Source organism: Geothermobacter ehrlichii (genome assembly GCF_008124615.1).
GTDB classification, from domain to species: Bacteria; Desulfobacterota; Desulfuromonadia; order Desulfuromonadales; family Geothermobacteraceae; genus Geothermobacter; species Geothermobacter ehrlichii.
On sequence record NZ_VNIB01000011.1, the window covers coordinates 1 to 56,418 of the forward strand.

Annotated in this window: 50 protein-coding genes, 1 tRNA gene, 1 pseudogene and 1 riboswitch (1 of these 53 only partly in view); of the genes and pseudogenes, 21 read left to right on the forward strand and 31 right to left on the reverse strand. The window is 64.2% G+C overall.

Annotated elements, in window-relative coordinates:
• Positions 1 to 161: 161 nt before the first annotated feature.
• The 5 genes from resB to alr all read right to left on the reverse strand — a co-directional run bounded on the left by resB (position 162) and on the right by alr (position 6,528).
• On the reverse strand, positions 162 to 1,541 hold the full coding sequence (gene resB, locus EDC39_RS11155) for a cytochrome c biogenesis protein ResB (RefSeq protein WP_148896472.1): 1,380 nt from the start codon (positions 1,539 to 1,541) through the stop codon (positions 162 to 164).
• Between the two features lie 147 nt (positions 1,542 to 1,688).
• Complete coding sequence (gene purE / locus EDC39_RS11160; protein ID WP_148896473.1) at positions 1,689 to 2,207, reverse strand: 5-(carboxyamino)imidazole ribonucleotide mutase; 519 nt, start codon at positions 2,205 to 2,207, stop codon at positions 1,689 to 1,691.
• 95 nt (positions 2,208 to 2,302) lie between these two features.
• Positions 2,303 to 3,574 (reverse strand): phosphoribosylamine--glycine ligase, encoded by a 1,272-nt coding sequence (gene purD / locus EDC39_RS11165; protein ID WP_148896474.1) that lies wholly within the window; start codon positions 3,572 to 3,574, stop codon positions 2,303 to 2,305.
• An 83-nt stretch (positions 3,575 to 3,657) separates the two neighbouring features.
• Positions 3,658 to 5,223, reverse strand: a complete 1,566-nt coding sequence (gene purH, locus EDC39_RS11170; protein ID WP_148896475.1) for a bifunctional phosphoribosylaminoimidazolecarboxamide formyltransferase/IMP cyclohydrolase — start codon at positions 5,221 to 5,223, stop codon at positions 3,658 to 3,660.
• A 186-nt stretch (positions 5,224 to 5,409) separates the two neighbouring features.
• A complete protein-coding gene (alr, locus tag EDC39_RS11175) occupies positions 5,410 to 6,528 on the reverse strand; it encodes an alanine racemase (RefSeq protein WP_246140242.1) in 1,119 nt (372 codons plus the stop codon).
• A gap of 206 nt (positions 6,529 to 6,734) precedes the next feature.
• Between alr and EDC39_RS11180 the strand changes: the two genes are divergently transcribed.
• The 5 genes from EDC39_RS11180 (at position 6,735) to EDC39_RS11200 (ending at position 12,528) form a co-directional block, all read left to right on the forward strand.
• A complete protein-coding gene (locus EDC39_RS11180; protein WP_148896476.1) occupies positions 6,735 to 6,920 on the forward strand; it encodes a CooT family nickel-binding protein in 186 nt (61 codons plus the stop codon).
• A gap of 21 nt (positions 6,921 to 6,941) precedes the next feature.
• Positions 6,942 to 7,045, forward strand: a riboswitch (TPP riboswitch).
• A 56-nt stretch (positions 7,046 to 7,101) separates the two neighbouring features.
• Complete coding sequence (thiD, locus tag EDC39_RS11185) at positions 7,102 to 8,511, forward strand: bifunctional hydroxymethylpyrimidine kinase/phosphomethylpyrimidine kinase (RefSeq protein WP_148896477.1); 1,410 nt, start codon at positions 7,102 to 7,104, stop codon at positions 8,509 to 8,511.
• A 248-nt stretch (positions 8,512 to 8,759) separates the two neighbouring features.
• Entirely contained in the window at positions 8,760 to 10,064 is a 1,305-nt protein-coding gene (thiC, locus tag EDC39_RS11190) for a phosphomethylpyrimidine synthase ThiC (RefSeq protein WP_148896478.1), read from the forward strand.
• Between the two features lie 313 nt (positions 10,065 to 10,377).
• Complete coding sequence (gene speD / locus EDC39_RS11195) at positions 10,378 to 11,175, forward strand: adenosylmethionine decarboxylase (protein ID WP_148896556.1); 798 nt, start codon at positions 10,378 to 10,380, stop codon at positions 11,173 to 11,175.
• A 129-nt stretch (positions 11,176 to 11,304) separates the two neighbouring features.
• Positions 11,305 to 12,528: a ChaN family lipoprotein gene (locus tag EDC39_RS11200; RefSeq protein ID WP_148896479.1), complete on the forward strand. Its 1,224-nt coding sequence runs from the start codon at positions 11,305 to 11,307 to the stop codon at positions 12,526 to 12,528.
• A gap of 90 nt (positions 12,529 to 12,618) precedes the next feature.
• Here the strand turns inward: EDC39_RS11200 and EDC39_RS11205 are convergent, their stop codons facing one another.
• Complete coding sequence (locus EDC39_RS11205; protein ID WP_148896480.1) at positions 12,619 to 13,599, reverse strand: class II fructose-bisphosphate aldolase; 981 nt, start codon at positions 13,597 to 13,599, stop codon at positions 12,619 to 12,621.
• Positions 13,600 to 13,788: 189 nt separating this feature from the next.
• Between EDC39_RS11205 and EDC39_RS11210 the strand changes: the two genes are divergently transcribed.
• Positions 13,789 to 15,234: a glyceraldehyde-3-phosphate dehydrogenase gene (locus EDC39_RS11210; RefSeq protein ID WP_148896481.1), complete on the forward strand. Its 1,446-nt coding sequence runs from the start codon at positions 13,789 to 13,791 to the stop codon at positions 15,232 to 15,234.
• Between the two features lie 168 nt (positions 15,235 to 15,402).
• Here the strand turns inward: EDC39_RS11210 and rpsU are convergent.
• A pseudogene (rpsU, locus tag EDC39_RS11215) lies at positions 15,403 to 15,671 on the reverse strand (30S ribosomal protein S21).
• Positions 15,672 to 15,770: 99 nt separating this feature from the next.
• A complete protein-coding gene (locus tag EDC39_RS11220; RefSeq protein WP_187426760.1) occupies positions 15,771 to 16,892 on the reverse strand; it encodes a THUMP domain-containing class I SAM-dependent RNA methyltransferase in 1,122 nt (373 codons plus the stop codon).
• 166 nt (positions 16,893 to 17,058) lie between these two features.
• Between EDC39_RS11220 and EDC39_RS11225 the strand changes: the two genes are divergently transcribed.
• The 3 genes from EDC39_RS11225 to EDC39_RS11235 all read left to right on the forward strand — a co-directional run bounded on the left by EDC39_RS11225 (position 17,059) and on the right by EDC39_RS11235 (position 19,749).
• Complete coding sequence (locus EDC39_RS11225; RefSeq protein WP_148896484.1) at positions 17,059 to 18,006, forward strand: ATP-binding protein; 948 nt, start codon at positions 17,059 to 17,061, stop codon at positions 18,004 to 18,006.
• Positions 18,007 to 18,059: 53 nt separating this feature from the next.
• Positions 18,060 to 18,830: a cytochrome c3 family protein gene (locus tag EDC39_RS11230; protein ID WP_187426761.1), complete on the forward strand. Its 771-nt coding sequence runs from the start codon at positions 18,060 to 18,062 to the stop codon at positions 18,828 to 18,830.
• A 187-nt stretch (positions 18,831 to 19,017) separates the two neighbouring features.
• A complete protein-coding gene (locus EDC39_RS11235; RefSeq protein ID WP_148896486.1) occupies positions 19,018 to 19,749 on the forward strand; it encodes a PilZ domain-containing protein in 732 nt (243 codons plus the stop codon).
• Between the two features lie 155 nt (positions 19,750 to 19,904).
• Here the strand turns inward: EDC39_RS11235 and aat are convergent, their stop codons facing one another.
• Genes aat through clpS form a run of 3 tightly spaced genes read right to left on the reverse strand, consistent with a single transcriptional unit; the run spans position 19,905 to position 23,198 of the window.
• A complete protein-coding gene (gene aat / locus EDC39_RS11240; protein ID WP_148896487.1) occupies positions 19,905 to 20,618 on the reverse strand; it encodes a leucyl/phenylalanyl-tRNA--protein transferase in 714 nt (237 codons plus the stop codon).
• Positions 20,618 to 22,867 carry an ATP-dependent Clp protease ATP-binding subunit ClpA gene (clpA, locus tag EDC39_RS11245; RefSeq protein WP_148896488.1) on the reverse strand — a complete coding sequence of 750 codons (2,250 nt, stop codon included), beginning with the start codon at positions 22,865 to 22,867 and terminating at the stop codon, positions 20,618 to 20,620. Before clpA ends, aat begins: the two co-directional genes overlap by 1 nt.
• Positions 22,868 to 22,883: 16 nt before the next feature.
• A complete protein-coding gene (clpS, locus tag EDC39_RS11250) occupies positions 22,884 to 23,198 on the reverse strand; it encodes an ATP-dependent Clp protease adapter ClpS (RefSeq protein WP_246140243.1) in 315 nt (104 codons plus the stop codon).
• Between the two features lie 718 nt (positions 23,199 to 23,916).
• Between clpS and EDC39_RS11255 the strand changes: the two genes are divergently transcribed.
• The 6 genes from EDC39_RS11255 to EDC39_RS11280 all read left to right on the forward strand — a co-directional run bounded on the left by EDC39_RS11255 (position 23,917) and on the right by EDC39_RS11280 (position 31,283).
• Positions 23,917 to 24,849 carry a hypothetical protein gene (locus EDC39_RS11255; RefSeq protein ID WP_148896490.1) on the forward strand — a complete coding sequence of 311 codons (933 nt, stop codon included), beginning with the start codon at positions 23,917 to 23,919 and terminating at the stop codon, positions 24,847 to 24,849.
• 142 nt (positions 24,850 to 24,991) lie between these two features.
• Positions 24,992 to 26,131 carry an exonuclease SbcCD subunit D C-terminal domain-containing protein gene (locus EDC39_RS11260; RefSeq protein WP_148896557.1) on the forward strand — a complete coding sequence of 380 codons (1,140 nt, stop codon included), beginning with the start codon at positions 24,992 to 24,994 and terminating at the stop codon, positions 26,129 to 26,131.
• Complete coding sequence (locus tag EDC39_RS11265) at positions 26,131 to 29,025, forward strand: AAA family ATPase (RefSeq protein WP_148896491.1); 2,895 nt, start codon at positions 26,131 to 26,133, stop codon at positions 29,023 to 29,025. Before EDC39_RS11260 ends, EDC39_RS11265 begins: the two co-directional genes overlap by 1 nt.
• A 119-nt stretch (positions 29,026 to 29,144) precedes the next feature.
• Positions 29,145 to 29,726 carry a LemA family protein gene (locus EDC39_RS11270; protein WP_148896492.1) on the forward strand — a complete coding sequence of 194 codons (582 nt, stop codon included), beginning with the start codon at positions 29,145 to 29,147 and terminating at the stop codon, positions 29,724 to 29,726.
• A complete protein-coding gene (locus EDC39_RS11275; protein WP_148896493.1) occupies positions 29,727 to 30,449 on the forward strand; it encodes a TPM domain-containing protein in 723 nt (240 codons plus the stop codon). It begins immediately after the preceding gene.
• A 198-nt stretch (positions 30,450 to 30,647) separates the two neighbouring features.
• Positions 30,648 to 31,283: a TPM domain-containing protein gene (locus EDC39_RS11280; protein WP_148896558.1), complete on the forward strand. Its 636-nt coding sequence runs from the start codon at positions 30,648 to 30,650 to the stop codon at positions 31,281 to 31,283.
• Between the two features lie 175 nt (positions 31,284 to 31,458).
• Here the strand turns inward: EDC39_RS11280 and EDC39_RS11285 are convergent, their stop codons facing one another.
• Both EDC39_RS11285 and sfsA read right to left on the reverse strand, forming a co-directional pair.
• Positions 31,459 to 32,703: a nucleotidyltransferase gene (locus EDC39_RS11285; RefSeq protein WP_148896494.1), complete on the reverse strand. Its 1,245-nt coding sequence runs from the start codon at positions 32,701 to 32,703 to the stop codon at positions 31,459 to 31,461.
• An 11-nt stretch (positions 32,704 to 32,714) separates the two neighbouring features.
• Entirely contained in the window at positions 32,715 to 33,407 is a 693-nt protein-coding gene (sfsA, locus tag EDC39_RS11290; protein WP_148896495.1) for a DNA/RNA nuclease SfsA, read from the reverse strand.
• A gap of 155 nt (positions 33,408 to 33,562) precedes the next feature.
• On the opposite strand from sfsA, the gene EDC39_RS11295 reads away from it, so the two are divergent.
• The 3 genes from EDC39_RS11295 (at position 33,563) to EDC39_RS11305 (ending at position 35,376) form a co-directional block, all read left to right on the forward strand.
• Positions 33,563 to 34,516: a hypothetical protein gene (locus EDC39_RS11295; protein ID WP_148896496.1), complete on the forward strand. Its 954-nt coding sequence runs from the start codon at positions 33,563 to 33,565 to the stop codon at positions 34,514 to 34,516.
• Between the two features lie 142 nt (positions 34,517 to 34,658).
• Positions 34,659 to 34,734, forward strand: a tRNA-Thr gene (locus EDC39_RS11300).
• Between the two features lie 177 nt (positions 34,735 to 34,911).
• Complete coding sequence (locus tag EDC39_RS11305; protein WP_148896497.1) at positions 34,912 to 35,376, forward strand: ferritin-like domain-containing protein; 465 nt, start codon at positions 34,912 to 34,914, stop codon at positions 35,374 to 35,376.
• Between the two features lie 41 nt (positions 35,377 to 35,417).
• Here the strand turns inward: EDC39_RS11305 and EDC39_RS11310 are convergent, their stop codons facing one another.
• From EDC39_RS11310 to EDC39_RS16005, 8 genes are all read right to left on the reverse strand, one after another.
• Positions 35,418 to 37,073: a type 1 periplasmic-binding domain-containing protein gene (locus EDC39_RS11310; RefSeq protein WP_148896498.1), complete on the reverse strand. Its 1,656-nt coding sequence runs from the start codon at positions 37,071 to 37,073 to the stop codon at positions 35,418 to 35,420.
• Complete coding sequence (locus EDC39_RS11315) at positions 37,070 to 37,630, reverse strand: SCO family protein (RefSeq protein WP_148896499.1); 561 nt, start codon at positions 37,628 to 37,630, stop codon at positions 37,070 to 37,072. The genes EDC39_RS11310 and EDC39_RS11315 overlap by 4 nt, the downstream gene beginning before the upstream one ends.
• A 17-nt stretch (positions 37,631 to 37,647) precedes the next feature.
• Positions 37,648 to 38,658 (reverse strand): hypothetical protein, encoded by a 1,011-nt coding sequence (locus tag EDC39_RS11320; RefSeq protein WP_148896500.1) that lies wholly within the window; start codon positions 38,656 to 38,658, stop codon positions 37,648 to 37,650.
• Entirely contained in the window at positions 38,655 to 39,335 is a 681-nt protein-coding gene (locus EDC39_RS11325) for an ABC transporter ATP-binding protein (RefSeq protein WP_148896501.1), read from the reverse strand. Before EDC39_RS11325 ends, EDC39_RS11320 begins: the two co-directional genes overlap by 4 nt.
• Positions 39,336 to 39,491: 156 nt before the next feature.
• Positions 39,492 to 40,646: an ABC transporter permease gene (locus EDC39_RS11330; RefSeq protein ID WP_148896502.1), complete on the reverse strand. Its 1,155-nt coding sequence runs from the start codon at positions 40,644 to 40,646 to the stop codon at positions 39,492 to 39,494.
• Between the two features lies 1 nt (position 40,647).
• A complete protein-coding gene (locus EDC39_RS11335) occupies positions 40,648 to 40,971 on the reverse strand; it encodes a hypothetical protein (protein WP_148896503.1) in 324 nt (107 codons plus the stop codon).
• Positions 40,971 to 41,444 carry a nitrous oxide reductase accessory protein NosL gene (locus EDC39_RS11340; RefSeq protein ID WP_148896504.1) on the reverse strand — a complete coding sequence of 158 codons (474 nt, stop codon included), beginning with the start codon at positions 41,442 to 41,444 and terminating at the stop codon, positions 40,971 to 40,973. Before EDC39_RS11340 ends, EDC39_RS11335 begins: the two co-directional genes overlap by 1 nt.
• A 126-nt stretch (positions 41,445 to 41,570) precedes the next feature.
• On the reverse strand, positions 41,571 to 41,915 hold the full coding sequence (locus tag EDC39_RS16005) for a hypothetical protein (RefSeq protein WP_187426762.1): 345 nt from the start codon (positions 41,913 to 41,915) through the stop codon (positions 41,571 to 41,573).
• Positions 41,916 to 42,007: 92 nt separating this feature from the next.
• Between EDC39_RS16005 and EDC39_RS11350 the strand changes: the two genes are divergently transcribed.
• Positions 42,008 to 42,388, forward strand: a complete 381-nt coding sequence (locus tag EDC39_RS11350) for a desulfoferrodoxin (protein WP_148896506.1) — start codon at positions 42,008 to 42,010, stop codon at positions 42,386 to 42,388.
• A gap of 104 nt (positions 42,389 to 42,492) precedes the next feature.
• Here the strand turns inward: EDC39_RS11350 and EDC39_RS11355 are convergent, their stop codons facing one another.
• Positions 42,493 to 43,164: an FKBP-type peptidyl-prolyl cis-trans isomerase N-terminal domain-containing protein gene (locus tag EDC39_RS11355; RefSeq protein ID WP_148896507.1), complete on the reverse strand. Its 672-nt coding sequence runs from the start codon at positions 43,162 to 43,164 to the stop codon at positions 42,493 to 42,495.
• An 82-nt stretch (positions 43,165 to 43,246) separates the two neighbouring features.
• Positions 43,247 to 44,401: an MFS transporter gene (locus tag EDC39_RS11360; RefSeq protein ID WP_148896508.1), complete on the reverse strand. Its 1,155-nt coding sequence runs from the start codon at positions 44,399 to 44,401 to the stop codon at positions 43,247 to 43,249.
• A 135-nt stretch (positions 44,402 to 44,536) separates the two neighbouring features.
• On the opposite strand from EDC39_RS11360, the gene EDC39_RS11365 reads away from it, so the two are divergent.
• A complete protein-coding gene (locus EDC39_RS11365; RefSeq protein ID WP_148896509.1) occupies positions 44,537 to 45,286 on the forward strand; it encodes an MBL fold metallo-hydrolase in 750 nt (249 codons plus the stop codon).
• An 11-nt stretch (positions 45,287 to 45,297) separates the two neighbouring features.
• Here the strand turns inward: EDC39_RS11365 and EDC39_RS11370 are convergent, their stop codons facing one another.
• From EDC39_RS11370 to EDC39_RS11405, 8 genes are all read right to left on the reverse strand, one after another.
• Positions 45,298 to 46,083, reverse strand: a complete 786-nt coding sequence (locus EDC39_RS11370; RefSeq protein WP_148896510.1) for an alpha/beta fold hydrolase — start codon at positions 46,081 to 46,083, stop codon at positions 45,298 to 45,300.
• Between the two features lie 338 nt (positions 46,084 to 46,421).
• Complete coding sequence (locus EDC39_RS15360) at positions 46,422 to 47,261, reverse strand: right-handed parallel beta-helix repeat-containing protein (protein ID WP_187426763.1); 840 nt, start codon at positions 47,259 to 47,261, stop codon at positions 46,422 to 46,424.
• Positions 47,262 to 47,263: 2 nt separating this feature from the next.
• Positions 47,264 to 48,298: an MSCRAMM family protein gene (locus EDC39_RS11380; protein WP_148896511.1), complete on the reverse strand. Its 1,035-nt coding sequence runs from the start codon at positions 48,296 to 48,298 to the stop codon at positions 47,264 to 47,266.
• On the reverse strand, positions 48,295 to 49,668 hold the full coding sequence (locus EDC39_RS11385) for a right-handed parallel beta-helix repeat-containing protein (RefSeq protein WP_148896512.1): 1,374 nt from the start codon (positions 49,666 to 49,668) through the stop codon (positions 48,295 to 48,297). Before EDC39_RS11385 ends, EDC39_RS11380 begins: the two co-directional genes overlap by 4 nt.
• On the reverse strand, positions 49,643 to 50,680 hold the full coding sequence (locus EDC39_RS11390; protein WP_148896513.1) for a carboxypeptidase-like regulatory domain-containing protein: 1,038 nt from the start codon (positions 50,678 to 50,680) through the stop codon (positions 49,643 to 49,645). Before EDC39_RS11390 ends, EDC39_RS11385 begins: the two co-directional genes overlap by 26 nt.
• 10 nt (positions 50,681 to 50,690) lie before the next feature.
• Positions 50,691 to 51,875 (reverse strand): right-handed parallel beta-helix repeat-containing protein, encoded by a 1,185-nt coding sequence (locus tag EDC39_RS11395; protein WP_187426764.1) that lies wholly within the window; start codon positions 51,873 to 51,875, stop codon positions 50,691 to 50,693.
• Positions 51,872 to 52,933 (reverse strand): hypothetical protein, encoded by a 1,062-nt coding sequence (locus EDC39_RS11400; RefSeq protein WP_148896515.1) that lies wholly within the window; start codon positions 52,931 to 52,933, stop codon positions 51,872 to 51,874. Before EDC39_RS11400 ends, EDC39_RS11395 begins: the two co-directional genes overlap by 4 nt.
• A gap of 8 nt (positions 52,934 to 52,941) precedes the next feature.
• Positions 52,942 to 55,365: a spermidine synthase family protein gene (locus tag EDC39_RS11405; RefSeq protein ID WP_148896516.1), complete on the reverse strand. Its 2,424-nt coding sequence runs from the start codon at positions 55,363 to 55,365 to the stop codon at positions 52,942 to 52,944.
• A gap of 325 nt (positions 55,366 to 55,690) precedes the next feature.
• On the opposite strand from EDC39_RS11405, the gene EDC39_RS11410 reads away from it, so the two are divergent.
• Positions 55,691 to 56,418: the 5' portion of an ethylbenzene dehydrogenase-related protein gene (locus tag EDC39_RS11410; protein ID WP_187426765.1), read on the forward strand. Its footprint extends 358 nt past the window's final position; 728 of the gene's 1,086 nt are visible here — the first part of the coding sequence; the start codon lies at positions 55,691 to 55,693; the stop codon falls past the right edge of the window.

Below are 56,418 nucleotides of genomic sequence, written 5' to 3' on the forward strand. Positions count from 1 at the left end.
GGTCCGGCTGCGGGTGACCAAATAGGAAATAAAGATGACCATGGCGCCGAAATAGGCGATGGTGGTGAGGTTGAAAAGCTTGACGCTGAGCATGATGATAGTGCCTCCTGAGCCTCTGGAAACCCGTACGCGCCATCAGCGCCGGGCGACCGATCGCGTTATCAGCTTTTTATGGATGATTCCAGCTCGCTGCTGAAATTTTCGAACCAGATCTCGAACGCCGGCTGGTTGCGATGGGCATTGCCGCCGTAGCGCACCCGGCTCCCCTGCTCCGTCGGTTCGATGGTGATCCAGATTCGCCGGTGCGACAGGAAGAAGGCGGCGAAACAGCCGGTCACCATCAGGAAACAGCCGAGCCACACAACCCAGACGCCGGGATCCTTCGCCACCTGCAGGCCGGTGTAGTAACGCTGCTTGAAATCGAGCAGGCTGAAGATATAGCGGCCACCACGCTGGGCATCGAACTCGGGAAAATTCTTCAGCACCACGAAAGACGGATGACGTTCGCCCGGCTTGTGCTCATGCGTCGTGCCCGGCAGCAGCTCGATTCGCACGGCGGCCCCGAAGTTCTGGAACTGCTCGGTGAAATCGGCAACCCGGAAAGCGGCTCCACCGGGGAGCGACACCGGCTGTCCCTGGCGGGCGGTCACCTCGACCGTCTTGCCCGTCGCCCGTTCCCGCACCCGGAACCGGAACTGCGGATTGCCCATGGGGCCGTAGCTCGACTGGTAGAAGGTGATGCCTCTCCAGGTCAGCGGATCGTTGACCTCGATGGTCTTTTTCAACACTTCCTTGCCGTCTTCCAGCACCACCAGATCGGAAACGAACTCCTTCGGACGCATGGAACCAGGATAGTACTGCACCTCGAACCGGTCGCAACGAACCGAAAAGCCGAGATCGATCGGTTGCTCGCCGCCACGCGGCCAAACCTTGTCGGTGCTGCTCCCCTCGGGGATGTTGACGAACGCCTTGTAGCCCCAGAGTGCCCCTATCATGGCACCGGCGAAAATGATCAGGATCGAGGCATGAACCACGTAGACTCCGAAGCGGGCCCAGGCCATCTTCTGGGCGAAGAGATGGATTCGGCCCCCTTCCTCGGTACGGCGCGGACTGGCGAACGCCTTGCCGAGAAAAGTGTTCAGCCGCTCGGCGGCCTGCTCCGCATCCAGCGCCGTTTCGACCTCCCCCTTGCGTCCCAGACTCTTGTAGAACTTCTCGTCCGGCGTCAGCTCGGGGTTGCGCACCAGACGGACGATGCGCGGCAACCGCTTGATCGAGCAACAGGTGAGGTTGACGGCGAAGACGACCAGCAGGGTGATGAACCACCAGGAGTGGTACATGTCGAGAAAGTCGAGGGCCAGAAAGATCTTGTACGCGGTCTGGCCGTATTCCCGGATGTAATCCTGGGGATTGGCGTTCTGCTGGATGACGGTGCCGATAATGGAAGTGATGGCCAGCAGGATCAGGGTGGCGATGGCCAGCTTGAGGGAACAGAAAAAGTCCCAGATATGCTCGAAGAAGCTCTTGTCTCGGGTGGTCAAGGAACTCTCCTGATGGGTTGGTGATCTTGGTCCGGACGACCCGGCAACCGGGTCAATCCTTTCCACGTTAGTCGATGGGTTTTCCCGCTGTCAACCCCGGCCCGGACAAATCGTTCCGCCGCCGGTTCCAGGAAAAGCGGGCAGCCTTCAGAAACCGTCTTCCGCCAGTCGCTTTTGCAATTTTTCGGCCTTTTCCAGCACCCCTTCGGCCATCTTCCGCCGCTGCCTCTCCAGCCGCTCCGCCAGGGAGGCATCGCGGGTCGCCAGAATCTGCGCCGCGAAGATGCCGGCGTTGCGCGCTCCGGCCTTGCCGATGGCCATGGTCGCCACCGGAATGCCGGCCGGCATCTGCACCATGGCCAGCAGGGCGTCGAGCCCCTTGAGGGATGTGGCGTCGATGGGAACGGCGATCACCGGCAGTGTCGTCTCCGCCGCCACCACGCCGGCCAGATGCGCTGCCGCCCCGGCGCCGGCGATCAATACCTGCAAGCCACGGTCCCGAGCCGAACGGACGTACTCGGCGGTCCGCGCCGGCGTCCGGTGGGCGCTGCTGACCGTCATCTCGAACGGAACGTCCAGCTCCTTCAGGGCCTTCGCCGTCTCGACCATGATCGCGTAGTCGTTGTCGCTGCCCATGAGGATGCCGACCAACGGTTTGTCGCTCATCGGAAAACTCCTTGAAAAATCAAAATCGGCCAAGGGCGAAAGGCAAAAGGGGAACAATAGCCTTTAGCCTTTAGCCTTTTGCCGCCTTTGCTGCTTTACCGCTTTACCGCCTTCGCCCCGATGTCAGTACGGTAATGCACATCCTGCCAGGAAATTGTCTCTACCCCCTGGTAGGCCTTGCGGATTGCCGTCGGAATGTCCGCGCCAAGACCGGTCACGCCGAGAACCCGCCCGCCCTGATTGACGATCCTGCCGTCTTTCAAGCCGGTACCGGCATGAAAGACGAAGAGATCGTCGATGGCTGCGGCCCGGTCCAGTCCCTCGATCGGGTGCCCCTTGACATAGCTGCCGGGATAGCCGCCGGACGCCATGACCACACAGACCGCCGCCTTGTCGTGCCATTCGAGACTCACGCGGTCGAGCTCGCCACGCACGCAGGCCTGCAGCACCGGCACCAGGTCCGACTTCAGCCGCATCAGCAGCGGTTGGCACTCGGGATCGCCGAACCGGACGTTGAACTCGAGCACCTTCGCCCGGCCGTCCCTGACCATCAGGCCGGCGTAGAGAATACCGTTGAAGGGGCAGCCCTCGGCGGCCATTCCGGCCACCAGCGGCTGCAGAATCTCTTCGACCACCTGCCGGTGCACCTCGTCGGTCACCACCGGCGCCGGCGAATAGGCCCCCATGCCACCGGTATTCGGCCCCTGGTCACCGTCGAAAACCGGCTTGTGATCCTGGGACGAGGCCAGGGGGAGGATGGTCCTGCCGTCGGTAAAGGCGATGAACGAGGCCTCCTCGCCGTCGAGGAACTCCTCGATGACCACGATCCGGCCGGCCTCGCCGAAAGCGGCGTCGAGCATGCAGGCGTCGACGGCAGCGATCGCCTCTTCCTCGCTGCGGGCGACCACCACGCCCTTGCCGGCCGCCAGGCCGTCCGCCTTGACCACGATCGGCGCGCCCTGCTCGCGAATGAAGGCCACCGCCTGGTCGCGGTCGGTAAAGGTACCGTAGGCGGCCGTCGGCACGCCGTATTTGGCCATGATGTCCTTGCAGAATTTCTTGCTGCCTTCCAGCCGCGCCGCCTGGCGATCGGGGCCGAAAATTTCCAGTCCCGCCTGCCGGAAACGGTCGACGATGCCCAAAGTCAGGGGCAGCTCCGGTCCGACCACGGTCAGACCGATCTGCTGCTGCCGGGCGAAAGCGAGCAGACCGTCGATGTCATCGACGGCAATATCGACGCATTCGGCCTGCGCGGCGATCCCCGGATTGCCCGGGGCGCAATAGACCTTGTCCACCAGACTTGACTGGGCGATCTTCCAGACCAGGGCATGTTCGCGGCCACCGCCGCCAACAACGAGAATGTTCATGACAGTTCTCCTAAAGTGACGAGTGACGAGTGACGAGGGACAAGTCGTTTTTGCTCGTCCCTCGTCCCTCGTCCCCGCCTTTCTCAATGCCTGAAATGCCTCATCCCGGTGAAGACCATCGCCATGCCGTGCTCGTCGGCGGCGGCGATCACTTCCTCGTCGCGGATCGAACCGCCCGGCTGGATGACGGCGGTGATGCCGACTTTCGCCGCGTTGTCGATGCCGTCACGGAAGGGGAAGAAGGCATCGGAGGCCATGGCCGCCCCCTTGACCTCGAGCCCGGCGTGCTCGGCCTTGATGGCGGCGATGCGGGCGGAATTGACCCGGCTCATCTGGCCGGCGCCGACGCCGATGGTCATGCCATCCCTGCCGTAGACGATGGCGTTCGACTTGACGAACTTGGCCACCTTCCAGGTGAAGAGCAGGTTCTTCAGTTCCTCTTCGGTCGGCTGGCGCTTGCTCACCACCTTCATCTCCGCGAGCAGGGCCAGGTCGGTGTCCTGCACCAGCAGGCCGCCGTTGACCCGCTTGAAATCGAGACGCGGGGCCGGCTCCTGCGGCCAGAAGCCGCATTCGAGCAGGCGGACGTTCTTCTTGGCGGCCACCGCCACGGCGGCCTCTTCGCTCACCTTCGGCGCGATGATCACCTCGACAAACTGCTTTTCGCAGATCGCGGCCGCGGTTTCGCCGTCCAGCTCGCAGTTGAAGGCGATAATGCCGCCGAAGGCCGATTCCGGGTCGGTGGAAAAGGCCCGCCGGTAGGCCTCGAGCGGCGTGGCGCCGAGCGCTACGCCGCAGGGATTGGCGTGCTTGACGATGACGCAGGCCGGACCCTCGCTGAACTGCTTGACGCACTCTAAAGCGGCGTCGGTATCGGCGATGTTGTTGTAGGAAAGGGCCTTGCCCTGCAGTTGCCGGGCGGTACTGACGGAGGCCTCGGCGACCTTCTGCTCGACATAGAATGCCGCCTTCTGGTGCGGATTCTCGCCGTAGCGCATCCCCTGCGCCTTGCGGTACTGCAGGGTCAGCACCGGCGGAAAATCGGCATGCTCCTCGCCGAGACGGCGTCCCAGCCAGTTGGAGATGGCGGCGTCGTAGGCCGCGGTATGCTGGTAGACCTTCACCGCCAGCCGGAAATTGGTCGCCTCGGAGACGGCACCCTCGGAAGTCCCCATCTCCTCGAGTACCGCACCGTAGTCGGCCGGATCGACCAGAACCGTGACCGAACGGTTGTTCTTGGCGGCGCTGCGCAGCATGGTTGGTCCGCCGATATCGATGTTTTCGATGGCGTCCTCCAGGCTGCAGCCGGGATTGGCGACCGTCGCCTCGAAGGGGTAGAGGTTGACCACCACCATGTCGATCGGCTCGATGCCGTGCTGTTCCATGGTCGCCACGTGGTCCGGGTTGTCGCGCAGCCCGAGCAGGCCGCCGTGAATCTTCGGATGCAGGGTCTTGACCCGGCCGTCGAGCATTTCGGGAAAGCCGGTGAACTCGGAGACGTCCTTGACGGCCAGTCCGGCTTCCCGCATCAGCCGGGCGGTTCCGCCGGTGGAAAGGATTTCGACACCGAACTTCGCCAGCTCACTGGCAAATTCGACGATGCCGGTCTTGTCGGAGACACTGATCAGGGCACGCTTGATTTTCGCCATGGGTCAACCTCGGTCTGTTGTCGGTCAAAACAGAAAAAACCGTCATGCGCGGATGGCGGTTTTCGGGGGAGCCATTCCCTTTGCTGCCGGTCTGTGAAGAAAGGCCTTATCTACCATGCCGAACGGTCTGCTGGCAACCGTTTTCGCGGCCGCAAAAGCAGCGTATACCTCTTTTTGCGCCTCTTTTCACCGCCCGAGATAACAGCGCGGATTGCACGATCCGAGCAGGCAGAAGATCTCGTAGTCGATGGTATCCGCCCAGCCGGCCAGCTCGTCGCCGCGGATGCACTCCGACCCGTCGGTTCCGAGCAGGGTGACCGGATCGCCGACCGCGACCCGCGGCAGAGCGCCGACATCGGCCAGAATCCAGTTCATGCAGACCCTGCCCACCAGCGGCACCCGGCGCCCGCGTATCAGCACCTGCGCCCTGTTGGTCAGGGCGCGGAGGTAGCCGTCGGAATAACCGACCGGGATGGCGGCCAGCAGGCTCTCCTGCCGGGTCACGAAGCGGTGACCGTAAGAGATGCCGGTTCCGGCCGGCACCTTTTTGACCTGCGCCACCCGGCTGACGAAGGACATCACCGGCTTCAGGTCGAGGTGGCGAAACCCTTCGCCGGGCAGGCCGCCATACAGGCTGATGCCGGGACGCGCCAGGTTGCACAGGGGGAACTCCCTGCCGAACAGGCCGGCGCTGTTGCTCAGGTGCACCCAGCGCGGCTGAAAACCGGCCTGCCGCACCCTTTCGAGACAGGCGGCGAAGGTGTCGTACTGCCGGTCGGACCAGGGATGCTCCCGCTCGTCAGCCATCGCCAGGTGGGACACCACGCCCTCGATCGCCACATGGCGCAGGGCGGCGAGCGCCGCCAGCACCTGGTCGAGTTCTTCAGGCCGGAAACCGACCCGCCCCATGCCGGTATCGATCTTGAGATGGACGGGAATCCTGCGCCCCCGCGCCCGGCCGGCCGCATCCAGTGCCCGCGCCAGCTCCAGATCGAACAGCATCGGCACCAGGCCGAGGTCGGCCAGAACGCCGGCATCGCCGGGATCGGCGCCGCAAAAGAGCAGAATCGGCTGCACCAGCCCGAGCCGCCGCAGCGATTCGGCCTCGCGCAGATGCGCCACGCCGAACATTTCGGCGCCCTCGTCGTGCAGGGCCCGGGCTACCTGCTCGGCGCCATGACCGTAGGCGTCGGCCTTGACCACCGCCAGCAGGGGACGGCCGGAAAAGGCCCTTTTCGCCAGCCGAAAATTGTGCCGCAGGGCCGACAGATCGATCCGGACCTGGTTGGGATGCGACATGGCCATCACTCTTCGCTCCTTGAATTGTCTTCCTTGCCCGGCGGAAAACGACGCCCGACTCCTCCCTCTGAATTTCGTTTTTCTAGCATGCCTCGGGGACGGAGGCAAAGAAAACGCCACCAGGCCGCCGAAAGTGGTGGTGGAATTGGGCATTGACAGTCCCTCGACCCATTGGCTAGTCTGCAATCAAATCAACTACTGGAGGTCGCGGCATGTGTCTCGACAACGGGCCGCTGATGCTGGTCAGGGGCGAAACCGAACGGCAACTGGACAATATCGCCTCGCTGCTGCCCAAAGACGGCAGCATCACCCTGATCGACGTTTTCGGCAAAAAAGAACAGATCGAGGGCGTGATCGAGGAGATCGATCTGCTGAACAACCGCATCGTCCTTGCCTGAAACCGACAATCGAATAGCTGACAGCACCGCTGGGGGAGTGAAGACTGAGAGTCCTGCGACAGGCAGGGCGACCCTTCGAACCTGATCCGGGTCATGCCGGCGTAGGGAAGCGGCCAGAGCGATTTCTGCAGACAGCATCGCGGCCGGCCCCGGCGCGGTGCTGTCTGCGTCTGGGGCTGTCATGCTCGAAGGAATCTATTACATCACCACCGCCGATCCGGCCGGCCGCTACCTCGATACCTGCCGCGCCGTCCTTGCCGGCGGGGTGCGCATCCTGCAATACCGCGACAAGCACAGAAGCGTCGAAGAGCAGGCCCCCATCGCCCGCCGGCTGCGCGACCTCTGTCGCGAATACGGAGCCATCTTCCTTATCAACGACCATCCGCATCTGGCCTTGGCGGTCGATGCCGACGGCGTCCACCTCGGCCAGGACGACACCCCGCCAGCCGAAGCGCGGAAGATTCTCGGCACAGGCCACCTGATCGGCGTCTCGACCCGCACCGTCGAGCAGGCCCGGGCCGCGGCCGCCGCCGGCGCCGACTATATCGCCGTCGGCAGCATGTATCCCACCGGCAGCAAGCAGGACGCCGAACTGGTCGGGCCGGAGCGCCTCGGCGAAATCCGCCGGGCGGTCGACCGGCCGCTGGTGGCCATCGGTGGCATCGACCGCGACCGGGCGCCGCGCCTGTTCGATCTCGGCGCCGACGCCGTCGCCGTCATCTCCGCCCTGCGCGACGCCGACGACCCGCGCCTGGCGGCGCGCGAGCTGGCCCTGATCGCCAACCGCCGCCACCCCGAGCCGCGCGGCCGGGTGCTGACGATCGCCGGCTCCGATTCCGGCGGCGGCGCCGGCATCCAGGCCGACCTGAAAACCATCGCCCTGCTCGGCGGCTACGGCATGTCGGCCCTCACCGCCCTCACCGCCCAGAACACCCTCGGCGTCAGCGGCATCCATCCCTGCCCGGCCGATTTCGTCAGTGAACAGGTCACGGCGGTTATCGACGACATCGGCGCCGACGTCGTCAAGACCGGCATGCTCTACAGCGCCGAGATCGTCGCCTGCGCCGCCGGACTGGTCGAGCGCTACGGCCTTCCGGCGGTGGTCGACCCGGTGATGATCGCCAAGGGGGGCGCTCCCCTGCTGCGCCAGGACGCCGTCGCCACCCTGATCGACAGGCTGCTGCCGCAAACCTACCTGCTGACGCCGAACGTTCCGGAAGCGGCAGCCCTGACCGGCATTCCCATCGAGGGAGAGAAGGAAATGGAACGCGCCGGAGAGAAACTGCTCGCCATGGGCGCCCGCAACGTGCTGATCAAGGGCGGACATCTGCGCGGCGAGGCGGTCGATCTGCTCCTGACCCCGCAGGGCGTCCATCGCTGGAGCTGCGAACGCCTCGCCGGCCGCAACACCCATGGCACCGGCTGCACCTTCTCCGCCGCCATCGCCACCCTGCTGGCGCGAGGCGAACCCCTGCCGGTGGCAGTCGGGAAGGCCAAGAAATTCATCACTGCCGCCATCCGCACCGCCGTCGACCTCGGCCGCGGACACGGCCCGGTCAACCACTGGCGGGGGGCTAAAGAGATATTGTAGAACCAGAATTCAGGAGCAGAAGCCCGGGGTCAGAGGAAAAACCTTCCGAGTTCTGCGGCCGACATCCTGAAGATGGCAGCGACTTTGGCGTTTGAAAACGCACCGACAACGAGGCAGAACCAACTCTGCGCAAACAGGACACAAAAGGGGGGCGGGTTTGAGAATTTCTCCTGGCTCCTGAATTCTGACTCCTGACTCCTGTTCTTGACTTTTCATTTTACTACCGCATCAAAACAAAAGGACCAACCATGACTCAGCTCGAAGCCGCCCGCAAGGGCCTGATCACCGAAGAGATGAAAACCGCCGCAGCGGCGGAGAAGATCGACCCTGAAATCCTGCGGCAAAAAATCGCCGCCGGCACCGCCATCATCTGCCTCAACAGCAAGCACGCGGGCGTGCGCCCGCTGGCCGTCGGCGAGGGGCTGCGGACCAAGGTCAACGCCAACATCGGCACCAGCAAGGACGACGTCTCCATCGACAAGGAGATGGAGAAGGCCAGGGTGGCGGTCGCCGCCGGCGCCGACGCCATCATGGACCTGTCGACCGGCGGCCCGGTCGACGAGATTCGCCGGGCGGTCATCGCCGAAGCGGGCGTCACCATCGGCAGCGTCCCCCTCTACCAGGCGGCGCTGGAGGCGGTCAACGTGCAGCGCAAAGCGATCGTCGACATGACCGTGGACGACATCTTCGCCGGCATCGAAAAGCACCTCGAAGACGGGGTCGATTTCATCACCGTTCACTGCGGCGTCACCCGCTCCACCGTCGAGCGGATGCGCAACGAGGGGCGGGTGATGGAAGTCGTCTCCCGCGGCGGCTCCTTCACCGTCGAGTGGATGGCGCACAACAACGCCGAAAACCCCCTTTTCGAGCACTATGACAAGCTGCTGCAACTGGTCAAACCCTACGACTGCGTCCTCTCCCTCGGCGACGGCTTCCGCCCCGGATGTCTGGCCGACGCTACCGACCGAGCCCAGATCCACGAGCTGATCCTGCTCGGCGAACTGACCCAGCGCGCCTGGGACGCCGGCGTCCAGGTGATGATCGAAGGCCCGGGGCACGTGCCGCTGAACCAGATCGAGGCCAACATCAAGCTGCAGAAGCGCCTCTGCCACGGCGCTCCCTTCTACGTGCTCGGGCCGCTGGTGACCGACATCGCCCCCGGCTACGATCACATCACCTGCGCCATCGGCGGCACCCTCGCCGCCGCCGCCGGCGCCGATTTCCTCTGCTACGTCACCCCCAGCGAGCACCTGCGCCTGCCGACGGTGGAGGACGTACACGAAGGGGTAATGGCCAGCCGCATCGCCGCCCACGCCGCCGACATCGTCAAGGGCGTGCCCGGAGCCTGGGAGCAGGATCTGGCCATGGCCCGCTGCCGCAAGCAGCTCGACTGGGAAGGACAGTTCCGGCTCGCCATCGACCCGGAAAAGGCGCGGCGGATGCGCGCCGAGTCGGGGGTCGACGAGGAACACGGCGCCTGCACCATGTGCGGCGAGTTCTGCGCCTACAAGGTGATGAACGAACGGCAGCAGAAAGAGGCGGCCGGCGGCTGATTCCGCCGGCCTCTCCGCCACCGCCCGGCATGGGCGAATACTGCCCCCCACCGCCTGCCTTCGGGATTCGGCTACCGTAACAATCCCATCTGCTTCGTTGCCGGCATCGCTCAGGTACTCGACGTGGCCTCTACTACGCCTGCGTCCGAATCGGCCGGGCGCCTTGCATCTGGGCCCGTTCCGGCCCCCTCGGTCCACAAACCAGGCGCTGGATTTGGGGGGCCAATTTTACATTTGGTCCCCGGGACGATTTGTGCTTTAATTGCTCGTTCTGGCCCGGCCAGCATATCCCGGACAAAGTGAGATGCATGCCATGGTCGCAAAGCGCAACAGCAGGAACCTGCGGTACCGTCGACGCCCCAAGCTGAAACTGCGGGGCTTCAACAACCTGACCAAGACCCTCTCCTTCAACATCTACGACGTCTGCTACGCCAAGCGGCCGCAGGCGCGCAAGGAATATCTCGAGTACATCGACGAGGAGTACAACTCGGAGCGCCTGGTGCGCATCCTGACCGAGGTCGCCGACATCATCGGCGCCAACATCCTCAACATCTCCAGCCAGGACTACGATCCCATGGGGGCCAGCGTCACCATCCTCATCGCCGAGGAGCCGGTCGACCCAAAGCCGGAGCAGGTTCTGGCGCACCTGGACAAGAGCCACCTCTGCGTCCACACCTACCCGGAAACCGACTCCAAGAGCGGCGTCTCCACCTTTCGGGTCGACATCGACGTCTCCACCTGCGGCAAGATCAGCCCACTGAAGGCCCTCAACCACCTGATCGAGTCGTTCGAGTCGGACATCGTCGTCATCGACTACAAGGTGCGCGGCTTCACCCGGGACGTCAAGGGACGCAAGCACTTCATGGACCACCGCCTGCGCTCCATTCAGCAGTACATCAAGAAGCGGATTCTCGCCCGCTACCAGTGCGTCGACATCAACATCTACCAGGAGAACCTGTTCCACACCAAGATGCGGCTGAAGGACCTCGACCTCGACCAGTACCTGTTCGCCATCAACGCCGAGGACATTCCCGAAGCCGAACAGCAGCACATCCGCACGGTGCTGGAGCAGGAGATCACCGAAATTTTCTATTCGAAACACATTTTCTAGCAGGTTGTCGACAAGCCGAAATCTGGCGAAAAAGCGGCCGTGGCGCCAGGCCGTACCGACCGTGCAGCCCGTCTGCCCATGCCGCTTAGGTCCATCTCGACATCCTGCCGCCAAGCGATGGAGGTTTTCATGGCCGTTGGCATGCGCGCCGTTCTGCCCATTCTGCTGCTTCTGCTTCTTGGCGGCTGCGCCGGCATCCGGCAGCAGCCCCTGGGCAACCCCGAATCCCCATACCCGCCGCCGCGCCCACCCGAAATCGGCGACGTCCTGCACCTGCCGACCGGCATCTACGTCGGCAGGGAACAGATGCTGGCGGCGGTGACCGACGCCCGCATCGTCTACGTCGGCGAAACCCACGACAATCCGGCCTCGCACCGGCTGCAGCTCGACATCTTGCGGGCGATGGCCGAGCGCTGGCCGGGACAGGTCTCCCTCGGCATGGAGATGTTCACCCCCGCCCAGCAGGAGGTGCTCGACGACTGGGTCGCCGGCCGACTGGACGAAAAGACCTTCCTCAAGCGGTCCCGCTGGTTCCGAACCTGGAGCATGGATTTCGGGCTCTATCGCGACCTGCTGGAACTGGCCAGGGAAAAGAAGATTCCCATCCGCGGCCTCAACGCCGACAAGAAGCTGGTCAGCCAGGTCGGCCGGAAGAACCTTGACCAGCTACCGGCGGAGGCCCGGCAATCCCTGCCGAAGATGGACCTGAACGATCCCTACCAGACAGCCCTGGTCAAGGCCATCTTCGGCGGTCACAGCGCCGGCAAGGCCATGCTCGAGGGCTTTCAGCGCGTTCAGACCCTGTGGGACGAAACCATGGCCGCCAGCATCGCCGACTGGCTCGCCCGGCCCGGCAACGAGAGGATGCGCATGGTGGTGGTGGCCGGCGGCAACCACGTCCGCAACGGCTTCGGAATTCCGCGCCGGGTCTTCCGCCGCCTGCCGACCTCCTACGTGCTGGTCGGCTCCCACGAAATCGAAGTCCCCGAAGAGAGGAAGGACCGGCTGATGAACGTCAGGGTTCCGGCCTTTCCCATGCCCCCCTTCGACTACCTGCTCTACACCCGCTACGAAATTCACGATCGCGACCGGGTCAAGCTCGGCGTCATACTGGCGGACGACGACGGCCGGGTGGTGGTCGGCAGCGTCGTTCCCGGTTCCAACGCCGACCGGGCCGGGCTGCGGCAAGGGGACGTGATCCTGCGCATCGGCGGGCAGCCGGTAAAGGAAAGTTTCGACCTGGTTTACGAAATCAGCCGGCTCGAGGCGGGCGACGAACGCACCCTCGACATCGAACGGCAGGGGGAAAGGTTGCAAATCGACGTGCGGTTCGAGAAGAGGCGGAAAAAATAGAAGCGCGATTCTCGAACCGAGAATCGCGAGTAACAAATTGCGAGTCCGTTCGCGGCCACCGGGCACGGGTGGCCGCGAACGAAAAACTCCTCACGCCTTGCCGGCACTCCCCAGCACGGCTTCGTTCTTGTGCTTGATCAGCCGGATCAGCTCCTTGCGCGCCTCGCCGAGATACTTGCGCGGATCGAACTCGGCCGGGTTGTTGGCCAGATACTCGCGCACCTTGGCGGTCACCGCCAGCCGGCCGTCAGAATCGATGTTGATCTTGCAGACGGCGCTGCGGGCGGCCCGCCGCAGCTGCTCCTCGGGAACGCCGACCGCCCCTTCCATACTGCCGCCGTAGCGGTTGATCAGCTGCACGTACTCCTGCACCACGCTGGAGGCTCCGTGCAGAACGATGGGGAAGCCGGGGATGCGCTTTTCGATCTCCTCGAGAATGTCGAACCGCAGCGGCGGCACCTCCTCGCCCTCCTTGAGCTTGAACTTGTAGGCGCCGTGGCTGGTGCCGATGGAGATGGCCAGCGAGTCGCAACCGGTCTTGCTGACGAAATCCTCCACCTCTTCCGGCCGGGTGTAGGTCGAATGCTCTGCCTCCACCTCGTCCTCGATGCCAGCCAGCACACCGAGCTCCCCCTCGACCGTCACATCGTACTGGTGGGCATATTCCACCACCTTGCGGGTCAGGGCGACATTCTCCTCATAGGGCAGGTGCGAGCCGTCGATCATCACCGACGAAAAACCGGAATCGACGCAGGCCTTGCACAGTTCGAAGGAATCACCGTGATCGAGGTGCAGGGCGATGGGGATGTCGGCGCCCATTTCCCGCGCCATCTTCACCGCTCCCATGGCCATGTAGCGCAGCATGGTTTCGTTGGCGTAATTGCGCGCACCCTTGCTGACCTGGATGATGACCGGCGAAGCGGTCTCGGCACAGGCGGTGATGATCGCCTGCAACTGCTCCAGGTTGTTGAAATTGTAGGCCGGGACGGCATAACCGCCCTTCATGGCGCGGGCAAACATGTCGCGCGTGTTCACCAGACCCAGTTCTTGGTAGGAAACCCTGTCGGCCATGCCTGCAATCCTCCTTTATTCATGGTCAGATTTCCGACCCTGACGGTCGGACTGCATTTATGAATAACAGCCCATGACCGGCAAGTCCAGCGACAAAAATTTTCGTCTACGAAACCTTGCCTTCGCCGGCCTTTTCCGTTTAGTATGGCGCGGTTTTGGCTTAACCCCTGCAACAAGGAAGGACGATCTATGCTGACAGAAAAACAGGTACGCTATTTCTCGGACTGGAAAGAAAGAGAAGCGATTGCCGAGCAGATGCTGCCCATCATCGGCCGTCTCTACCGCGACAACGATGTGGTCATCACCATCTACGACCGCAAGCTGGTGCACCAGTCGACCATCGACATCCTCCGCGCCCACCGCTTCGCCCGCCAGATTCTCGAAAACGAACTGTCGGTGCGTGATACCATGCCGGTGCTGCAAGCGGTCGCCAAACTCGATCTGGCCCCGGCCCGCATCGACATCGGCAAACTGACGGTCCGTTACCAGGCGCAGGCGGGCAATCTCGACATCGACGAATTCGTCCGCCAGGAACTGAAGGAGATCAACACCGGCCACAAGCCGATCCTGAGCGAGCCGCGCGATGTCGTGCTCTACGGCTTCGGCCGCATCGGACGCCTGCTGGCGCGCATTCTCATCGACCAGACCGGCGGCGGCAACAAGCTGCGCCTGCGCGCCGTGGTGGTGCGCAAGGGAAGCGAGGACGACCTGGTCAAGCGGGCCAGCCTGCTGCGCCGCGATTCGGTGCACGGCCCCTTCATGGGAACGATCAAGGTCGATCCGGAAGAGAACGCCATCATCGCCAACGGCAACCTGATTCACGTCATCTATTCGAACGATCCGGCCGAGGTCGACTACGCCCGCTACGGCATCAGCAACGCCATTCTCATCGACAACACCGGCAAATGGCGCGACCGGGAAGGGCTCAGCCAGCACCTGAAGTCGGGAGGAATCGACAAGGTCATTCTCACCGCTCCCGGCAAGGGGGATGTGCCCAATATCGTCTACGGCATCAACAACAATCTGCTGAACGACGACGAACGGATCTTCTCCGCCGCCAGCTGCACCACCAACGCCATCGTGCCGGTGCTCAAGGCGGTCAATGACCGTTTCGGCATCGTCAACGGTCATGTCGAGACTTGCCACTCCTACACCAACGACCAGAACCTGATCGACAACTACCACAAGAAGTCGCGCCGCGGCCGCGGGGCACCGCTGAACATGGTCATCACCGAAACCGGAGCCGCCAAGGCGGTGGCCAAGGCCCTGCCGGAGCTGACCGGGAAACTGACCGGCAACGCCATCCGCGTGCCGACCCCGAACGTCTCCCTGGCCATTCTCAGCCTCAACCTGGAAAAGGAAACCAGCGTCGAAGAGATCAACAGCTACCTGCGCGAGGTCTCCCTGGAAGGGCCGCTGCACGAACTGATCGACTACACCAATTCGCCCGATGTCGTCTCCACCGATTTCGTCGGCTCGGGCTACGCCTGCGTGGTCGATTCCTGCGCCACCATCGTTCAGGGGAACCGCTGCAACCTCTATGTCTGGTACGACAACGAAAACGGCTACAGCTGCCAGGTGGTGAAGATGGTCGACTATCTGGCCGGGCTGAAGCTGCCGGTTCTGCCGGCGTAAGCAAGCAGGCAGCCGAGAAGGGCCCATCTGCTGCGTTGCTCTCGATCTCGTCGCTGCGGAGTTGTAACCACGACACCTCACCTCACTCCTCGATCATCGGGACGCCTTGCATCTGCCCCCTTCTCGACCGTCTCCACGGTTCACCCGGAGAGACTACGGCACGTCCCGTTATCCCTTACAGACAAAAAGGGCCGACCCTCGAGGGTCGGCCCTTTTTCTGTCTGTTCGTTGTGGCGGCGGGATCAGTCCCGGCGCATGGAACGCATCTTCTTGCGCAGCCGGCGCTGGGCTTCCTTCTCCTTGCGCTTGCGTTTGACGGAGGGTTTTTCGTAGAACTTGCGCTGCTTCATCTCGCGAAACAGGCCCTCCTGCTGCAGCTTGCGCTTCAGAACCCGGATCGCCTTTTCGACATTGCCGTCGACAACCGTGATTTCCACCCGAGGATCACCTCGCTTTCTCTTGCGGACTCAGGTTCCGCCGGTTTCGCCAGCGAAACGAAAGTGAACATTAGAGCAACCGGCGCCAAAAATCAACCCCTAATTGGCAAATACAGCATCACGGACCAGCCAGACGGCAAGGCCGCCATTGCGCAGCGGCAGGTGCGGCCGCCCCCGCGCCCAGTCGCCCAGCCAGGCAGGATTCGGCGTCAGGATGGCCTTGTTCCAGTCGCGCCATTGCCGCTGGCAGCACTCCCCCAACCGCCGATAGAGCCGCCGCACCTCGGCATCGTCGCCCAGCCGCTCGCCGTAGGGAGGATTGGCCACCACCAGCCCGGGGCATTCCGGCAGGCCAATGGCGGCGAAATCGTTCCGGCTCCAGGCAATGGCCTCGCCGACGCCGGCGGTTTCGGCGTTCTGCCGGGCCAGATCGAGCACGGCGGCGTCACTGTCGCCGGCGACGATCAGCGCCGCCGGCAGAGGACGTCGATGCCGGCGCGCCTCGTCGAGCAGCAGTTTCCACAGTCCGGCCCTGTAACCGGGCCAGTGCATGAAAGCGAAGGTCCGCATCTGACCGGGCGGTATTCGACCGGCGATGAGCGCCGCCTCGATGGGCAGGGTTCCCGCGCCGCAGAAGGGATCGACCAGCGGCGTCTCTCCATTCCAGCCGGCCAGCAACAGCATGCCCGCCGCCAGGTTTTCCCGCAGGGGGGCCTTGCCCTGCAGCCGGCGGTATCCCCGTCGATGCAGATGCTCGCCGCTGCTGTCGATCGACAGCAGCATGCGGTCCTGATGCAGCCGCACCACGACCTGCTGCTCGGGAAGCTCCGGGTTGTCCGGCGGATCGCCCAGCGCGTGCCGCAGTGCCAGGGCGAGGGTTTCGGAGATACGTCCGGTGTGCATCAGCCGCGAACGGCGGCTGGTCACCCGAAACGCGACCCGCTGGCCGGGGCGGACGAATTCCCCCCAGGACAGGCGCGCCGCCCGGCGGAACAGGGTCGGAAAATCCCGGACCGTCAGCTCGGCGAAGCGCACCAGCACCCGGCTCGCCGTTCGCAGCCAGAGGTTGGCCAGATAGAGTTCGCGCAGCCCGCCCTGCCATCTGACGCCACCCTTCTCCTGCCTGATGCCGGTTATCCCGAGGGCGGCCAGCTCGGCGGCGCAGACCGGCTCGAATCCCGGCGGCACCACGGCGTACTGTTCGACTGTGCGGTTTTTCAAATCGCCTCCTTCCCGAATCCTTCCGACATCCATCGCGCGGTGGCTGAATCTACCACAGAACGCCGACGCCGAAAAAGACTGGGCGCAACGGCCGCCTTTGGTATAGTATGCGGCCATCAAACGGGCCCAACCGGCCTTCAAGACACACTTTCGGGGAAAGGACCTCATGAACCGGCGGGAAATCAACTGGCACCATCTGCTCGAACGCATCGAACGGCTGATCGAGCTGGGCGAAACCGCCCTCGAGCGACAGCTCGTGCCGGACGCTCCGCCCCTTCCCGATCTGGAAAGCTGCCTGGCCCTGCGCTGGCGGGCAAGCGACGACGGCGGCCATCTGGAGGCCATCGCCCATCCCGACCTGCCCGACCCGGACGACCTGCTCGGCATCGACCGGCAGCTTGCCGTCCTGCGGCGCAATACCCGGCAGTTCGTCCGCGGCCTGCCGGCGAACAATGTGCTGCTCTGGGGAGAACGGGGAACAGGAAAGTCGACAGCCGTGCGCAGCCTGCTCAGTCTCTACGCTGACGAGGGACTGCGGCTGGTGGAACTGCAGAAGGAACATCTTTTCGATCTGCGGCAGATCGCCTCCCGCCTGCGTCCCGCACCCTGGCGGTTCATCCTCTACTGCGACGACCTGTCCTTTGACGAACAGGAGATCGACTACCGGGAGCTCAAGGCCCTGCTCGAAGGCGGGCTCGAGACGCCGCCGGAAAACATGCTCATTTACGCCACCAGCAACCGCCGCCACCTGATACCGGAAAAGCTGACCGAAAACACCGGTGAAGAAGAGATTCATCCCGAGGAGCGGATCGCCGAAAAGCTCTCCCTTTCCGACCGGTTCGGCATCAGTCTCGGCTTCTATCCCTTCAGCCGGCAGACCTATCTCGCCATCGTCCACCATCTGGCGAAAAAGCGGAAGCTTGACATTCCCGCGCCATTGCTGGAAAAAGAGGCTTTGAGCTGGGCCGCCGGCCGCGGAAGCCGTTCGGGCCGCGTCGCCAGGCAGTTTGTCGACGATCTGACCGGCCGGCTCGCTCTGGGAAGAGACGCCTCCGGCAAAGAGGCATGGAACTTGCCAGTCAGGGAAGGCCCGAGCCAACCGGCCCACCCGTGAATGATGCATTCCGGACCGCCGCCCGGCGGCATGCCGGAAGACAGGAGGAAAGAATGAAACGGATTCTGCCCATCGCCATTCTGATGCTGCTGATTGTTCCCGGCCCCCTCAGCGCCCGCTGGATCAAGGACAAGGTCGTGTTCCAGGTCGAGGCGACCGGACCGGTCGAATTCAGCCATTACAACCATCTCGAGGCCGTCGGCAAGAACTGCCCGACCTGCCACAACAAGATCTTCAATATCGTCACCAAGAAAAACCCCGATTTCACCATGGCCGACATGGAAAAGGGCAAGGCCTGCGGCGCCTGCCACAACGGCGACCGCGCCTTCAGCGTCAAGGAAGACTGCAGCACCTGCCATCCGACCCGTGACATCCGTTTCACCAACGACACGGCGCCGGCCCTGTTCAGCCACGAGATTCACACCGGAATGTACGGCTGCAGCGAATGCCATCCGGACCTGTTCGTGCCGGACCAGAAGAAAAATCCGCATTTCACCATGGACCAGATGGGCGAGGGCGAGGCCTGCGGCGCCTGCCACGACGGCGATACCGCCTTCTCGGTCAGTGAAAATTGCGCGGCCTGCCATCCGACGGCGGATATCAAGTTCGAAACCGACGCCGGCCCGGCCACCTTCCCCCACTCGGTTCACACCGAGATGTACGGCTGTGACGAATGTCATCCGGGGATTTTCGTCCCCGACCGGAAAAAGAACCCTGCTTTCACCATGGACCAGATGGGCGAGGGCGAGGCCTGCGGCGCCTGCCACGACGGCGACACCGCCTTCAGCGTCGACGACAACTGCGACTCCTGCCACGAGATGTAGACAGGAGCAGGCAAAAAACCTATTCTGTCCGTCAAAACGGTATGCAGGGCCTTTGCCCGACAACGATTGCATTGTGAACTGAACATAAACACTGGCTGCCGAAAAAGATTCGGATGCCTTGCACTCGAATCTTTTTCGGCAGCCAGAGGGGGGACTGAGCCAGTCCCCCTTTTTCATTCTTGACACCATGCCCTATTCGAAATACTTCCGACCGGACCAGAAACTGCTGCTGCGCCCCCTGCGCGACGACCAGGAGCGAATCGAAAATCTGAGCGCCTACGTGGTTCGCCTTGCGGAAGACGTGATCTGCCTCTATTTCCCTTACGAGAACCGTCCCGGCGAAGAATATCCCTTCGAACCCGAGATGCCCGTCGAACTGGTGGGTGAAGCTCTGGGACTCGGCATTCGCATCACCGGAAACTTCCAGCGGCAGTTGGACCGGGACCAGGTCGAGATCAGGCTCAACAACGACCTGCAGGCCTTCCAGCGGCGCATCCACCCCCGTGGCGACGTGACGGTCGGCCTGCGCTATACCCGCGGACACGGTGCTCTGCGTACTTTTCGCAGCCAGTGGGAAAAGAATGTCCGCATTCTTGCCGGCCAGCGCAGTCTGGAAAAACTGGGACACTTTCCCCGGGTCGCCATCAATCTCGGCACCGGCGGGCTGCGCTTTGCCATCAAGTCGTCGGTTCAGGTGGCCGACCTGTGCATGGTCCTCATCCAGTTGCAGCCGGAAAACACCCCCATCTGTGCCCTGGCGGAAGTGGTCTGGATCGCCGAGGAAGACGATGACCAGGCGGAGAAACGGACCGCCGGCCTGCAATTCATCAACATCCTGAAGAGCGATCAGCAGAAAATCGAGACTTTCCTGCGTGAAACCCGAACCTTGGCCGAGAGTCCGTCGGAAAATCCTTCCTGATTATTTGATTATCCCATTGATTTAAAAGCTTTTTTCCAACTCATCCACAATTTCGTGGAAAACCCTGTGGGCAATCTGGGTACGAACATCCACAATCGGCAGAGACAGACGGACGCTGGCGTTTTGCCTAATTTTTAGACAACCAAAAAGGATCGTCAGACCGCAGCTGAAGCGATCGGTTCGGAGGGGAAAAAGCCGGGTTCGGGGCGGGGAGAGACCCGCAGACCGCCGAGGTCGAGCAGGTGCAGAAAACGTTCGCGATCGAGGTCACGGGCCCCGAGGGAATGGAGATGGGGACTGGGCAGCTGGCAGTCGATCAGGAGAAAATTGGCCGCCTGCAGACTGCGAACCAGCGTAACAAAAGCCACCTTCGACGCGTCCCGCCGCCGGGAGAACATCGACTCGCCGAAAAAGAACCGTCCCAGACAGATTCCGTAAAGACCGCCTGCCAGCTCTCCCTCGTGCCAGGCCTCCACCGAGTGGGCATAACCGAGACGGTGCAGACGACCGTAAGCCTCCTGCATCTGCGGAGTGATCCAGGTTCCCTCTTGAGACCGGCGACGCAGTCCGGCGCAGAGCTCGACGACCTGATCGAAGGCCTGGTCGAAGCTGATCCTGTATCGTCCGCGACGCAGGGTTTTCGCCAGACTGCGGGAGACGTGCAACTCACCTGGAAAAAGGACACAGCGCGGATCCGGAGACCACCAGAGGAGGGGATCGCCCTCGTTGAACCAGGGAAAAATCCCCATCGAATAGGCGAGCAGCAGCCGTTCGCTCGCCAGGTCGCCGCCGACGGCAAGCAGACCGTTTGCCTCGGCCAGATGCGGCGGCGGAAAGACCAGGGCGTCTCCGAGACGATAGACGGGCATCACTCCCCGTGATCCGGATAACTGAAGACGAGCCTGTCGCCACGGCAGCCGATGCGGACCCGACCGCCCGAACGCAACCGGCCGAAGAGGATCTCGTTCGCCACCAGGTCACCGATCTCGCTCTGGATCAGACGCGACAGGGGACGGGCGCCGAAAGCCGGATCATAGCCCTTGCGGGCCAGATAGCGCCGGGCGGCCGGCGACAGCTCCAGCCTGACATCCTTGTCGGCCAGCGGCCGCTTCAACTCGGCGATCATCTTGTCGACCACCCGCTCCATGACATCGCTGTCGAGGGCGGAGAAAGAGACAATGGCATCGAGCCGGTTGCGGAACTCGGGCGAGAAGGTCTTTTCGACGGCCCCTTTCGCCGTTGCCGTCCGCCCCTCGCCGAAACCGATGAGACGGGCGCTCATCTCCCTGGCCCCGACGTTGCTGGTCATGATCAGGACCACGTTGCGAAAATCGACATGCTTGCCGCTGTTGTCGGTCAAAGTGCCGTAGTCCATCACCTGCAGCAGAATGTTGAACAGGTCCGGGTGCGCCTTTTCGATCTCGTCGAGCAGCAGCACGGCATAGGGATGCCGGGTCACAGCCTCGGTCAACAGTCCGCCCTGGTCAAAACCGACATAGCCAGGCGGCGCGCCGATCAGCCGGGCCACCGAATGCTTCTCCATGTATTCACTCATGTCGAAGCGCAAAAATTCGACCCCCATGGTTTTCGCCAGCTGCTTCGCTACCTCGGTCTTGCCAACGCCGGTGGGGCCGGTGAACAGGAAGGAACCGACCGGCCGGTCGGGATGGCCAAGGCCGGCACGGGCGCGCCAGATGGCCTTGCACAGAGTCTCGATGGCCTGGTCCTGCCCGAAGACCGCGCGCTTGAGATCGCGTTCCAGGTTCTGCAGTCGCGCGCCTTCGCTGCGCGAAACGGTGCGGGCGGGAATGCGGGCGATACCGGCGACTATCTTCTCGATGTCGGCCACGCCGATGGTGCGGCGACGGCGCGGCTGCAGCCGGGCAAAAGCCCCGGCTTCGTCGATCACGTCGATCGCCTTGTCCGGAAGATGGCGGAAGTTGATATGCCGGGCGGAAAGTTCGGCCGCCGCCCGCAGCGCCTCATCGCTGTAGCTGACACCGTGGTGCTCCTCGTAGCGCGGACGCAGTCCCTGCAGAATGGCCACCGTCTCCTCGATGCTCGGCTCGGGCACATCGATCTTCTGGAAACGGCGGGAAAGGGCGCGGTCCTTGTCGAACAGATTCTTGTACTCCTCGTAGGTGGTCGAACCGATGCAGCGGATCTCGCCGCCGGCCAGCACCGGCTTGAGAATATTCGAGGCGTCGAGCGAGCCGCCACTGGTGGCGCCCGCTCCGACGATGGTATGAATCTCGTCGATGAAGAGAATAACCTTCTCCCGCTCACCCAAGGCCTGGATCACCGCCTTGAGTCGCTCTTCGAAATCGCCGCGGAACTTGGTGCCGGCCAGAAGCGCCCCCATGTCGAGACTGTAGATTTCGCTGTCGGCCAGCAGGTCCGGCACCTCGCCGCGGGCGATACGCAACGCCAGCCCCTCGGCCAGAGCGGTCTTGCCGACCCCCGGTTCGCCGACGAATACCGGATTGTTCTTGCGCCGGCGGCAGAGCACCTGGATGGTCCGCGCCAGTTCGGCCTCCCGTCCGATCAGCGGATCGATCCGGCCGTCCCGCGCCTTTTGCAGCAGGTTGATGGTGAACTGTTCGAGCGGATCGGTCTTGGCCGGCTTTTCCAACTCGGTCCGCTCATGCCGGCGCGGCTGTTCCGATTCGCGCGCCGGACGCTCGGGCACCCGGCTGACGCCGTGCGAAATGTAGTTGAGCACATCGAGCCGATCGACCCCCTGCCGGTTGAGAAAATAGGCGGCGTGGGAATTCTTCTCTTCGAGAATGGCGGCCAGCAGATCGCCGACGGTGATCTCCTTCTTGCCGGCGGACTGCATGTGCAGCACCGTCCGCTGCAAGACGCGCTGCAGGCCGATGGTCTGCTCCGGAACGAACTCCTCCTCACCGGGCAGGGTCTCGAGCTTTTCGTCGAAAAACGCCTCGAGATCCCGACGCAGGTCGGTCAGGTCGCCGCCGCAGGCACGGATGATCTCCTGCCCCTGCTCCTCGAACAGAATGGCGTAGAGCAGGTGCTCGGAGGTCAGAAATTCGTGGTGCCGGCGCTGGGCCTCACGCACCGCGAGGGAAAAAGCGATCTGGACTTCAGTACTGAACATGGAACCTCGTTGTCCGTCATGCCTCTTCGAGGCTGCAGCGAAGAGGAAATCCGGTCTGTCGCGCCAGATTGTGTACCTGCGCGATCTTGGTTTCGGCGACTTCGTAGGGAAAAACGCCGCAGACGCCAACCCCCTTGTGGTGGATGTGCAGCATGATCCGGTTGGCTTCGGTCGCCGACTTGTGGAAGACTTTCTGCAACACCTCGACCACGAAATCCATGGTCGTGTAGTCGTCGTTGTGCATCAACACCCGGAACAGGGGGGGTAGCTCCGTCCTGGTCTGGCTTTTCTCGTTGACCCCCGTCTGGGCTCCCGTCCACTCCCTGGCCAATCCTGCAACTCCTTCTCTCGGCGATCTTCCCCGGCCGTTTCCGGCCTCTTTAGTCAATTTAAGCCCACCGGGACGACTTGCGCAAGGGGATGTCCGACAGGAAAATTCGGCCGCGGATCCGGGCATGCATCTTGCGTCATCTCCGGCCTGACCTGCCCGGTCGAAACGGAGGGACCATCGAAAACGACTGTTTGTGACACTTGTGCCGCCGGCGGAAAACAGACCGGGTCAAAGATGGTCACCCGCGGTGACAACCTTTGGAATTCAATACGATCTGGAGATTCAGACATGCAGCCAGAACACCCCCCCGTCCGCTGCCCCCATTGTCAACAGACCGTCCACCTTCCACCGCACCCTGAACCGGGCCTCCTTGCCAGGCTGCTACGGCGCCGTCCCGGCAACCGGAAACCCAAGATCTGGACCTGTCCCAGCTGCTCCCGTCGTGCCGCCTGGCCCGACAGTGGCTACGCGGAGGCCATCCCCACTGACTCGGGGCATCCGAACCTCAGGGGCGTCACCTGCGGCCGGTGCCGGACCAAGATGAATTACAAGCCGGCCCACAGGGGACGGACCGTTCCCTGCACCAACTGCGCGTCCCTGCTGGTTCTCCCCTGAAAAATGCTTAAAATATTGACACTTAGTTCCCTGGCGGTTTATTAAAGGAGAAAAACTTTACTTGGGCAACTCAAGCTGAACTGCGTTTGCGGGAGAAACCGACATGGACAATGGCATGATGCAGATGATGGGCGCCGCCGGAGGGATGCTGGGCCTGATCTTTTCCCTGCTGGGACTGATTCTTTCCATCCTGGTCCCATTCTTCATCTGGCGGATCTGGAAATGGACCTACACCGCCAGCCAGGAACTGAAAAGCCTCAACGAAAAATTCGACCGGCTGTTGACGCTGCAGCAGGATGCCGGCCACCTGCCGCCAGCGGATGACACCGCCACGACAGCCACAACCGCCGCCTCCTTCGACGCCACGGCGGACGAAGAGACAACGGCTGAGACCTCCGCAGCCGAAGAGCTCGCCGCCGAAACGGCGGCGGCCATGGCCGTGGAAGAAGCGCCTGCAGATGAAGCGTCCGCCCCTACCGAAACCGGGTCCGCCCTTGAACAGCCACGGGACGAACCTGCGGCGGACGATGGCGGTTTCGATTTTTCCGTCGCAGACGAGGAGTTCGGCGAAGAGACGCAAGAAACCACCGAGGAAGAGCTTTTCAGCTCCGCCGGTGACGACTTCGCCGCCGGCGACGATTTCGCCTTCGATACCGAAGATGACCAGACGGAGGCGGAGGCAGAGACCGCTCCGACCGGGGAGCGGGTTGAAGGCGAAGAATCCGCATTCGGCGACCAGGAGGACTTCGCGGGAGCCTTCCAGGAAGAAGAGAGCGCCACGGACCAGCCGGACAGCGCCGCACAGGACGCCTGGGGCGGCGAAGAGGAAGAGAGCACCGAGCCGTTCCCGGCCGGTGAGCCAGAAGAGCCCGTGGAGGAAAAGCCGGCCATCATCCCGCTCGAGTCCGATCCGCGAAGGCCGGATGTCAAACTGGCCCGCTGCGGCAACTGCAACCACAAGCTCGCCTACAAGGAAGGCCTGAGCGGCAAGAAGGCACGCTGTCCTTCCTGCAAGTCGGCATTCGTCCTGCCCTGACCGGCGGGCAACGACTGTCACAACCTGTCCAACCGACCGGGACCGCCGAGGCGGTCCCGTTTTTATTGGGGCCTGCACCAGTGTTCTCGGAGATGACCGATTGCCCACCGGACAGCGGGCTGCTACATTGTGCGCCATGAGTCTGCGCCTGCTCCATACCTCCGACTGGCATCTCGGCCGCCAGTTCCACAACGTCTCCCTGCTCGAAGACCAGCGGCACGTCCTCGGACAGATCGTCGGCATCGTCGAACAGCACCGGGTCGACGCGGTGATCGTCGCCGGCGACATCTACGACCGGTCGGTACCGCCGGCGGCGGCGGTGGAACTGCTCGACGAAACGGTGCACCGCATCTGCAACCGGCTCGGCGTGCCGATGATCCTGATCGCAGGCAACCACGACGGCCCGCAGCGGCTCGCCTTCGCCTCGCGCCAGCTGGCCGGAGCCGGCCTGCACCTGGCAGGCCCCCTCCGACCGCAGCCGGAACCGGTCGTTCTGCGCAAGGGAGAGGACGAACTGGCCATCTACCCGATCCCCTTCGCCGAGCCGGCCATCGTACGCCAGCTGCACGGGGTCGAGGTCGCCAGCCACGACGAGGCCATGGCCCTGCTGCTCGAACAGGTACGGCAACACAACGGACCGCAGCGCCCCTGCGTGGTGGTGGCGCACTGCTTTCTGGCCGGCGGTGAAGCCTGCGAGTCGGAACGCCCCTTAAGTCTCGGCGGCGCCGGGCAGGTGGCACCGCAGCACTTCGCAGGTTTCGCCTATGCTGCCCTCGGGCATCTGCACGGCCCCCAGCACCGGGGCGAACCGCACATCCGCTACTCCGGCTCGCCGCTAAAGTATTCCTTTTCGGAAGAGCGGCACCGCAAGAGCGTCACCCTGGTCGACATCGATGCCCGGGGCCAGGCGCACATCGAGACGTTGCCGCTCGAGCCGCTGCGCGACATGCGCTGCCTCGAGGGTGAACTGGAAGAGCTGCTGGAGGCGGGACGGCAGGATCCGCGCCGCGACGACTATCTGCTGGTGCGGCTGACCGACACCCACGCCATCCTCGATTTGATGGCCAGGCTGCGCGAGGTCTATCCCAACGTGCTGCATCTCGAACGCCCCGGCCTGATGGCCCGCGGGGAAAACCTGCGCCTCGACCGGCAGCATCTCCGGCAGGGGGAGCTGCGGATGTTCGAGGATTTCTTCCGCCAGGTGACCGGCGGGGAGCTGGATGAGGAACAGCGCCGGCTGGTTGCCGGCATCATCGAACAGCTGCACCGGGAGGACGGCTGATGCGTCCGCTCCGCCTGGTCATGACCGCCTTCGGCCCCTTTCCGGGGAGCGAAACCGTCGATTTCACCGCCCTGGGAGAGAATCCTCTCTTTCTCATCAACGGCCCGACCGGCGCCGGCAAAACCAGCATTCTCGACGCCATCTGCTTTGCCCTCTACGGCAGGACCACCGGCGACGAGCGCGAAGGCAACCAAATGCGCTGCGACCTGGCTCCCGTCGACCGGCTGACCGAAGTCGTCTTCGAGTTCGAACTCGCCAGCCGCCGCTACCGCATCCGCCGCCTGCCCGAACAGCAGCGCCCCAAGAGTCGCGGCACCGGTTTCACCACCCAGGCACCGCAGGCGGAACTCTGCGAGCTGGTCGACGGCGGACAGAGGGTCCTGGTCGCCAGCAAGGTGAGTGAGGCGACCCGCACCATCGAGGAGCTGACAGGGCTTTCCGTCGACCAGTTCCGCCAGGTCATGGTCCTGCCGCAGGGCCGGTTCCGCCAGCTGCTGATGGCCGATTCCGGCGAGCGGGAACGCATCTTCAGCCGGCTCTTCGCCACCGGCATCTACCGACGCATCGAGGAGCGGCTCAAGGCCGAGGCCGCCACCATCCGGAAGCAGCGGGACGACCTGGTCAGCCGCTGCCAGGAAATTCTCGTCGGCGCCGACGTGGAAAGCTCCGACGAGCTGGAGCGAGAAATCGCCACGCTGGAACCGCAGGTCGCAACCACCTGTGCGATGAAGGACCAGCGGGAGCGGGAATGGGCCGAAGCGGCACGACAGCTCGAACAGGCCCGCAGCCTGGAGGAAGGCTTCCGCAACCTCGACCAGGCCACGGCCGCCCTGCGGCAACTCGAGGCCCGTGCAGAAGAGATGACGGCCCTGCGCCGCCGGCTGCAGCTGGCGGACAAGGCGCTGCGGCTGAAGCCGCTCGTCGAACGCCGGCAGGCCTGCCGGCGCGACCTGACCGACGGCGAAAAGCAGGTTGCCGGCTGCCGGCGGCAACTGCAGGCGGCCGAAAAGGAGCTGCAGCACAGCGAACGGGAGCTGGCCCGGGTCACCGGGCTGCAGGCCCGGCTGGAACGGGCAAAAAAGGAGGCGGACCGCCTGCAGGGCTACCGGCAGCGCGTTGCCACCCTGGACCGGGCCCGCCGGAAACTGCGCGCCGCCGAGCGGGACGAGGCCGTCACCCGCCTGCGCCTCGACCGGGCACGCTTCGCGACCTGCCGGCAACTCGAACGACAGCGGCGAAAACTGGCCGCCGACCTCGAGCGGCAACGCCACCAGCTGCAGGAAAAAGAAGCGCTGGGCAAGAATCTGAAGACCGAGGTCGAGCGCCAGGAAAGAAACGTCCGAACCCTGGAGCTGGCCTGGCACCGGGGACAGGCGGCCATTCTCGCCGCCGAACTGGCCGAGGGCGCTCCCTGCCCGGTCTGCGGCAGCCGGGAACATCCCGCTCCCGCCCGCAGCGAACAGCCCCTGCCGAGCCAGCAGGAGATCGAACAGGCCCGTGACAGGCTGGCCGGGCTGCGCAAACAGCTGGAACAGGCCCGGGAGGCCTATCGCGAAGCCAGAGAACGTATCGCCGGCCTGCAGCTGGAGCTGGAACGTGTCGCCGGTGAACTGGAAGCGGCCGGACCGACCGATATCGACCGGCTGGAAACCGACCTGCGGCAGAGAGCCGACGAACTGGGCCTCGGACCGGAGGATGAGGACAGCGCCGAAACGGCCATCGCCGAACGCGAGGCCGCCGTCGACCGGGCCCGGCTGGCCGTCACCGCCGCCCGCGCCGCCCTGGCCGCCGCCGAACGGGAAGTGCCGGAGGCCTACCGGGAAACGGAGCGTCTCGACGAGGAACTGGCGGCAACGCAGGAAGAGATCGCCGGACTGGAGAAGGAGATATCCCGAATCACCGGCCGGCAGCAACAGGCCCGGGAAGGGGTGAAGGCGGCCCGCAGCGCTCTGGAGCAGGCCGGGCGGCAACACGCCCGGGCGCAACAGGAGCTTGCCCATGCGGAGCGGGAGCTGGCCGAGGCGCTGGCACAGAGTCCGTTCGATGACGAAGAGGCCTGGCAGCAGGCGCTGTGCGACGAGGCGACCTGCGAAAACCTCCGGCAGCAGCTGGCCGCTCACGACACCGCCGTCCAGCAGAACGAGGGGATCCGCCGCCAGCTGGAGAAACAGCTGGCCGGCAGGGAGCGGCCCGACCTGGGCGCCCTGCAGATCCGGCTCGACCAGGCCGAAAGCGAGAAAAAACGGGCACAGGAAGACTGGCGCCGGTGCGACCAGCGTCTGCAACAACTGCTCGCGGCCCGAAAACGGCTGCACAAGAACAGCCGCGAACTGGCCGAACTCGACCGCCGCTACCGGGTGACCGGCACCCTGAGCGATGTCGCCAATGGCCAGACCGGCCGGCGGATCAGCCTGCAGAGATTCGTACTCAGCGTTCTGCTCGACGACGTTCTCGTCGAGGCGAGCCGACGACTGCACCTGATGAGCAGGGGCCGTTACCGGCTGCTGCGCCGCGAGGACAAAAGCAAGGGCAACCGGGCCTCGGGCCTCGACCTCGAGGTGGAAGACGCCTACACCGGCAAGACGCGGCCGGTCGCCACCCTGTCGGGCGGCGAAAGCTTCATGGCCGCCCTCTCCCTGGCGCTGGGCCTGTCCGACGTGGTCCAGGCCCATGCCGGCGGCATCCGGCTCGACACCCTGTTCATCGACGAGGGCTTCGGCAGCCTCGACACCGAATCCCTCGACCTGGCCGTCCGCACCCTGATCGACCTGCAGTCGAGCGGACGCATGATCGGCATCATCTCCCACGTCGCCGAGCTGAAAGAGCAGATCGGCCTGCGCATCGACGTCAGCAGCAGCCGCCTCGGCAGCAGCCTGAGGCTGGTCGTCCCCTGAACCGGAATCCGCCGCCACCATCTATTTTCGCCGGCGGTCTTTACAGACCTCCGGCGGCCACCTATATTCCTATATTGAATTTGCATCAACCAACCGTACTTCCTGAGGAGTCGAACGACATGCTGCGAAAAACCTGGTTCCTGCTGCTCCTGCTTCCCCTGCTGCTCGGCGGCTGCGGCTACAACGAAATCCAGAAGAACGAGGAGGCGGTCATCGCCGCCTGGGCCGACGTCGAAGCCACCTACCAGCGCCGCGCCGACCTGATCCCCAACCTGGTGGAGACGGTCAAGGCCTATGCCGCCCACGAGAAGGAAACCCTTCAGGCAGTCACCGAGGCCCGCGCCAGCATCGGCAAGGTCAGCCTTTCGCCGCAGGATCTCGACAATCCCGAAGCGCTGCGCAGATTCCAGCAGGCGCAGCAGCAGCTCTCCGGCGCCCTGTCGCGGCTGCTGCTGGTAGCCGAACGCTATCCCGATCTCAAGGCCAGCCAGAACTTCCGCGACCTGCAGCACCAGCTCGAGGGAACCGAGAACCGGATCAACGTCGCCCGCCAGCGCTACAACGAGGCGGTGCGCCGCTTCAACACCTCGATCCGGGTCTTTCCCAACAACCTGACCAACAAGTTCCTGCTGCACCTGGAACGCAAGGAACCGTTCAAGGCCGAAGCCGGCGCCGAAAAGGCGCCCAAGGTCAGATTCTAGATGGCGAAGCGAGTCCTTGCAGTTCTGTCGCTGATCGCCGCCCTGGCGTTCGCCGCGCCCGCCGCGGCGCTCGAGGTTCCGCGTCTGACCGGGCACGTGAACGATCTGGCCGGCCTGCTGGGCAGTGAAACCCGGCAACGGCTCGAGCGTTTTCTGACCGACTTCGAGCGGAGCGATTCGACCCAGATCGTCGTGCTCACCATCCCCTCCCTCAAGGGCGAGGCGCTGGAAGACTACGCCCTGAAAGTGGCCGAAACCTGGGGGCTGGGGCAACAAGGCAAGGACAATGGCGCCCTGCTGCTGGTGGCCAAAAACGAACGCAAGGTGCGCATCGAGGTCGGCTACGGACTCGAGGGCCGGTTGACCGACCTGCTCGCCGGCCGCATCATCGACAACGAGATCGTCCCCCATTTCCGGCTGGGTGATTTCGACGGCGGCATCATCGCCGGCATCCGGGGCATGGTCGAGGCGGTCCGCGGCGAGTACAAGGGAAGCGGCACCGTCAGCCGCAAGAAGCGCCGGCACCCGCTGGGCCTGCTGCCGCTGCTTCTCTTTCTCGGTCCGGGCCTGCTCTTTCTCGGCGGCGGACGCCGGCGCTACCGGCACGGCGGTTTCTGGATTGGAGGCTTCGGCGGCGGTTTCGGCGGTGGCTTTGGCGGAGGAGGAGGCTTTTCCGGCGGTGGCGGCGGCTTCGGCGGCGGCGGCGCGTCCGGCAGCTGGTAATCATACATTCACCACAGAGGAACGAAGACACCGAGACCGGCAAAAAAACAAGAGAAACGGGCGCTGATAAAAACCGATTTACGCTGATTGAATGCCAAACAGAAGGGTCTTCTATCATGTTTTCAGCGTCTGTCAGCGTCCTGCCGAATCTGGTTTTCTCTGCACCTCCGTGTCTCCGTGGTAAAAACCGAGGACAAGATGCCCGAAACGACAGCCAGCACTTTTTTCAGCGAGGAGGAACGCCGCCGCATCGAACAGGCGGTGCGGCAGGTCGAGGAGCGCACCAGCGGCGAGATCGTCCCCCTGATCGTCGACGCCAGCTACGACTACCCGCGGGCCGAACTGATCGGCGCTGGCTGCTTCTCCCTGGCCAGCGCCCTGTTCGCCTGCTGGCTGATCGCCAGCGAATCGATCTGGATCTTTCTCCCCTTCTGGGCTGCCTTTTTCGCGGCCTTCTGGCTGCTCATCCGCCGCGTCCCCGCCCTCAAGCGGCGCCTGATCCCTCCGGCCGAAATCGACGCCGAGGTCGAGGAGAAGGCGCTGGTTTCCTTTCTGCAGTACGGCCTGCACCAGACCCGCGACCGCACCGGCGTCCTCATCCTGATCTCCCTGTTCGAGCGCCGGGTACACATCCTGGCGGACAAGGGCATCAACGAGAAGGTTCCGCCCGGCACCTGGGACGAGCTGGTGCACAGCATCACCGCCGGCATCCGCGGCGGCACCGCCTGCCAGGCCCTCTGCGACGCCATCCACCGCTGCGGCGAACTGCTGGAAAAGGACTTTCCCCGTCGCGAAGACGATGCCGACGAGCTGCCCAACCTGATTGTCGAGTAGGACAGCCCTCAGCCTGAATCTGCGAGTTCATGCCGGATGAAGAGTGCAACTGCTTGGCCTGAATGCGGTTTTCAAAAATCTTAGGTGCACCCACACAGGTTCACCGGTGATTCCTGGAAAGCGCAGGCAGGCCAATTGAGGTGTGCTATTCGCCGGCGATGAGCTCACTTCAGGCTCAGGCCAGAATCGCGTCCTGCCGGTAGTCGCGCCGCAGATCGCCGGGCGGCCGTTTTTTCAGCAGCAGAGCGTAATGCCGGGTGGCGCGCTCTTCCAGCGCCAGCTGCCGCAGCGCCGCGGCATGCAGCCGCTCGTCCGTTCCGTAACGACGCCGGAGTGCGGCGTGAATGCGACTGAAATTCTGGACCAGCGGCAGGCTTCTGCGCTTCCGGGTGCGGGCAAGCCAGGCCTGCCCCCTGCGGCTGCAGCCGAGCAGATGCAAATAGAGTGGCCCGGTCGCCAGCGCCTCCTCGACCAGCTCCCGCCGGGTTCCGAGCAGCACATGGGTCAGTACCCGCTGAATCCGGGTGCGGGTCAGCTGGCGGGACTTGACCGCCACAATCAGCTCTTCCAGTCCGGTCGCGATTTGCGCCGCCTCGACCAGCCGGTTCTGCAGCCCGGCCTCGACCTGGTAGATCTCCGCCAGGCGCTCCGCGTCACGCAGGATGGTCGCCGACAGCAGCCGATGGAGCAATCCCTCGTCGACCCCCAGTCCCGCCTGCAGGGCCTCGGCCAGAATCGGCGCGCAGGCCGGCGGCAGATAGTCGGCCACATCCTCTCCCCGGCCCAGCATGGCGCGAATGCCGGTGGCGCTGGCAATCCGGCCGACCGCCCTCTGCTCGTGGTAGCCGGCGCCGATCCGGGGCAGGGTCAGAGGCCGGATGGCACTGCCCGACCGGGCCAGGGCCTTGAGATATTCGACGCCGAGGATGTTGTTGGGGCTGGCCAGCAGCTCCGCCAGCTTCGGATCGGCCAGCTCCGCCACCACCTGCGCCCGCGCCGCCGGATAGCTCATCCCCTCGCGCAGCAGGCGCCGGGTAGCAGAGTCGATGCTCTCCTCCCGGTCGAGCAGCAGCCCGGCGGCTTTCTGCAGTCCGTCGAGGGCACCGCTTTCGCTGCCGAAACAGAGAGCGTCAATGCCGCCCAGAGCCTCCAGACAGCGTACCGCGCCCTCGGCGAAGACCGGCGCGCTGTTGCAGGCCCAGGGAAACGGCAGTTCGACCACCACGTCCACCCCCGCAGCCAGCGCCATGCGGGTGCGGACCCACTTGTCGACCAGCGCCGGCTCGCCACGCTGCAGAAAATGGCCGCTCATCACCGCCACCGCCACCTCGGCGTTCGCCAGACGCCGGCTTTCGCGCAGATGGTGCAGATGGCCGTTGTGGAAGGGGTTGTATTCGGTTATCAGGCCGACAGTTCGCATGTTTTTACTTTCTACAGAATCACCGGCAGCCGCACCCCGATGCGGTTCTCCGTTTCGCTGACGACGGTTCTGTAGGCCAGCACCTCCACCCCCCTGCCGGCCACCTCGCGCAGCAGCCGGCCGTACTCCGGGTCGATTTCATCCGCCGGGGCGAAGGCCTCGGCCTCGCCCCGCTGCACCAGGAAAAAGATCACCGCCCTGTAGCCTGCATCCACGGCCGCCGCCAGTTCCAGCAGGTGCTTCCGGCCGCGAACCGTGACCGCGTCGGGAAAGAGCGCCGTGCTGCCGCCATCGGTCAGGGTGACGTTCTTCACCTCGACCAGAATCCGTTCCCCGTCCCGTTCGAGCAGAAAATCGAGCCGGCTGGCGCCGAAGCGGAACTCGGGTGTCACCCTGCAACCGGCCAGTTCCGGGATGCTTCCGCAGCGCAGCCCCTCCTCGACCACCCGGTTGCTGCGCTGCGTGTGGGTGTCGACCCAGTGGCCCTTCACCCGGATCAGCTCCAGGGTGTATTTGAGCTTGCGCCTGGGATCGTCGTTTTTCGACACCAGCACCGGATGACCGGGTACCGCGCACTGCAGCATCGAGCCGGTGTTCGGAGTATGGGCGGTGACCAGGGTGCCGTCGTCCAGCTCGACATCAGCGAAAAACCGCTTGTAGCGCCGGACCAGCGTGCCGGCCAGCAGGGGGGAGGGAAGGCGCATGGGAATCCCTGGGAGAAAAAAGCATTCAATGTCTCGCGCAAAGACGCAGAGAGCGCAAAAAGTGGACTAAACCTCTGGCGCTTTCTCTGTGTCTCCGCGTCTCTGCGCGAGCATACCCTCCGTCGGCCGGCGGGTCAATCCGCCTTACCGGTGCCATGCTGGTCACCCTGGTCTACGCCGCCACCGCCGCGCTGCTCAATGCCCGGCATGTGCTGCGCATCCTCGAGCTGCGCCAGACCGCCATCACCAAGCGGATCGCCTGGCTGCAGCAACAGATCCAGACCCCGGCAGAGCTTGACGCCTGGTGCGCCGACCTGACCACAAACCTGACCGGCGACGTCGGCACCTGCGAGGTTGGCCGCGGCTCGACCGCCATCATCATCCGGCCCGGCCTCGAAAAATGGCGCCCTCGCTACCGCACCGGCACCATCCACAACATCGACCCCAATACCGGCACCTGCGACGTCATCCTCAACGGCGAGATCCAGTCCGGAGACGACTACAACTACACCTACCTGCCAGCCGACCGGCAGAACATGCTGGCCTCGGGCGACTACCAGGGCGACTATGCCACCGACGGCACCTACAGCTACACATCAAGCGAGACGCGAGCCGACTACCCGATCACCGGCACCCACTACTTCAACGGCTGCCTCGACGTGACCTCGGCCGATGACAACACCACATCGTCCGGCACCGCCACCCTGCTCGACGGCGCGACCCTGTCGGCCCAGCAGGACCACGTCGCGCAGGAAACCGACATCGTCTGGGACCACGAGACCATCTCCGTGGCGTCATCGACCTACACCGAGTCGTGGACCGGGACCTACTACCTGGCCAGCCACTACCTCGGCACTCAGGTCATCGTCAACGCCGACATCGGCACCGGTTACCGGGGCGGCCGGGACTACTACCGCACATTCAACGTCACCTCGGTCCGGATCCGCACCACCAGCCCCCTCAAAACCGCCGGCGACCCCGCCAGCCACTTCGACTACGACTACGCCAACGGCGACCCCCTCACCGACGTCCAGGCCGTCATCGACTTCCTCAACGGCTTCGACACCGACCTCACATCGACCGGGATTTATGTTGCGGATAGGGCGTAGCATCAGCCCCCTTGACAACCAACACCCGGCCGTGGATAATCCACAAATCCAGCGACGAAAAAACAAGCACTTACACGTCGCCCCGGATTGAAAAACAGCACCTAACTACGCGGACTATTTAACTTTTCCAGTCCTACTCATTGCCACCCTAGCTCAGCTGGTAGAGCAACTGATTCGTAATCAGTAGGTCGAGGGTTCGAGTCCCTTGGGTGGCTCCAAATTTCAAGGGGTCAGGTAATTTGCCTGGCCCCTTTCCTTTTGAAATTTTCAGATAATTTCAGACGCTGCGGGCCTTCGTTGCCGGCGGGTTCCGAAGCGCACAAAATGCTGGTCAGCACCGTCCGCTTCATGTTAAGTTGTATACAGTATACTGTTTTCAGGAGGAATGCAGCTGCATGGAGAAGCTGGATCTGAAGGAAGCCATCAGAAGCGCCATCCAGACCGAAAAAGATGCGATGGATTACTATAACTTCGCCGCGGAAAAAGCTTTCGACGAGCGGGTAAAAAAAACCTTCGAACTGCTGGGACGCGAGGAGCGCCAGCACGCCCTGACCTTCTACAACGCCTATCCGGGCGATGATCTTCCCGCCTTCGAGGAACTGATGGCCGCCCCTCCCGACACCGGCTCCTCCTGGTGGAAATCGCTGCAGCGGACCCTGGTCGGCGATTTCGATGAGCGGCTGGTTCTGGAGCTGGCCATCGAACAGGAAGCACAGCTGGAAAAGAACCTGCGGGCCATGGCGGAAAAGATCGACGACGCGAAGGTTCGCGACATCTACCTGGCCAACGCCAGCTCGACTCATCAGCACCTGCTGCTGGTCGAAGAGGACTACCGCGGGCTGCTGGGGCAGTCCTCCTGACGTTCCACTGACGCCCATCAGCTCGGGTTTGCCGAAGAGCGTCAGTGGATCACCCAGTCGGTCAGCACCTGCAGTCTGCCGTCTTCCGGATTGAAACCGACCACATAACAGCCCTTGGCGGCATAGCGTTGTCCCTGGCCGAAGCTGAGCCGGGGAAAATCGACAATGGCATAGGTCTCGTCATTCATCATGTCGAAAATGTCGAGCAGAAAGTCCCGGTAGTAATCACTCTGCAAGTGCATCAGGACGCCGGAAAGCATCCAGCCTATGAAATAACACCGCGTCTGCACATGCGGGTATGTCATCTTCAGCCCCCGTCCCCGCAGCCAGATCGAAACCAGCCGCCGATAGCGACTCTCGGCCTCCGGCAGACGATAGGGATAGGTCATGCGTACGACCGGCCGCAGATCGGCCGGCAGTTTCTTTGCCAATCCCGGTGAAACCCCGTGGAACAGGTAAAAAAGACTGTTCGACGAGCGCCGCACAAGGTCGAAGAGTCTCGGCAACAGACGGTCGGTGACGGCGCAGATGACGATTCCGTCCTTCAGGGGAGCCATCTGTGCCAGGTCTTCCGGAGTGACGGCAATGTCCGACACCGGCTCTCCTGCGAGCCTTTCCCAGGTTTGGCCGAAACCGAGCAGAACCCTCTTCGTCCGGTCACCGTTTTCGCGCAAAACGACCAGCTTTCGACCGTCCCCTTTCTTCCCGGCCAGATAACGCGCCAGCGTTTCCCCTTCCTGATAATCTCCCCTGCTGAAATAGAGAGTGTACCAGTCCCGTTCACTTATGACCGGCCGTTCCGTCAGGGGGAAAAGACAGGGCAGCCGCATTCGCTCACAAAAACGGTGAATCGGCTCCCAGTCACCGGCTGCCAGGCCGCCAACCAGGGCGAAAACGGGACTCTGGGCGTAAAGCCTGGCCAACTGATCTTCCCAGCCTTGGGGGTCTCCCTCCAGACGCCAGACCTCGAGTTCAAGCCGCCGCCAGGCGGTCAGAATGTGCTTGCGATAGAAGACTCCGCGTCGGGCCCGATCCTTTTGTCTGCGAGTCGGCAGGTTGCGATCACGGAAATAGGCCTCGAGAGTAGCGACCATGGCCTTGGCCTTCCCTGCCGGCACGTCACCCGCAATCACCGTGGCAAAACGGATCGTATCCGAAGTCACACCGGGCGACGGACGGGCGGACAGATGCCTGAGATAGTAGACCAGAACCTCCATGTCCGCCTCATCGAGCAGATAACGGGGCATGGTGAGACTGATTTCGCGGCCGGCGGAATCAACACCGGTCCAGATGACCCGGGCCAGGGTTTCGTCGGTATAGGCCGGCCGTATCATCGGCGGGCGCATGGAGGAAGGAATCTCCTGCCACTGCGGCAGGGTTTCTGCCGGCGCCTTGGTATAGTCCTGGAACAGTTCGACTGCATTGACCGGAGGCGTCACGATGGTCCCCTCCACCGATCCGAGGCCGCTGCGCAAATGGCAGGACTGGCAACTGAACATGGTCCCGGAAACCGGGATGTCTCCCTGGACCAGGGCCTCCATCGGCTCCCCGGAAGGCAACAGCCCTTCACGATACATTCGCTCGCCGAGACGCAGGGCCCGGTCTGGCGGATAGCCGCCGACCAGCTCCGCGGCCGCAACCGGCCCGGCGATCAGCATCAGGGCCGTCAACAGTAAACTGCAGAATCCCCGTCTCATTTCGGATAGAGCCTGCGAAATTCGCTCATCAGGTCCCGGGTGCCGATCAGACCGTAGATGCGCACCCAGTGCTTCCTGTCCGGATCGCGAACGAACACCAGCGGGTAATGTTCCATCTTGTCCGGCACAAAGGCGTCGAAAGCGCGCATCACCCGCACGATGTCGTCCCGGCTGCCGGTGAGAAAGATCCACCCTTCCTGCGCCCGGTAGCGGGCGGCGTAATCTTTGAGAATTTCAGGTGAATCATGTTCCGGGTCAATGGTAATGGAAATGAATCGGGCGAACTGCCTCTCCCTCACCAGTTTCTTCTGCAGGTTGGCGAAGCCGGCCGACATCACCGGGCAGATGGTGGTGCAGGTGGCGTAGATGAAATCGACGAAAACCGGTTCGTCCGTAGCCAGAAGCTCGGGCAGTCTAACCCGCTGCCGGTTCTGGTCGATCAGCTCGACATCGGGAATCTCGTAGACGGCAACCGACCGCTGGTAGCGGGCGGCAAAAGACGGCAAACCGGTCAGCAGCAACAGCAGCAGAATCGAAAGACTTCGCACCAGGTTCATGCAGACACTCTCTGACATCAGATGAAGGTGAGCAGCCGGAAGGGCCCCGTCGCCACCGGCCAGGTCGCCAGCAGCAGAAAGAGGCCGATTCCGGCCAGGGCCAGCAGAATCCAGCGCCGCTCGGTGGCCTCGACCAGGGGCCGCAACGACGGAATCCGGCAAAGCAGGCGTCCCATCCCCGGCAACATGGCAAAGAAGCCACCGCCGAAAAGTCCAAAATACAATGGATAGCCGATCCAGTGATAGCCCGCCTGCAAAAGATCGAACGGGCAGTGATGACCGGGCAGCTGGTAGATGTAGACGGCGATGAAAGCAATCGTCGCCGCCAGGGAAAGCGGGAGAAAAACCGCCGCCGCCAGTACCGCCGCTCCCCGCAACCAGCCGGCGCGAAAGCGCAGCATGGCCAGCAGAAGCCCGACGAGCAGCAGGGACCAGCCATAAAAGAGGACCATCAGCAGCCGTACCGGCAACCCGCCGAGACTGCCGGCCACGCCGCTACCGGCGGTGCTGAACAGGGAGCCGCAGCAGGAGGTGATGATCTGCGGCTGCAACCCGGTAAAGAAATCAAGCTGCAGGACGAAGTCGAGCAGTACCAGCAGCCACAGCAGCGGCAGCAGAGCGTAGACGGTGCGCATCAGGGGGTAGTCGGGAGCGCGCCGGATCAGGCCATTGAGCGCCAGCCAGAAAGCGGCCAGAAAAAAGAGAATCAACTTCAGCGGCAGCAGATTCCAGCCGACCGGGTTGGCGTTCAGGGTGCCGGTGGCGCACATGGCGCCGACGAACTGGCCATGCAGGCTGTCGGTGGCATAGACAAAGAGGAGCAGGCCGACAAGCTGAAAACCGGCAGCGTAGGCGACCAGGGTGGAGACCAGGCTGGTCCGGCGCTCCAGCCGCAACTGCTGCTCCGAACAGGATTCCGGCCGCCAGCGCCGCAGAACCGCCCACACCTCCGGCAGAGCCAGGGTGAGCAGCAGCAGCGAGAGCAGCGCCCCTAGCAGCAGCGCCAGTATTCCCGGATGCAGAATCATCCGTCAGCCTCGACCAGGCGGCCGTCCCGCAGGCGAAAACGATTCTCGACCATCGGATGGTCGGCCACCAGCGGATCGTGGGTCGCCAGCAGCACGGCCCGGCCTTCGGCGGCCAGGTCGTGCAGGATACCGAGCAGCTCCCTGCTCAGCCGACTGTCGAGATGGGCGGTCGGTTCGTCGGCAATGACCATCCGCGGCCGGTTGACCAGAGCCCGGGCGACGGCTACCCGCTGCTGTTCGCCGCCGGATAGCCAGCGCACCTTGTGCTGCGCCTTGTCCGTCAGCCCGAACCGGGCCAGCAGCTCGTCTGCCCGGCGGCGCATGGCGGCAAAGCCTTCCGCCAGGGGGTAAAGCGGCAGCAGGACATTCTCCCGAGCCGACAGCTCGCGCACCAAGTGAAACTGCTGAAAGATGAAACCGAAGGTCTGCCGCCGGACATCGGTGAGAAAACGCTCCGGCAGCCGCGACACCTCCCGCCCCTCAAGCAGCACCCGTCCGCTGGTGGGTCTGGCCATGCCGCCGACCAGCGACAGCAGGGAGCTCTTGCCGGAACCGCTCGGACCCTGCAGCACGCTGACCCCATGCAGAGGGATGTCGAGAGTGATCCCGCGCAGCGCCTCCACCCGATCGGGACGACGCGGATTGTAGACCTTGGTGACATTCTCCAGCCGGATCATTCATCCACCCAAGACATCAAAAGAATTTCATCACGGAGCCACTGAGCCAACAGAAGATGGAAAGTCCAAAGCGAAATGCTTTTGTGAATTCCGGATTCCTCCCGGGATCTTGCAGCTTTCTCTGTGCCCTCCGAACCCTGTCTGGAACCGATTCGCCTATCCCCGCATCACCGTGTCGGGATCAAGGGTCGCCGCTCGCCAGGAGGGAACGACCGTCGCCACCACGTAAGGTGCCGTGGTCAGCAGCACCAGGACCAGTAACTGTTGCGGATCGACGCGCGGCACCAGGTCAAAGGCGGGGAAGAGCACCGACCAGCCCTTGATCACCATCGCCAGCAGCGGAGCGCCGAGAAAGAAGACGTGGATCCAGGCCAGCAGCATTCCAACCAGCACGGCGATCACCGAAACCACCGTCCCCTCCCAGAACTTCAGCAACAGGACATCGGCCGTGTCCCAGCCGGTGGCCTTCAGAATGCCGATCTCCCGTTTTTCCTCGGCGCTCAGGCCGGTCGCCTTGTCCCAGGCGAGAATGACGAAGGCGAGCAGCGCGGCGAGAAAGATGGAGAGCAGCATGCCGCTGCGCCAGTTGAAGACCGCATCGTAGGTGCGCAGAATCTCGTGCCGGGTGATGGGGCGGCTGTCCGGCATCAGGCGCCGGACCTTGCGCGCAACGGTGTCGACTTCGTTCGGATTGCGCACCTCGACAGCGATGTCGGTCACCATTCCCGCCGGCAGGTTGAAAAAAGCGGCCAGGGCCTGGCGCTCCATGAGAACCAGGTCGTTGGTCAGCAGATTCGACGGCGCATCGAAGATGCCGACCACCTGCAGGCTCACTCCCAGGTTGTCCCCGTCGATCAGAATCAGATCGTCGCCGACCTCGAGCATGCGAATTGCCGCCACCCCCCTCCCGACGGCGCATTCGCCCTCTTCGCGTGGCAGGCGTCCCTGCAGCAGCCGCACGGCGCCGGTTTTTCCGTCAACACCGACCAGGGTGTAGTTGGCGCCGGTCAGGGCGTCGTAGTAGTAGCCCCAGACACGTGGCCTGACCTCTCCCACGCCAGGGATCGAGCGCAGACGTTCGGCTGTCGAAGCTGGAATCAGGGCATGGCGACCCGCCTCAAGACGCTGCACTACCAGTTCGGGGGCCTCGCTCAGCAGCAGTTGTGCCTCCTTTTGCAGGGAGCGGGTAAGCAGCAGAATCGAGGCCAGGGCGGCCACCGTCAGGATATAGACAACGAGAATCGAACCGGTTTTCCACCGGCGGCGCCAGAGGGAAGCGAGAGCGAATTCAAGAAGTTTGAGCTGGCGCATGTCAGCGCTCCGCCTGCCTGACCAGAATGCGAGTTTGCGGCATGGCAACCGGCGGGGCCAGCATCGAGCCGGAGGGGAAATGTTCCAGCGCCCCCGGGGCATCCTGGAAAGGGGTGAAAAAATCGGCCTGCGACGGATGGCGCGTATAGCGGGCCTCGGTCCAGATGGCAAAGTCGGTAAGCATCAGATCGCGCACCAGAGTCCGGCGCGGAGCGAGCCACGCCGCATCAGCCCGTTGCCGCTGCCGAAAGCCGGCGGCTATGCAGCCGGCAAGAGCGGCTGCCAAAAGCAGGACCAACAGCAGAAAGCGCTGATAACGCGGCATCAATCCCTTTCGATTTCCTTCAGTTCGCGGCCGTCAAAACGGAAAAGCCTGCTGCCGCCGTGATCGCGCATGAAGGTCTCGGCCTGCTTCACGCCCCGAACCGGCACCAGCTCCTGCCCCATGGGCCCGAGAACGTCGCTGCCCGCGATGAAATAGACCTCGGTGGCCAGAACCGGTTGCGCGGAATAATACTCTGTCACCCAGACTTCCCGGACTTCGGTCAGCGTCCGCCCCGGGAACTGCCGCGATGCCTCCTGCAGGTAGCGAAACAGATCCCTGGGGCCGTCGAAATCGAGCCGGGCGCCATCACCGAACAGGATGACCGCCTGCCAGGTGGGATAGGGAGCGACAAACATGCCGCAGACCGGACAACGCACCTTCGGCCCGGCCGGCGACGGTACGTCCGCCAGAACAGGCCGCGGGGCAAGGCCAAGAACTGTAAACAGAAAGGTCGATAATAGAAACAGGCGCATTGAGAATCATCACATTCTTTGTCGGGGATCTTCAGCTTTATACCAGTTTCCAGCCAGAAGGCAAGCCAGACCGGCCCGTCGCGGGCGGATAAACAGGCCCTTCGATTTTCATGACTTTGTTTAATGTCAATTATATTGATTTGTATAAATCAATTTTTCAGGAGAGGCTATCCATGAAAAAACTGCTTGTCGCTCTTTTTGTTCACTCTGGTTGCCGCCGACACCGTCATGTTCAAGGCGAAAAACGGCACGGTCACCTTCAACCACAAAATGCACGGTGAAAAACTGGGCTGCAAAACCTGCCGCAAGAAGCAGAACGGCCCGACCCGGTGCGGCGCCTGCACAAGAAACAGATTCTGTCGATTGTCCGGCTGAGCAGTGGCAGGCACTGCTCAATGCCGTTTCCGGAGGCGTGCCCGGGGCCTCCTTTTCTATCCCGATCTTGCCTTTCCTGACAGCCGGTTGAACCATGGGCAGCCTGTGGTAAGCTTTTTTCGCTGGCTGTACGCGTAATCTTCGAACAGAAATCCCTCCTGACAACCACCCAATAAAGGAGAAACGTCATGGCGAAACAACTCGAAGTCTACAAATGCGAACTGTGCAGCAACATCGTCGAAGTCCTGCATTCCGGGGCCGGTTCCATGTTCTGCTGCGGCCAGCCCATGACCATGCAGACGGAGAACACCGTCGACGCCGCCAAGGAAAAGCACGTACCGGTTATCGAGGTCGGCGCCGACAGCATCACCGTCCGGGTTGGCAGCGTTGCCCATCCCATGCTGGACGACCATTATATCGTGTGGATCGAACTGCTCGCCGACGGCAAAGCCTACCGCCAGTATCTCAAGCCGGGTGATGCGCCGGAAGCAACCTTCCCGGTCAGCGCCGACAAGGTGACGGCACGCGAGTACTGCAATCTGCACGGGCACTGGTCCTCCAAAGCCTAGATGATGAAAAAGCCAGCGATAATGGCCCGAAAAAAACACAAAAAAGCCGGGCAACCTTCAGCGAGGTTGCCCGGCTTTTTTTATTTTCAGGCTGAAGCGAGCGATCAGTTGACTTCCAGCAGCTCGACCTCGAAGATCAGCACCGAATTGGGGCCGATGACCTGGCCAGCCCCCTGCTCGCCGTAGGCCAGGTCGGCCGGCAGAACGAATTCGTACTTGCCGCCCGCCTTCATCAGCTGCAATCCTTCGGTCCAGCCCCGGATCACCCGGTTGAGCTGAAAGGTTGCGGGCTTGCCCCGCTTGTAGCTGCTGTCGAATTCGGTACCGTCGACCAGGGCCCCCCGGTAGTTGACCGTGACCGTGCTGTCCGGTCCCGGTGTCGCGCCGTCACCTTCCCTGATCACCCGATACTGCAGGCCGCTGGCGGTCACCTTGACGCCATCCTTTTTCCTGTTGGCAGCGAGGAAGGCCTCACCCTCGGCCCTGTTTTTGGCAGCGGCTTTCTCCTGCAGCACCTGCTGCAGTTCCATGATGGTCTGCCGGACCTCATCCTCGGTCATCAGCAGTTCGCCGCCAGCCAGGACATCCTTTATCCCCCGGGCCAGCAGGTCCGGATTGACCTCGAATCCCTTCCCCTTGAAATCGCGGCCGATGTTCATGCCGATACCGTAACTGACCCGTTCTTCAAGGGTGGTCGGTTTCTTGTCCGCGGCAGCCACGGGCAGGGCCATGGCAAGGGCCAACAGCAGACTGGCCGCAAGAGTCGTCATTCGCATCTGTTCTCTTCCTTTCGAAAAATTTTTTAAGGTTATCTCCCTTATTACTCCGCTCCCCCTGCCGGTGTCAACAAAGGAAAGTTCACGAGCCACCGACAGGCGACAGCCCCTGCCTGAGAAACCTCCGGCAGGAGAGCGTCAGCAGCAGCCCGACCAGGGCGAACACCGCCAGCATGACAATCACGCCGTTCCAGCCGAACCGGGAATAGACCGGCCCGGGGGCCGAAGAACCGAGAGCTCCGCCGCCGTAGTAGAAGGCGATGTAGAGCCCGTTGACCATCCCCTTGTGGCTGCCGGCGAAACGGTTGAGCCAGCCGCTGGCGGTGGCATGAACCAGGAACATGGCGCCGCAGAAGAGGAACATGTCGGCGAAAAGGACCGCGACCCTCGGCACGGACAGCAGCAGGATGGCGACGCAATAGACGGAAAAACCAACCAGCAGGGCCGGCAGCTCGCCACCGAACCGGCGCGCCAGCCGGACGGCCGACAACGAGGTGACCACCCCCATCAGGTAGCCGGAATACATCAGACCGATGCGAAATTCGTCGGCATGGCGGCTGATGTCAGTCAACCGGAAGGGAATGAAGTTCATTACCGCGGCAAAGGCCAGAAAAAGACAGAACACCGCCAGGTAGATTCGCAAAAAGAAGCCGTTGCGCAGCACATCGAGCACCAGGCGGGCCCGCGGCCGGGTAAGAGCCAGTCCACCGGCCGGAGGCAGCCGCCCGAGCAGTACGGCACACAGCAGCAGGCTCGCGCCGAGCAGCCAAAAGCTGGCGCGCCAGTGCAGCCAGCCGGCGATGGCGCCGGAGCAGAGCCGGCCGAGAAAACCGCCGAGTATGGTGGCAGCGATGTAGGCGGCCATGGTCCGCTGCACCTCGCCCGACTGCGATCGGCGCGACACATAGGTCATCAGCGAAGTGAGCAGGGCCGGCACCAGCATGCCCTGAAAGAGGCGCACCGCCAGCAGCAGCGCATAGCTGCCGGAAACGGCGAAGACGAAAGCACTCAGCCCGAGCAGCAGAAAACAGACGCGCAGCACCCGGCGCGGTTCGACCGCCTCCAACAGATAGCCGTAACCGAGAGGCGCCAGCGCCAGCGGGATGAAGGTCAGGGTGGTGAGCAGGGCGATGGCATCGCGCGACACCCCGAATTCGGCCGCCAGCACTGGCAGCAGCGGCTGCGGCGCATAGAGAGTCGACAGAGTGAGCAGGGTGGCGAAAAAAATCAGACGCATGATGTCCCGGTCGCGTCGTCAGCCGAAGATTCCGCCGCGACGCAGAAGAAAAAGAGGAGAATCCGCCGGGGCAGCATACAGCAGCCAGAGCGCTCCGGCAAGTGAGGACGGCTACGTGAAAATGGACTATAGTAGATGCTTCAGGACGGATACTCGATGATGAAACTGACCTTTCTCGGCACCCGCTCAAGTCTGCTGCAACAGCACCCGCATCATCGCCAGCACAGTTCGCTGCTGGTCGAATGCGACGGCCACCGGGTCATGATCGACTGCGGCGGCGATTTCGGCGAACAACTGTCGCGCATCGCGCCCGATGCCCTGGTGCTGACCCACGCCCACGAGGATCACGCCGGCGGACTGGCCGCCGGCAGCCCCTGCCCGGTCCATCTGACAGAGGCAACCGCCCGAATCCTCCGCCGGCAGGGATACGACCCGGAGCGCTGGCAACCGGCAGAGAAACTGTCCCTGGTTTTTGGCCGGCTGCGCATCCGCTCCTTCGCCGTGTACCATTCCCTGCGGGCGCCGGCAGTCGGCCTGCGCCTGGAGGATGGCCGCTCCTGCTGCATCTACCTGTCGGATGTCGCCATGCTCGGCAAAAACGCATCCTTTCTGGCCGGCGCCGACCTCTACATCGGCGACGGCACCTGCTTCGGCGATGAACTGGTCCGCATCGAGCAGGGCGTCCCCTGCGGTCATGCCGCCATCACCAGCCAGCTGGCCTGGGCGGCGACAGCGGGCATCCGCCGGGTATTGATGACCCACTGCGGACCGGAGATCTGCCGGGATGAAGACCGGGCACAGCGAACCATCGCCGGCCTCGGCGCCCGTCTCGGCCTGCAGGCCGCCTTCGCCCGCGACGGACAGTCCGTCGTCCTGGCGGAGTGAAGCATCCGGATTCACTCCGCCAGCTGCAGGCCGGCGAGAAAATCGCACAGCACCGAGCTGAACAGCTCCGGTTGCTCCAGGTTGGCCATGTGGCCCGCCTGCGGAATCACTTCCAGTCGCGCCTGGGGCAGCTGCCCGGCCAGCAGCTGTGAATGTCCCAGGGGAACGGCGACATCCAGTTCCGCCCCCACCACCAGCGCCGGCAGGTCGAAATCGCGCAACCGGATGACCATGTCGCGGCGATCGCGCATGGCGAGAAGACCGCCGGCAACGCCCTCCGGCGGCGTCGACAGCATCCAGGACCGCACCTGCTCGACCAGCTCGGGACGCCGGCTGCCGACGCCGGGAGCGAAAAGGATGCTTTCGAAGGCGTCGGCTATCGGCTTCAGATCGCCGGCGCGGGCGCTCTCGGCCAGGGCTGTGCGCCGGGCCCTGGCCTCGTCGTCATCCGCCGCCGCCCGAGTCACCAGGAACATCGCCGCGCTCGCACGCTGCGGATAGCGGTCGAGCAGGTTGCAGAGGACATAACCGCCCATCGACATGCCACCGATCACCGCCTGGTTCAGATCGAGATGATCGAGCAGGCCGACGACGGCATCGGCGTAGAGATCCATGCTCGCCTCCCCCGCAAGGGGCGATTTGCCGAAACCGGGCAGGTCGGGAGCGATCACCCGGTAACCGGCGGCGGCCAGCGCTTCCATCTGCGGCTGCCACATGCGACGGCAGAGGGGAAAACCATGCAGCAGCACCACGGCCGGCCCCTTGCCGGCCTCGTCGTAACGAAGGGGTTGCGACATCGAACACCTCCTGCTGAAAAATCAGAATTAGCGCTGAGGCGCAGAGCTATTGGATCCGGAGAGGGGGAAAAAGCTCTTTCTCCCTTGCCTGCTCTCCATCTCCGCGCCTCTCCGCCCCTGCTTTAAAGTGAAGATGACAACAGTTTTTCAACACATCAGCTCGCAGGACGTTGAAAAACGTCATGAGGGCAGGCGAGACAAGGCGAAAACAGCCGAAAAGCGCAGTTTACATATCAGTAAATGAGCATTTCGAGGCTGTTTCAACCGCAGCAGTTTTTACAACGCCCTGCCAGATAGAGTAGCAGGCCGGAGGAATTTGACCAGCGAAGAACCCCCGGTCAGGGGATGGCGACCGGGGCGGCAAGGGGTTCGACGATCAGGGCCCGTCCCAGGGCCGGGTCGCGGCGGCCGTCGAACAGCTGCTCTTCCAGCCGCCCCCGGTCGATGGTCCCCCACCAGTTGCGGGGCAGAGGCACGTCCTGCCGCTGCTGCAGGCCGAACTTGACCTGGTAGGAGCGGCTGCCGACGATATTGTTGCGCTCGATGAGAATGCCCCCCCGGCTGCGGGTGACGACAAACAGGCCGATCTCGTTGTCGCTGATCTGGTTGTGGTGAATCCGGCCGGTGGACCGCCGTTCCTCGAAACGCAGGCCGTGGCGGTTGTGGTGGATGCGGTTGCCGGACAGTTCGAGATTGACGGTTGAAAATCGCACGCCGTCGACGTTGAACCGGAATTCAGAGTCGGCAATGCGGGCCTTGCAGAAATGCACCTGCACGCCGCTGTAGGCGTACTCGGAGATGACGTGCCGCAGGCTGACCCGCCGGGCGAAATCGCAGTAGAGATACTTCCAGTCGGCCGGTTGCGGCCGGCTGGCACCGCTGGTCAGCAGGATCGGCGCCTGCGCCGTGCCTTCGGCGACGATTTCACCCTCGACGTAGAGTTCGCTGTCGCCGATGCCGTCACCGTCCCGGTCGAGGGGCAGGAACACCACCCGGGTGCCAGGCAGGATGGTCAATCGCCCCGACTTCTTCACCGTCACCACCCCGCGGATGCGGACCTCCCCCTGCCAGACGACATCGCCGGAAATGGCGGTGTCGGCCAGTTCGAGAACGGGCGCCGGCCGCCCGGCGCAACCGGCGAGCAAAAGGACAACGAGAATCCAAAGCAGTCGCCTCATGCTCACTCCAGGCTGACCGGCTCGACCACGATACGCATACCGCGTCGCACCTCGCCGGCGGCGATGGTCAGACCATGGTCGGCTGTCTCGTCGAACATGCCGAACAGTTCGCCGGGCGCCGGTGAATCGCCGTAACGCTGCCGGGCGCCGACATAGAAGGTTCCGCCGGCAGGAAGGTCCAGCCGAAACCGTCCGTCATCCCCTGTGGGCGGCGACAGGGCCGCCGGCCGTTGATGACCGATCACCCGGCTGGTATAGGCAAAGACATGGACGCCGGCGACCGGCCGGCCCTGGGCGTCGACCACCCGGCCCTCGACGCGCGTCTCGCTCGCCTCGCCAAACGTTTCGCGGCTGCCTTGCGAAGCCTGCTTCTCGACCAGTGGCAGCGCAACGGAAACCAGCTCGCCGGCGGCCAGATGCAGCGGATTGCCGGCAAAGAAGCCGATCCGGTCGCCGGTCCGCACCGGCCCGACCAGCTCGCCGTTGCTTCGCCAGCGCGCCACCAGGTAGTAGTCACTGTCCGGCAGACCGTCGAAGTAGAAACGGCCGTCGCTCCCCGTCGGCGGCGACATGCGGTAACCCTGCCCCTTGAGCCCCTCGGTGGTGTCGAGGTAGAGATGGACCACCGCCCCGGCCAGCGGACGGCCGCCAAAGGTCACCACGCCCTCCAGCCCGGCGCTGTAGGCGTCGTCGTAGTCCCGGCGGCGCACCTCGCCGACGGGAACGAGCTGCAGGCCGATCCAGAGGTCGGAAGAGGCGAGCCGGACCGGGTTGCGCCCGCTGAAGGCAAAGCGCCGCCCGTCGGCGCTCTTTCCGAACAGGGCGTAGCGCCCCGGCGGCAGCTCGAGCCGGTAGAGACCATCCGGGTCGCTGATTGCCGTATTCACCGGCTCGCTGCCGGGATCGAGGTCGGCATGGGCGGCGACCCGCACCCCCGCCGCCGGCTCCTCACCGTCGACCACCCGGCCCTCGATCACCGCCGCCGACGCCGGCAGGGCGAGCAGACCGACCATCAGCATCGCCCAGAGCCACCTCATGGTCCGGCCTGCGGTCCGGCCTGGTCGACCGGCATCTGCAAAACGGGCGAGAACACTACCCGGTCAAGAGCATAGGCCTCGTCACCGAACCCCTCGTAGACCACCGTCGGCTGGTCGTGACGGTCCCAAAAGAGCGGATCGTTGCTCTCTTCCGTGGCGGCGGCCAGTCGTTCGCTGTCTTTCCCCCACCAGTTGCCCGAGACGTCGACCCGGTCGACAAACCGGGTCGGCGCCTGGGCCAGCAGTTCGTTGCGGCTTCCGCGGGCCCGCGCCTGCCGCATGACCAGCGCCCGGGAGCCGGAGCGTTTTTCCCAGTCGGCGCTCTGGTAGATGCCGAGCCGAACAGCCTCGCGGTTGTCGATGAAATTGTTGTTCCTGACCTGCGGATAGGACGAATAGTCGCAGAAGATGGCCAGTCCGTTCTGTTCGATCTGGTTGTTCTCCACCTGCGGGTTCGACTTGCGATAGTTGTAGATCGCGGTGTCGTTGCCGCGCAGCAGGTTGTGCTCGATCTGCGGCGAGCCGAACTGGTCGTTGCGGATGGCTGTGCCGTTGTCGACGAAGACGTTGTTCCGAATCAGCGGATAGGAAAAGGCGTAGTTGACCAGAGCCTTGCCGTTCTTCTCGAACCGGTTGCCAATGATCCGCGGCGTGTTGCGGGTCTGGTTGCAGAACAGGCCGACGTCGTTGCCGGTAAAAAGGTTGTTTTCGATCCGGTCGGGATAGGGCTGCTGCAGGGTGATGCCGCGGCCGTTGCCGACGAACCGGTTGCCGGTCACCGTACCGCGACTGCTGTGCGAGGCGAAGATGCCGGTCTCTCTGAGATTTTCGAAATGATTGTCGGCGATGGTCGGGCTCGACTTCATCTCCACCGCTACCCCGACCCGGCCGCCGACAAAGCGGTTTCCCCGGATCAGCGGCGGCGATTCCCGCAGCAGATGAACACCGAAATCGCAGTCGACAAATTCGCTGTCGACAACCTCGAAGTCGGAACCGTAGCTGCCAATTGCCTGGTTGGCGCCGCGAAACCGTGCCTGGCGGATCAGACTGCGGCCGGTCGTCTCCATCAGCTCGATCCCCTGCCAGCCGGCCGGCGCCTCGAACACCACCGGCTCGTCGGCGCTCCCCTCGATCCGCAGCCGGCCGCGCACGGTCAGCTTGAAGGTCTTCTCCTTCACCCGCACCCGGGTACCGGCGACGATGGTCAGGCTGGCGTCGGCCGGAACGATGACCGGACCGGTCAGGTCGACCTCGCCCTCCCAGCGGCTGTGGCCGAGCAGGGTCCCCGAGTAGCAGAGAGCCAGGGCCGGCCCCGCAAGCAGGACCAGCCACAATCCGAAAACGCTAGCGGGCAGAAACCGGCTGAACATGAATGGTGATCTCCTCCACGACCTGGTCCTGTTTCAGGTCGATGCCGTGATCCGGGCTGCCGGCGTACTTGCCGTACAGCTCCCCGCCGGCGGCGGGACCGCCGAACGACTGGCGGGCCAGCAGGTACCAGCGGCCGGCCGGCAGCCTGAGCTGGAAACGGCCGACACTGTCGGTCGGCGGCGAAAAATGGGCCGGGGTACCGGTCATCTGCGGCTGCCGGTAGGCGAAGACGTGCAGACCGGCCGCCGGCGCGCCGTCCGGCCCGACGACCCGGCCGCGGACACCGTGGAAGGGCAGTTCCTCCCCCTGCTCCAGGTTCGACAGCCGGGTGATCGTCTCCAGCCGGATATGCCGCACCATGCCCGGTTCGATGCGTACCGGGTTGCCGTAGTAGTAGTTGAACCAGTCGCCGATGTTCACCGGCCCATATCGCCCGCCCTGCTGCCGCTTGCGCGCCAGCAGCCAGTACTCGCCCGGCGGCAGCCGCAGGCGGAAACGGCCCTTCTCCACCGGCACGATGTTGTAGGCCGGCCCCTTGAAGCCGGATTTCGTGTCCCGGTAGACGTAGAGGTAGACCTGCTCGAGAAGCTCGTCCTGGTAGGTGATCTCCCCTTCGATGCCCGAAACCCGCGCCCGTTTCGCCGGCCGCTCTTCCGGCACCCGGATCAGGTTGAAACCGACGTTGGTGAAATGACCGTCCACCACCTCCACCGGCGACCCGCTGTAATAGCAGAAGTAGTCGCCCGCCTGCGGCCGACCGGTGAAGGAGCGCGCCACCATGTAGTAGCGGCCGGGCGGCAGCGTGAGCTGCCAGGTGCCGTCGAGGGCGGTCGGCGTTGAGACCGCCACCGCCTCTCCGCCGGTGATGTCGGCGATCTGCCGGTAGGCGAAGATCCGCACCCCGGGGACCAGCTCGCCGCGCCAGGCGACCCGCCCCCTGGCTCCGGAGGCCGCCTGGGCCGCCGTCGCCGCCAGCAGCATAAGAATCGTCCAACAGACAAGTCTGCGCATCAGCTCCACCTCATGGGAAAACGATCGCTTTTTTCGCCCAGGGAGCGAAACGGACCCGATCGAGAGGCCAGTCGCGCCCACCCTCCTCGAAGGTCGGCCGGTCACGGCCGTCGTCGATGAAATCGGGATTGCCGCCGGCTCCCAGCCGTTCGAGTTGCCGGGTCGCCCGCTCGCCCCACCAGTTGTCGCGGGCGTCGATCCAGCCGTCGCGGTTGCGGGCCCGGCGGTCACTTTCGGCCACCTGCCGCGCCGGGCGGCTGCCGAAGGCGCCGTGCGCCGTCTCCTGCCGGCGGGCGGTGCTCCCCTTCTCCCGCTCCCAGACGATCGACTGGTACTCGAGACGCACGGCCACGCCGTTGCCGGAAAGGTCGTTGCCGCGCAGCCGTGGATAGCTCGAGTAGGCGATCAGCACCCCGGTGCCGTTGCCGCTGATCCGGTTGCCCTCGACCAGCGGGTCCGAGCGGCGGAAGCAGCGGATGCCGACGTCGTTGTCGCGGATATCATTGCGCCGCAGCACCGGCCTGGCGGCACGGTCGATCAGGACGCCCACCTCGTTGTCGGTCAGGCAGTTCTCCTCCAGCAGCGGATCGGAACCGAAATGGCTGACCATCAGTCCGGTCGGATGCCCGCTGAACCGGTTACCGCTGAACCGGCGCGGCCGCGAGCGGAAGATGTAGGCGCCGAAGCGGCCGTTGTTCTCGAAACGGTTGTCGACCACCGCCGCCGTCGAGCCGTCCTTGATCATCAGGCCGACCCGGCTGTTGCCGGCGAAGAGGCAGCCGCTGATGGTGGCCTCGGTCTTGCGGCGCAGCTCGATTCCGATGCGGTTGTCGCGCAGCTCGAGCCCCTCAAGCCGGGGCGCGCCGCTCTCGACGGTGACGGCAGTCATGGCGCCGCTCAGCCGGCAGTTGGCCAGCAGGGAGTCGCTCCCCAGTCCCTTGAGGACCAGCCCGGTCCAGCCCTTGCCGGCGAACTGCGCCCCGCGGGCCAGAATCCGCCCGGAAACGGTCAGGCCGCCGCGCCCGAAACGGATGCGGCTGCCCGGCTCGATCCGCAGGGTCACGCCGGCCGGCACCGTCACCGGCTCGTTCAGCACCAGCTCGCCGCGCCAGACGGTGTCCGTCTCAAGCACCAGGGCCCGGGCCGGTACGGCCCAGCCGCAGATGAACAGCACCACCAGCAGGCAGACTCTCACCAGACCTCCCTGACCCGTATGGTTCCCAGTTCCTCGACCTGCCCGGTCTCGACAACCGCGTGATGATCGGCCGTACCGTCCCAGGTTCCGACCCATTCGCCGGGCTCCAGCGGCCCGCCGTAGGCGCTGCGGGCGCCGAGATAGTAGGTGCCGCCGGTGGCCAGATTGAGCCGGAAGCGGCCGTCCGGGCCGGTGGGGTCGGAAATGTGCACCGGCTTGCCGACCATGCGGCTGTCGAGATAGGCGAAGATATAGATGCCGGGCACCGGCCGGTCCTCGGCATCGACCACCCGCCCGGTCAGGGCGGTGCCGCTGTCGGCGAACCGGCCTTCTTTCCGCTTTTGCCGGTAGCGCACGGGATCGACCGGCCGCACCGTCAGTGTTCCGACATTCAGCCGCTGGCCCGTCTTCAGCTCGACCGGCCCCAGGGTGCCGGTCAGATCTCCCGGTTTCAGCTCTCCCAGGCGCGAACCGTCGGCCCGACGGCGGGCCGCCAGCCAGAAGGTGCCGGACGGCAGGTCGATGGCGAAGTTCCCGGCATCGTCGGTTTCGACCACGGCGCCGTAGGAAGGGCCGACCAGGTCGACGGCGTCGTCGGTATAGACATAGACGAAGGCGCCGGCGACGCCGTCCCCGTCGTGCACCACCCGGCCGCTGAGGCCGGTACCGGGTTCGGGAACCAGCCGGCCGTCCCGTCCCATCTCGCGAAGGGCAAAGGGCGCCACCTCAAGCATTCCTTTTTCGACCTGCACCGGGTTGGCCGGGCATTCGGCCATCAGCATCACCGGCCGGCCATCAATGCTGCTCTGCCGCTTCTTGCCGATGATGAAGTAGCGGCCGGGCGGCAGCTCGAGCCGGTAGCGTCCCTCGCCGTCGGTCGAGGCGACGGCGAAGGGCTGAACCGAACGGTCCTTTTCCGCCTTGAGATAGATCTCGACACTTGCGTCGGCCAGCGGTTCGCTCCCGTAAAGCAGCACGCCGGAAAGGCCGGTCGGTCCCGACCGCTCGCAGGCGGCGACAAGCGCCAGAATTGGCAGAAAAAGAAGCAGTCGACGCATGAAAAACCTCAAAGTCCGCCGCTCCGCAGGCGCAGCACCGGCGAAAGCGCCAGCAGGTAGACCAGTCCGCCCGCCAGCAGGGTCAGGGTATAGCCCCAGTTCATGGCCACTACCACCGCCAGCAGGGAACCGAGCACGCCGGTGGCGCCGTTGACTCCCCAGCTCCAGGCCAGGTCGCGGCCGTCCGGATGCAGCAGGCGCATGCCCAGCGGCAGCGGCATGCCGAGCAGCAGGCCCAGGGGCGCCAGCAGGCCGGCGGCCAGCAGGCAGCGCAGCGCCAGGGGCTGATCGAGCAGGGCGTCGAGCAGCGGCGGCAGACCGTAGTTGCAGAACTGGGAAAGCAAGACCAGTACCAACAGCAGCGGCGGCAGCCAGCGTCCCTCGCGGCCGGCGGCTATCTTCCCGGCCAGCAGCGAACCGAGACCGGAAAAGACCAGCAGGCTGAAGAGAATCACCGCCAGCGCGTAGATCGGCTGTCCGAGAAAGAGAATGAAACGGCGCAACAGGCCGATTTCGAGCAGCATGAAACCAAGACCAAGGCAGGCGAAATAGAGCAGGCGCCACCCGCTGCCAGCACGGCCAAGCTCGCACCGGCGGAAAAGGAGCAGGGGCAGGATCAGGCAGACGAAGGTCAAGGCGCCCACCACCAGCAGCAAGTTGCGCAGGATCAGCACCGCCCGGTCCTCGAAACGGCTCTGCGCCGGAAAGGTGAACAGGGTGAGAAAATCGGCCGGCTTGTACATGTAGTAGAAAAACGGCCGGTCGTCAGTGGTCGGGGTGACGTCGAACGGAAATTCGTCATAGAAGGTCCCCGAGGCGTAGCCGGCCACCAGGCGGTGAAAGGGATCGCTCCCCTGCCGCCGGTCGGGCATCAGCACCTCCTGAAAGGCCAGTCGCGCCGTCATCGTCCGCAGCCGTGCCAGCTCGTCCGGCGTGAACGGCGACTTCTTGAGCATGAAGTTGGCCAGTCCCCGCTCCTTGATGACGACGATGTGGGACGCCGGGTCGGCAACGCCCTGCCGCTCGAGGAAGGCCAGCCCCAGCGAGACCAGGCGCAGGGTCTCCCGCTCGAAGATGAAGCGGGAGATGGAGAGGATGCCGTTCGGCCGCAGATGCTCCCAGTAGTCGCGAAAGGCCTCCAGGGTGTAGAGGTTGTTCTCCGACAGGGTGAAGGCCCCGGCCGAGGGCGCCATGCGTCCGAACACCGCCGAGGCCTGGATCACGTCCCACCGCCTGTTCTGCCGGCGGATCCAGCTGCGCCCCTCGTCGACGGCCAGCTCGACATCGGGACGCCGGTAGAGCGCGCCGGTAAAGGCGGCGAAACGCTCGTTGACCGCCTCGGCCACCAGCGGATTGATTTCCAGCGCCGTCACCCTCTGTGCGCCGCTGGCCAGGGCGGCAAGCACGTCCTTGCCGCCGCCGGGCCCGATCACCAGTCCGACCGGCGCTTCCTTCAGCCGCCAGGCCAGGGCAATGACGTTGTCGCGAAAATAGCCAAGCCCCTCCTCGCCCGGCCAGCGGTAGAGGGTGGTGTAGCCGGTGTCGTCGACCACCATGCCGAGCTGCTGCGGTATCGGCCCCCGGTAGGTGCGCGAAAGCCCCCAGGCCTGGCGCAACTCCTCGCCGCGCGAGGGATAGACGGCGACGCGGGAGAAGGAATTCCAGGCGCTCCAGAGCAGTCCCGGTTCGTAGCGGCCGCGCACGAAACGGATGCCGGCGAAATCGAAAGCCAGGTTGCCGGCCAGAAGGGCGACCAGCAGCAGCGCCGCCAGCAGCGGCCTCAGCCACCGCCTGCGGCCGTCTCCGAAACAGGCTGCCGCCGCCAGTCCGGCCTGGGCCACAAGCAGCAGACCGCCGACGCCGCCGACCAGTTCGAGAACGCCGATCACCGCCAGGCAGCCGAGCCCGGCTCCCAGCAGGTCCCAGCTGTAGAGCCGGCCGATCTGCCGCAGATGGCGACGCAAAAGCAGGGTGACAGCCAGGCCGGCAAAAAAGAACGGCAGCGCCGTCACCAGGTAGAGACCGGCCAGAACCGGCAGCAGGGAGAGCGGCACCCCCTTGTTGTAGAACCCCTGCTGGAAAGGCTGGTAGAAGGGCTGATGGAAGAAGGAGAGCACCCGAAAGCCGAACTGCGGCCAGTAGCGGAAGAGGACGAAAACGCCGAAAAAGAGGACCAGCGACAGGACGAACCCCCAGCAGCACCGGCGACAGATGTCGCCGGTGCGTTCCGCCGGAAACCGGCCGGGTCGCAGCTGAACCAGCATGGCGGCGACGGCGAAACCGAACAGGGCCAGGCTGATGGCCATGGAGGCAAAATGGTACCACATCAGCACCGAGAAGATCCGGGTCAGGATCAGCTCGTACATCAGACCGGCCAGGGAGATGGCGAACATGCCGTAGCAGGTGCGGCGATCGAGGGATGCGGAAACCATAACCCATTGGAGCGAGCAAGTCCCGTGCCGGCCGCCGGGTCCCGCCCGGTTGCGAATCCGCCGCCAGCAACGGTCCGTCCCCGTCATTTATTTGCCGGGGCACGAAAGGCAACGGCGAAAATATGCCACGCGGTGCGGGTGACAGATGACGAGTGACAGGTGACGAAGCGTTCGGGGGGGGGCCTGGGCGGCGTCCTGCGGACGATTCTCGCTTCGCGGGTCCCGAATCACAGCCATCGACCGACCTTTCCGGACAGGCGTTTCCTGTTTCGCGTTTCCCGCTTTGCCTCCGCCTCGGTACGTGATTTGCATTTCAAGCCCGGTTGTGAATCGCATCCGCCGCCCCCAAATCCACGTCAAATACGCCAGGCTGCCCGGCGTCCTGCTTCTGCTGGCCGTTGTCGGCATATCTGCCCTCTTCGGCGGCTGCCGGCAGCCGGAAGCGGACCGACTCTACGCCCTGTACCTGGAGCACCCTCCCACCGAAGCCGACTGGCAACGGGCACTGCCACACCGGGTCGAGGTCCGCGGCGGCCGGGTGCACAAGGTCGAGGTCTTTCCCGACATCGACAAGGACACTGTCCACACCTCGACACCGTCCTGCCACCACGGCGGCACCATCCCCCGGCCGCTGCCCGTGGAGATGAAGGCCTTCTACACCGACCGCGATCTCTTTCTGCGGCTGCGCTGGCGCGATCTGACCCGCGACGATGCCATGAACCGCTGGACCTTCGACGGCACAAAGTGGGTCAACAACGGCGCCCTCGAGGACGGCTTCGGCATGCTCTGGCGACCGGACGAAGAGAGCCGCCCCTTCACCTGCAGCCTCGCCTGCCACATCGAGGACTTCGGCGTCGCCGGCTCGACCTTTCACGCCACCAACCACATGAAACTCGAACGCCCCGGCCCCTGGTACGACCTGTGGAACTGGAAGGCCGACCGCACCGGTCGCCTGGGTTTCGCCGACGACCGCTGGCTCGACCACAAAGGGATGCACGGCGACCTGCCGGGCGAACTGCACCGCCCCAACTCGATGCGGGCCGAGGCGGGGGA

Bases quoted from the DNA above. Each gene is read 5' to 3' on its own strand.
- purE (WP_148896473.1), bottom strand. From the start codon at position 2,207: ATGAGCGACAAACCGTTGGTCGGCATCCTCATGGGCAGCGACAACGAC.
- purD (WP_148896474.1), bottom strand. From the start codon at position 3,574: ATGAACATTCTCGTTGTTGGCGGCGGTGGCCGCGAACATGCCCTGGTC.
- purH (WP_148896475.1), bottom strand. From the start codon at position 5,223: ATGGCGAAAATCAAGCGTGCCCTGATCAGTGTCTCCGACAAGACCGGC.
- alr (WP_246140242.1), bottom strand. From the start codon at position 6,528: ATGGCCATGTCGCATCCCAACCAGGTCCGGATCGATCTGTCGGCCCTG.
- EDC39_RS11180 (WP_148896476.1), top strand. From the start codon at position 6,735: ATGTGTCTCGACAACGGGCCGCTGATGCTGGTCAGGGGCGAAACCGAA.
- thiD (WP_148896477.1), top strand. From the start codon at position 7,102: ATGCTCGAAGGAATCTATTACATCACCACCGCCGATCCGGCCGGCCGC.
- thiC (WP_148896478.1), top strand. From the start codon at position 8,760: ATGACTCAGCTCGAAGCCGCCCGCAAGGGCCTGATCACCGAAGAGATG.
- speD (WP_148896556.1), top strand. From the start codon at position 10,378: ATGGTCGCAAAGCGCAACAGCAGGAACCTGCGGTACCGTCGACGCCCC.
- EDC39_RS11200 (WP_148896479.1), top strand. From the start codon at position 11,305: ATGGCCGTTGGCATGCGCGCCGTTCTGCCCATTCTGCTGCTTCTGCTT.
- EDC39_RS11205 (WP_148896480.1), bottom strand. From the start codon at position 13,599: ATGGCCGACAGGGTTTCCTACCAAGAACTGGGTCTGGTGAACACGCGC.
- EDC39_RS11210 (WP_148896481.1), top strand. From the start codon at position 13,789: ATGCTGACAGAAAAACAGGTACGCTATTTCTCGGACTGGAAAGAAAGA.
- EDC39_RS11225 (WP_148896484.1), top strand. From the start codon at position 17,059: ATGAACCGGCGGGAAATCAACTGGCACCATCTGCTCGAACGCATCGAA.
- EDC39_RS11230 (WP_187426761.1), top strand. From the start codon at position 18,060: ATGAAACGGATTCTGCCCATCGCCATTCTGATGCTGCTGATTGTTCCC.
- EDC39_RS11235 (WP_148896486.1), top strand. From the start codon at position 19,018: ATGCCCTATTCGAAATACTTCCGACCGGACCAGAAACTGCTGCTGCGC.
- aat (WP_148896487.1), bottom strand. From the start codon at position 20,618: ATGCCCGTCTATCGTCTCGGAGACGCCCTGGTCTTTCCGCCGCCGCAT.
- clpA (WP_148896488.1), bottom strand. From the start codon at position 22,867: ATGTTCAGTACTGAAGTCCAGATCGCTTTTTCCCTCGCGGTGCGTGAG.
- EDC39_RS11255 (WP_148896490.1), top strand. From the start codon at position 23,917: ATGGACAATGGCATGATGCAGATGATGGGCGCCGCCGGAGGGATGCTG.
- EDC39_RS11265 (WP_148896491.1), top strand. From the start codon at position 26,131: ATGCGTCCGCTCCGCCTGGTCATGACCGCCTTCGGCCCCTTTCCGGGG.
- EDC39_RS11270 (WP_148896492.1), top strand. From the start codon at position 29,145: ATGCTGCGAAAAACCTGGTTCCTGCTGCTCCTGCTTCCCCTGCTGCTC.
- EDC39_RS11275 (WP_148896493.1), top strand. From the start codon at position 29,727: ATGGCGAAGCGAGTCCTTGCAGTTCTGTCGCTGATCGCCGCCCTGGCG.
- EDC39_RS11280 (WP_148896558.1), top strand. From the start codon at position 30,648: ATGCCCGAAACGACAGCCAGCACTTTTTTCAGCGAGGAGGAACGCCGC.
- EDC39_RS11285 (WP_148896494.1), bottom strand. From the start codon at position 32,703: ATGCGAACTGTCGGCCTGATAACCGAATACAACCCCTTCCACAACGGC.
- sfsA (WP_148896495.1), bottom strand. From the start codon at position 33,407: ATGCGCCTTCCCTCCCCCCTGCTGGCCGGCACGCTGGTCCGGCGCTAC.
- EDC39_RS11295 (WP_148896496.1), top strand. From the start codon at position 33,563: ATGCTGGTCACCCTGGTCTACGCCGCCACCGCCGCGCTGCTCAATGCC.
- EDC39_RS11305 (WP_148896497.1), top strand. From the start codon at position 34,912: ATGGAGAAGCTGGATCTGAAGGAAGCCATCAGAAGCGCCATCCAGACC.
- EDC39_RS11310 (WP_148896498.1), bottom strand. From the start codon at position 37,073: ATGAGACGGGGATTCTGCAGTTTACTGTTGACGGCCCTGATGCTGATC.
- EDC39_RS11315 (WP_148896499.1), bottom strand. From the start codon at position 37,630: ATGAACCTGGTGCGAAGTCTTTCGATTCTGCTGCTGTTGCTGCTGACC.
- EDC39_RS11320 (WP_148896500.1), bottom strand. From the start codon at position 38,658: ATGATTCTGCATCCGGGAATACTGGCGCTGCTGCTAGGGGCGCTGCTC.
- EDC39_RS11325 (WP_148896501.1), bottom strand. From the start codon at position 39,335: ATGATCCGGCTGGAGAATGTCACCAAGGTCTACAATCCGCGTCGTCCC.
- EDC39_RS11330 (WP_148896502.1), bottom strand. From the start codon at position 40,646: ATGCGCCAGCTCAAACTTCTTGAATTCGCTCTCGCTTCCCTCTGGCGC.
- EDC39_RS11335 (WP_148896503.1), bottom strand. From the start codon at position 40,971: ATGCCGCGTTATCAGCGCTTTCTGCTGTTGGTCCTGCTTTTGGCAGCC.
- EDC39_RS11340 (WP_148896504.1), bottom strand. From the start codon at position 41,444: ATGCGCCTGTTTCTATTATCGACCTTTCTGTTTACAGTTCTTGGCCTT.
- EDC39_RS16005 (WP_187426762.1), bottom strand. From the start codon at position 41,915: ATGGTTCAACCGGCTGTCAGGAAAGGCAAGATCGGGATAGAAAAGGAG.
- EDC39_RS11350 (WP_148896506.1), top strand. From the start codon at position 42,008: ATGGCGAAACAACTCGAAGTCTACAAATGCGAACTGTGCAGCAACATC.
- EDC39_RS11355 (WP_148896507.1), bottom strand. From the start codon at position 43,164: ATGCGAATGACGACTCTTGCGGCCAGTCTGCTGTTGGCCCTTGCCATG.
- EDC39_RS11360 (WP_148896508.1), bottom strand. From the start codon at position 44,401: ATGCGTCTGATTTTTTTCGCCACCCTGCTCACTCTGTCGACTCTCTAT.
- EDC39_RS11365 (WP_148896509.1), top strand. From the start codon at position 44,537: ATGCTTCAGGACGGATACTCGATGATGAAACTGACCTTTCTCGGCACC.
- EDC39_RS11370 (WP_148896510.1), bottom strand. From the start codon at position 46,083: ATGTCGCAACCCCTTCGTTACGACGAGGCCGGCAAGGGGCCGGCCGTG.
- EDC39_RS15360 (WP_187426763.1), bottom strand. From the start codon at position 47,261: ATGAGGCGACTGCTTTGGATTCTCGTTGTCCTTTTGCTCGCCGGTTGC.
- EDC39_RS11380 (WP_148896511.1), bottom strand. From the start codon at position 48,298: ATGAGGTGGCTCTGGGCGATGCTGATGGTCGGTCTGCTCGCCCTGCCG.
- EDC39_RS11385 (WP_148896512.1), bottom strand. From the start codon at position 49,668: ATGTTCAGCCGGTTTCTGCCCGCTAGCGTTTTCGGATTGTGGCTGGTC.
- EDC39_RS11390 (WP_148896513.1), bottom strand. From the start codon at position 50,680: ATGCGCAGACTTGTCTGTTGGACGATTCTTATGCTGCTGGCGGCGACG.
- EDC39_RS11400 (WP_148896515.1), bottom strand. From the start codon at position 52,933: ATGCGTCGACTGCTTCTTTTTCTGCCAATTCTGGCGCTTGTCGCCGCC.
- EDC39_RS11405 (WP_148896516.1), bottom strand. From the start codon at position 55,365: ATGGTTTCCGCATCCCTCGATCGCCGCACCTGCTACGGCATGTTCGCC.